Source organism: Nostoc sp. ChiVER01, from assembly GCF_034531155.1.
Taxonomy (GTDB): domain Bacteria; phylum Cyanobacteriota; class Cyanobacteriia; order Cyanobacteriales; family Nostocaceae; genus Nostoc.
Map to the genome: position 1 here is coordinate 1 of NZ_JAVRBS010000016.1, position 46,751 is coordinate 46,751.

The 46,751-nt window shown below is 40.3% G+C and carries 43 protein-coding genes; 19 read left to right on the forward strand and 24 right to left on the reverse strand.

The genetic code is table 11. From position 1 onward, the window contains the following. Positions 1-205 precede the first annotated feature (205 nt). Complete coding sequence (locus tag RMY00_RS20495) at positions 206-2,062, reverse strand: DUF1565 domain-containing protein (RefSeq protein WP_416212085.1); 1,857 nt, start codon at positions 2,060-2,062, stop codon at positions 206-208. A gap of 666 nt (positions 2,063-2,728) precedes the next feature. Between RMY00_RS20495 and RMY00_RS20500 the strand changes: the two genes are divergently transcribed. The 4 genes from RMY00_RS20500 (at position 2,729) to RMY00_RS20515 (ending at position 8,879) form a co-directional block, all read left to right on the forward strand. Continuing rightward, on the forward strand, positions 2,729-3,844 hold the full coding sequence (locus tag RMY00_RS20500; protein ID WP_322649302.1) for a thiamine phosphate synthase: 1,116 nt from the start codon (positions 2,729-2,731) through the stop codon (positions 3,842-3,844). A gap of 71 nt (positions 3,845-3,915) precedes the next feature. Continuing rightward, entirely contained in the window at positions 3,916-4,128 is a 213-nt protein-coding gene (gene thiS, locus RMY00_RS20505; RefSeq protein ID WP_322649303.1) for a sulfur carrier protein ThiS, read from the forward strand. Positions 4,129-4,303: 175 nt separating this feature from the next. Next, positions 4,304-4,642, forward strand: coding sequence for a CU044_2847 family protein (locus RMY00_RS20510; protein ID WP_322649304.1), 339 nt, complete (start codon positions 4,304-4,306; stop codon positions 4,640-4,642). Then, entirely contained in the window at positions 4,626-8,879 is a 4,254-nt protein-coding gene (locus RMY00_RS20515) for a trypsin-like peptidase domain-containing protein (RefSeq protein ID WP_322649305.1), read from the forward strand. The genes RMY00_RS20510 and RMY00_RS20515 overlap by 17 nt, the downstream gene beginning before the upstream one ends. A gap of 5 nt (positions 8,880-8,884) precedes the next feature. Here RMY00_RS20515 and RMY00_RS20520 read toward each other — a convergent pair whose 3' ends face one another. Beyond that, positions 8,885-10,102, reverse strand: a complete 1,218-nt coding sequence (locus tag RMY00_RS20520; RefSeq protein ID WP_322649306.1) for a glycosyltransferase family 4 protein — start codon at positions 10,100-10,102, stop codon at positions 8,885-8,887. A gap of 853 nt (positions 10,103-10,955) precedes the next feature. Here RMY00_RS20520 and RMY00_RS20525 point away from each other — a divergent pair. Both RMY00_RS20525 and RMY00_RS20530 read left to right on the forward strand, forming a co-directional pair. Further along, complete coding sequence (locus RMY00_RS20525; RefSeq protein ID WP_322649307.1) at positions 10,956-11,939, forward strand: DUF1517 domain-containing protein; 984 nt, start codon at positions 10,956-10,958, stop codon at positions 11,937-11,939. Between the two features lie 331 nt (positions 11,940-12,270). Continuing rightward, positions 12,271-12,651, forward strand: a complete 381-nt coding sequence (locus RMY00_RS20530) for a calcium-binding protein (RefSeq protein ID WP_322649308.1) — start codon at positions 12,271-12,273, stop codon at positions 12,649-12,651. Positions 12,652-12,654: 3 nt separating this feature from the next. On the opposite strand, the gene RMY00_RS20535 is transcribed toward RMY00_RS20530, so the two are convergent. The 5 genes from RMY00_RS20535 to RMY00_RS20555 form a co-directional block, all read right to left on the reverse strand. Beyond that, positions 12,655-13,215 carry a sugar O-acetyltransferase gene (locus RMY00_RS20535; RefSeq protein WP_322649309.1) on the reverse strand — a complete coding sequence of 187 codons (561 nt, stop codon included), beginning with the start codon at positions 13,213-13,215 and terminating at the stop codon, positions 12,655-12,657. A gap of 106 nt (positions 13,216-13,321) precedes the next feature. Then, positions 13,322-13,771 (reverse strand): hypothetical protein, encoded by a 450-nt coding sequence (locus RMY00_RS20540; RefSeq protein ID WP_322649310.1) that lies wholly within the window; start codon positions 13,769-13,771, stop codon positions 13,322-13,324. 60 nt (positions 13,772-13,831) lie between these two features. Then, positions 13,832-14,212 carry a hypothetical protein gene (locus tag RMY00_RS20545; protein WP_322649311.1) on the reverse strand — a complete coding sequence of 127 codons (381 nt, stop codon included), beginning with the start codon at positions 14,210-14,212 and terminating at the stop codon, positions 13,832-13,834. 136 nt (positions 14,213-14,348) lie between these two features. After that, positions 14,349-14,729, reverse strand: coding sequence for a hypothetical protein (locus RMY00_RS20550; protein WP_322649312.1), 381 nt, complete (start codon positions 14,727-14,729; stop codon positions 14,349-14,351). A gap of 20 nt (positions 14,730-14,749) precedes the next feature. Then, positions 14,750-15,367, reverse strand: a complete 618-nt coding sequence (locus RMY00_RS20555) for a hypothetical protein (protein ID WP_322649313.1) — start codon at positions 15,365-15,367, stop codon at positions 14,750-14,752. 947 nt (positions 15,368-16,314) lie between these two features. On the opposite strand from RMY00_RS20555, the gene RMY00_RS20560 reads away from it, so the two are divergent. Further along, positions 16,315-16,710: a hypothetical protein gene (locus RMY00_RS20560; protein WP_322649314.1), complete on the forward strand. Its 396-nt coding sequence runs from the start codon at positions 16,315-16,317 to the stop codon at positions 16,708-16,710. Positions 16,711-16,952: 242 nt separating this feature from the next. Here the strand turns inward: RMY00_RS20560 and uvrC are convergent, their stop codons facing one another. Then, positions 16,953-18,830, reverse strand: coding sequence for an excinuclease ABC subunit UvrC (gene uvrC / locus RMY00_RS20565; protein WP_322649315.1), 1,878 nt, complete (start codon positions 18,828-18,830; stop codon positions 16,953-16,955). A gap of 687 nt (positions 18,831-19,517) precedes the next feature. On the opposite strand from uvrC, the gene RMY00_RS20570 reads away from it, so the two are divergent. Continuing rightward, the gene (locus tag RMY00_RS20570; RefSeq protein ID WP_322649316.1) at positions 19,518-19,697 is read left to right on the forward strand and encodes a hypothetical protein; all 180 of its coding nucleotides are present in this window, start codon (positions 19,518-19,520) and stop codon (positions 19,695-19,697) included. 21 nt (positions 19,698-19,718) lie between these two features. On the opposite strand, the gene RMY00_RS20575 is transcribed toward RMY00_RS20570, so the two are convergent. The 7 genes from RMY00_RS20575 to RMY00_RS20605 all read right to left on the reverse strand — a co-directional run bounded on the left by RMY00_RS20575 (position 19,719) and on the right by RMY00_RS20605 (position 27,585). Further along, positions 19,719-20,141 (reverse strand): response regulator, encoded by a 423-nt coding sequence (locus RMY00_RS20575; RefSeq protein WP_322649317.1) that lies wholly within the window; start codon positions 20,139-20,141, stop codon positions 19,719-19,721. A 484-nt stretch (positions 20,142-20,625) separates the two neighbouring features. Further along, positions 20,626-21,510 (reverse strand): NF038130 family PEP-CTERM protein, encoded by an 885-nt coding sequence (locus tag RMY00_RS20580; RefSeq protein ID WP_322649318.1) that lies wholly within the window; start codon positions 21,508-21,510, stop codon positions 20,626-20,628. Between the two features lie 416 nt (positions 21,511-21,926). Continuing rightward, positions 21,927-23,159: an LL-diaminopimelate aminotransferase gene (locus tag RMY00_RS20585; protein ID WP_322649319.1), complete on the reverse strand. Its 1,233-nt coding sequence runs from the start codon at positions 23,157-23,159 to the stop codon at positions 21,927-21,929. A 218-nt stretch (positions 23,160-23,377) separates the two neighbouring features. Further along, a complete protein-coding gene (locus RMY00_RS20590) occupies positions 23,378-23,713 on the reverse strand; it encodes a thioredoxin family protein (protein WP_322649432.1) in 336 nt (111 codons plus the stop codon). Between the two features lie 174 nt (positions 23,714-23,887). Beyond that, positions 23,888-24,664 carry a PspA/IM30 family protein gene (locus RMY00_RS20595; RefSeq protein ID WP_322649320.1) on the reverse strand — a complete coding sequence of 259 codons (777 nt, stop codon included), beginning with the start codon at positions 24,662-24,664 and terminating at the stop codon, positions 23,888-23,890. A 352-nt stretch (positions 24,665-25,016) separates the two neighbouring features. Then, positions 25,017-25,730, reverse strand: coding sequence for a PspA/IM30 family protein (locus RMY00_RS20600; RefSeq protein ID WP_322649321.1), 714 nt, complete (start codon positions 25,728-25,730; stop codon positions 25,017-25,019). A gap of 493 nt (positions 25,731-26,223) precedes the next feature. Further along, a complete protein-coding gene (locus tag RMY00_RS20605; protein WP_322649322.1) occupies positions 26,224-27,585 on the reverse strand; it encodes a hypothetical protein in 1,362 nt (453 codons plus the stop codon). A gap of 219 nt (positions 27,586-27,804) precedes the next feature. On the opposite strand from RMY00_RS20605, the gene RMY00_RS20610 reads away from it, so the two are divergent. Continuing rightward, positions 27,805-28,344 (forward strand): DUF721 domain-containing protein, encoded by a 540-nt coding sequence (locus RMY00_RS20610; RefSeq protein ID WP_322649323.1) that lies wholly within the window; start codon positions 27,805-27,807, stop codon positions 28,342-28,344. A gap of 448 nt (positions 28,345-28,792) precedes the next feature. Beyond that, positions 28,793-29,107 (forward strand): hypothetical protein, encoded by a 315-nt coding sequence (locus RMY00_RS20615; protein WP_322649324.1) that lies wholly within the window; start codon positions 28,793-28,795, stop codon positions 29,105-29,107. A gap of 125 nt (positions 29,108-29,232) precedes the next feature. Here the strand turns inward: RMY00_RS20615 and menB are convergent, their stop codons facing one another. Beyond that, on the reverse strand, positions 29,233-30,066 hold the full coding sequence (menB, locus tag RMY00_RS20620; protein WP_109011247.1) for a 1,4-dihydroxy-2-naphthoyl-CoA synthase: 834 nt from the start codon (positions 30,064-30,066) through the stop codon (positions 29,233-29,235). A gap of 140 nt (positions 30,067-30,206) precedes the next feature. On the opposite strand from menB, the gene RMY00_RS20625 reads away from it, so the two are divergent. Together RMY00_RS20625 and RMY00_RS20630 are read left to right on the forward strand one after the other, a co-directional pair. Beyond that, complete coding sequence (locus RMY00_RS20625; protein ID WP_322649325.1) at positions 30,207-31,079, forward strand: Rpn family recombination-promoting nuclease/putative transposase; 873 nt, start codon at positions 30,207-30,209, stop codon at positions 31,077-31,079. A gap of 282 nt (positions 31,080-31,361) precedes the next feature. Continuing rightward, positions 31,362-32,222: a hypothetical protein gene (locus RMY00_RS20630; RefSeq protein WP_322649326.1), complete on the forward strand. Its 861-nt coding sequence runs from the start codon at positions 31,362-31,364 to the stop codon at positions 32,220-32,222. Here the strand turns inward: RMY00_RS20630 and RMY00_RS20635 are convergent. The 3 genes from RMY00_RS20635 to menD all read right to left on the reverse strand — a co-directional run bounded on the left by RMY00_RS20635 (position 32,197) and on the right by menD (position 35,679). Continuing rightward, positions 32,197-33,510 (reverse strand): site-specific DNA-methyltransferase, encoded by a 1,314-nt coding sequence (locus tag RMY00_RS20635; protein WP_322649327.1) that lies wholly within the window; start codon positions 33,508-33,510, stop codon positions 32,197-32,199. The two genes, RMY00_RS20630 and RMY00_RS20635, sit on opposite strands and share 26 nt — an antisense overlap. A 16-nt stretch (positions 33,511-33,526) precedes the next feature. After that, entirely contained in the window at positions 33,527-33,751 is a 225-nt protein-coding gene (locus tag RMY00_RS20640; RefSeq protein WP_322649328.1) for a helix-turn-helix domain-containing protein, read from the reverse strand. Positions 33,752-33,918: 167 nt separating this feature from the next. Then, entirely contained in the window at positions 33,919-35,679 is a 1,761-nt protein-coding gene (gene menD / locus RMY00_RS20645; RefSeq protein ID WP_322649329.1) for a 2-succinyl-5-enolpyruvyl-6-hydroxy-3-cyclohexene-1-carboxylic-acid synthase, read from the reverse strand. A 176-nt stretch (positions 35,680-35,855) separates the two neighbouring features. Between menD and folB the strand changes: the two genes are divergently transcribed. From folB to RMY00_RS20660, 3 genes are all read left to right on the forward strand, one after another. Beyond that, the gene (folB, locus tag RMY00_RS20650) at positions 35,856-36,224 is read left to right on the forward strand and encodes a dihydroneopterin aldolase (protein WP_322649330.1); all 369 of its coding nucleotides are present in this window, start codon (positions 35,856-35,858) and stop codon (positions 36,222-36,224) included. Between the two features lie 836 nt (positions 36,225-37,060). After that, a complete protein-coding gene (locus RMY00_RS20655; RefSeq protein WP_322649331.1) occupies positions 37,061-38,353 on the forward strand; it encodes a diguanylate cyclase domain-containing protein in 1,293 nt (430 codons plus the stop codon). A gap of 706 nt (positions 38,354-39,059) precedes the next feature. After that, positions 39,060-39,239: a replication restart DNA helicase PriA gene (locus RMY00_RS20660; protein WP_229553679.1), complete on the forward strand. Its 180-nt coding sequence runs from the start codon at positions 39,060-39,062 to the stop codon at positions 39,237-39,239. Positions 39,240-39,316: 77 nt separating this feature from the next. Here the strand turns inward: RMY00_RS20660 and RMY00_RS20665 are convergent, their stop codons facing one another. The 5 genes from RMY00_RS20665 to lgt form a co-directional block, all read right to left on the reverse strand. Continuing rightward, positions 39,317-39,787: a hypothetical protein gene (locus RMY00_RS20665; RefSeq protein WP_322649332.1), complete on the reverse strand. Its 471-nt coding sequence runs from the start codon at positions 39,785-39,787 to the stop codon at positions 39,317-39,319. Between the two features lie 407 nt (positions 39,788-40,194). Beyond that, positions 40,195-41,334, reverse strand: a complete 1,140-nt coding sequence (rlmN, locus tag RMY00_RS20670; protein WP_322649333.1) for a 23S rRNA (adenine(2503)-C(2))-methyltransferase RlmN — start codon at positions 41,332-41,334, stop codon at positions 40,195-40,197. Between the two features lie 78 nt (positions 41,335-41,412). After that, entirely contained in the window at positions 41,413-41,766 is a 354-nt protein-coding gene (locus tag RMY00_RS20675) for a phenylpyruvate tautomerase MIF-related protein (protein ID WP_229553676.1), read from the reverse strand. A gap of 102 nt (positions 41,767-41,868) precedes the next feature. Then, positions 41,869-42,684 (reverse strand): precorrin-4 C(11)-methyltransferase, encoded by an 816-nt coding sequence (gene cobM / locus RMY00_RS20680; RefSeq protein WP_322649334.1) that lies wholly within the window; start codon positions 42,682-42,684, stop codon positions 41,869-41,871. Positions 42,685-42,892: 208 nt separating this feature from the next. After that, positions 42,893-43,768: a prolipoprotein diacylglyceryl transferase gene (lgt, locus tag RMY00_RS20685; RefSeq protein ID WP_322649335.1), complete on the reverse strand. Its 876-nt coding sequence runs from the start codon at positions 43,766-43,768 to the stop codon at positions 42,893-42,895. Positions 43,769-44,172: 404 nt separating this feature from the next. Between lgt and coaD the strand changes: the two genes are divergently transcribed. The 4 genes from coaD to RMY00_RS20705 all read left to right on the forward strand — a co-directional run. After that, entirely contained in the window at positions 44,173-44,724 is a 552-nt protein-coding gene (gene coaD / locus RMY00_RS20690; RefSeq protein ID WP_322649336.1) for a pantetheine-phosphate adenylyltransferase, read from the forward strand. Beyond that, entirely contained in the window at positions 44,634-45,302 is a 669-nt protein-coding gene (locus tag RMY00_RS20695; RefSeq protein ID WP_322649337.1) for a DivIVA domain-containing protein, read from the forward strand. The genes coaD and RMY00_RS20695 overlap by 91 nt, the downstream gene beginning before the upstream one ends. A 162-nt stretch (positions 45,303-45,464) precedes the next feature. Beyond that, the gene (locus RMY00_RS20700; RefSeq protein WP_322649338.1) at positions 45,465-45,791 is read left to right on the forward strand and encodes a Ycf66 family protein; all 327 of its coding nucleotides are present in this window, start codon (positions 45,465-45,467) and stop codon (positions 45,789-45,791) included. A 272-nt stretch (positions 45,792-46,063) separates the two neighbouring features. Beyond that, the coding region (locus RMY00_RS20705) for a VCBS repeat-containing protein (RefSeq protein WP_322649339.1) at positions 46,064-46,751 on the forward strand (688 nt) is incomplete at its 3' end.

The following is a 46,751-nucleotide window of genomic DNA, read 5'->3' on the forward strand; positions in this document are numbered from 1 at the left end:
GGGTAAAAATGTGATTAAAAGCACAAGATACCACTTTTCAAACATCCTCTTAAGGACTTCCAAATAAAAAAATATACCATCGCTATGAGGCAGGGGGCAGGGAGCAGGGGAAGAAGCAAGGGAGCAGGGAGTAGGGAGCAGGGGAGAAGAATTGTCCCCTCTGCACCCTGCCCTCTTCCTCTTTCCCATGCCCACAATTCCCTACTCAATTCAACGGCTCCATAATGGCTCTTAAACCTTTACTAGAGAGTGTTTTAAGCATTTCTTTAGCGTTATATTCACTACTAAATACTCCTGCTTGCATAACTCTTTGACCTTGCCAAACTGTGGGAAACGCACCAGGAGCAAGGAATCGCACTAAATCTTGATCTTTATTAGTTGCCAATGGCACTACTACGCGATAACGTACACCAAATTGTCTTGCAGAGTTACCACTATATGGAATACTTGCAGAACTTGTTTGGATATTGCGACTATTAGCAATAGGTATATTGCGATCAGGAAGTGGTAAAAGTGCAGAAGCAGATGAGGCAGAAGTTTCTTGTATTGGTAATGGCTGCTGTGCAACTGAATTGGATGGGTACTCAGGAGCAGTAAATTCAATCGTCTTAGGCTCAATCCGCACATAATTCAACTGTGGTGTATCAGATGGCTGTGCTGGATTGGGAGTTGCAACTCTTAAAGTGTCAGCTGGTATTTGTCTAACCGACAAGCTGCTAGGAGTAGGAAATCCGGCAACTTTAGAGGTCGGTTGCTGTTGATTGGATATAGGCGCAGAAAGCCGCACATTGGCTGGCAACGATGGCAGCTTTTGACTGTTTAATTTTGTCGGAACACGATTATTTGCTGAAATGTTGTTGCTAGTTTGCCTATTAGTAGTTTCAGGGATTTCGGGAGCCGAGAAGGTAATTTCCCCGCTTGCTGGTATTTCTCGTAACACATTGTTAGAGACAGAGGCAGGTTGAGAATTTTGGGTTGCAAGTGCTGTTGTACCGTTGATATCTACCTTACCAGTGATGCGATCGCTTACAAGATTGTTACCAGGAGCAGAAATCTCCTGTTTAGCAGCACTGGCGTTAATATCGTAGCGAGCATTATTTTGAAATTGATTACCCCCAGGTTCGGATGCACTACCCAAATTGGGCATTGCTTGAGCGATCGCAACTAAACCATCTTCTTTATTATTTTGAATAATATTATTTCGTAAAATCGGGCGGGCATTTGCTTGTACCACAATTCCGGATCTATTATTTTGAATTTGATTCCCTATGACTATAGGAGCCGCATTTTGGGCAATATTAATGCCAAAACCCGTTTCGTGAAAGATATTTTCCTTCACTTGGGGACTGGAGTTACCAGCAATTGTGATGCCATTGGCTCCATTGCGATCAAAATAATTCTTACTAATAGTAGGTGTAGCATCACCACAAATAGAAATCCCATCTTGAGTACTGCCAGTAAATGTATTTTCTGCGATTACCGGATTACTTGATTCAACCCATAAACCGTAACCACGGCGGTTTGGGTTCGTCACTGTCACCCCAGTAATTAAGGTTTGGTTTGCTCCGACAATTGCGACATTTTGACCGGCAAAGCTCCGGCTCAGGTAATCACCACCTCCCTGAATTACAATATCCTTACCTTGATTGCTAGGGTTGCCTTGAATTGAGATACCTGGTTTTAATATTAAGGGAAATTCTTCTCCTGTTTCGGCGCTATAAGTGCCTGTGGAGAGCATAATTACAGTATTGGCGTTAGCTAATCGTAAAGCTTGGGTAATCGTTTTCACAGGAGCGGATTCGCTGCCATTGCCTGTGTCATCTCCACCATTTGGGTTGACAAACAGCACCTTCTGAGAATTTGTTTTCTCAACCAGAGGTGCTGAATTTGGTGTTGATGGCATCTGAGCAATCGCGCTACCCAGGAACGCCGTTCCCATGCCTACGGTAAAAGATAATACTGATAAAATAAAAAATAAAAGCCTTGCTGATTTCAGAAACTTAAGCTTCGCAAGCATAATATCTACCCTATGGTACTTAGGAAACATCCGATGGTGAATCATATTTAACACAACTCCTTGGAAGTAACCATAAATTCTTATACTCTCTAAGAGTATTATCTAGATAATATTACTCAGATATTGAACGAGTGGGAATTTTTAAGACAGCGTAATAAATGATATTCTGTCTGTTCAACAATACCTTGTCCTAAAGGACACGCTATGCGATCGCCAAAATACCCCCACTCTCAAATTTGTTGAGCATCAGTGAAGCAATATATACAGTCAGCTTTAATAATCGGCTCAGATAATATTTTGGACGAGAAAGCGTCCTATTTAAAAGTTAAAATTTACTTTATAAATACTCTCTAAATAGTATCCATGCAGTCTCAAATTTAATTTACCCACTGTGGATTTTCCAGTGTATACGCTCTGGCTAGTAGCCCACGGCGTAAATAGAGCAACCATTTTAAATCCCTAAAAAGCCGATTCCATAATACTTTTAAATGCGTGAATACGTGAGTTTTGACTTCCGCCTTGCGGCGTTAGTCCTTTGCGAGCTTGTCGTTTACCCTAAAATACTTGACTAACCTTAGTGCAAAACTGTAGCCTCAAACTACCCTTATCACTGCCTATAGGAACATGGGATAATTTCCTGTAACCCTCACTACTACGTTATTTTGCGTATAGTCTGCAAAAATTGAGTAAAAAAAAGCAAATTAATTAACTATGGTTACTAGGATATATGATAATTCACACTTCGATGAAAGCACTAACGGGATTGTTGTAATGGTCGAGCCATACAGCCAAAAAGAGCAGATACAACTTGTTGTCTACCGCATTTTAGATGCCAATTTAGACCGCGCTCGTGAGGGCTTGCGGATTATCGAAGAATGGTGTCGCTTTGGCTTGAACAATGCCCAGTTGGCTCTTGAATGCAAGCGGCTACGACAAGAGGTAGGCAAATGGCATACCCCGGAATTGCGGGCGGCGCGAGATACACCAGGCGATCCTGGGACTGAGTTAACCCATTCTCAGGAAGAACAAAGAGCTAGTATCAAATCGGTGTTGCAAGCTAATTTTTGCCGTATAGAAGAAGCATTGCGGGTGTTGGAAGAATACAGCAAGCTTTATCAGCCAAATATGGCTAAAGCTTGTAAGCAGATGCGCTATCAGGTTTATACCCTAGAAAGTAGTTTAATGGGTCATCAGCGCCATCAATTGTTATGGCGATCGCGTTTGTATCTTGTTACTTCCCCACATGAAAATTTGTTGAACAACGTCGAAGCTGCACTCAAAGGTGGATTAACGCTTTTACAATACCGCGACAAAACCGCCGATGATTCTTTGCGTCTGGAACAAGCCAAAAAACTTCGGCAGTTATGCCATCTCTACGGTGCTTTGTTCATTGTTAACGATCGCGTGGATGTAGCTTTAGCTGTTGATGCAGATGGAGTACATCTCGGACAACAAGATATGCCTATTGCTGTTGCTCGGCAATTACTCGGTTCCCAGCGTTTGATAGGTCTTTCTACCACAAATAAAGAAGAAATGCAAGCAGCAATTGCTGAAGGTGTAGATTATATTGGCGTGGGGCCAGTTTATGAAACTCCCACGAAACTAGGTAAGGTTGCAACAGGTTTAGAATATGTCAGTTATGCTGCCAAAAATTGCTCAATTCCCTGGTTTGCCATTGGAGGAATAGATGCCAATAATATCAATGATGTGATCGATGCCGGAGCCGAACGTGTAGCAGTGGTGCGATCGCTCATGCAAGCCGAACAACCTACCCTGGTGACTCAATATTTACTTTCCCAACTCAATCGCATCAAACCAGAACTTTAAAATAGTCATTAGTCATTAGTCCAAAGTAAGTAACCAATACCTAATACCCCACTCCCTATTCCCCACATATTATGTCTAATGAGATTACCATTCAGGTAAATGGGGAAACCCATAGCTGTTCGTTTCAAACTTCTTTACCCGACTTGATCCAACAGTTGGGCTTTAATCCCCGCTTGGTAGCTGTAGAGTATAACGGCGAAATTTTACACCGCCAGTTTTGGCCGGAAACAAAAGTACAACCAGGCGATCGCTTAGAAGTGGTAACTATTGTTGGTGGTGGTTAAGTCTGCTTCAACCTCAAAGGTTTTCGGGATATCTCGGAATCAACCTATTTGGGCTTGCAAAATGAGTGTGAGGTTCTAAAAGTCGCATTATCTAGGAACTTAAAGTGGTAGAAAACTCTCTATAATTTGTATATATGTAATTTCACGTATTTATACTCAATTTTGTAAGTTTATTGTGAAGCAGATAATAAAATTTCCTCTGGAAAGTGGCGAATCGATTTTTGTTGAAGTAGACGAAGCCGCACAGATAGACGATCGTATCGGTTTGCGAGATCAAGTGGTTGATAAAGCTACACAAACTTTCGAGTCAGCCCTAGAAACCGTTAAGCCCATAGCTAATGCAATTATTACCAAAATTGGCAGTCTCAAACAGCCAGCAGATGAAGTAGAAGTCAAGTTTGGCATCAAAATTAGCGCTCAACTTGGGGCAGTTGTAGCTTCTGGCAATAGCGAAGTCAACTATGAAATCACCTTGAAGTGGAAAAAAGATTCACAAAATGGTAGCACCCCTTGAGTCATCTATTGTCAGAATTTACTCTAACAGTAACAAGGGCAAAGTAATTGGTGCTGGCTTCTTAGTTTCTCAAAAGTACATCATCACCTGCGCTCATGTGGTAGCTGATGCTTTGGGACTTACCAGAACAACTGCTCAAATGCCAGATGCAGAAATCACTTTGGATTTTCCGTTAGTTGCACCCAAACAACTGCTCAAAGCTAAGGTTGTTTTCTGGCTACCTGTAAATCCGAGTGTGGAATTAGAAGATATTGCCGGATTAGAGTTAGCACTTTCTCCCCCAAATCAGGCTCTAATAGCACCATTAATTACATCTGATGAATGGGCGGGACATCCTTTCCGAGTATTTGGTTTTCCCGCAGGACAACCCGATGGTGTCTGGGCTACTGGAGTTTTACGCGGACATACGGGTAAAAGTTGGGTACAACTAGAGGATGAGAAACAAACAGGTTATGGATTAAAGCCGGGTTTCAGTGGTGCGCCTATCTGGGATGGTGAGCTTCAGGGTGTAGTAGGAATAGCAGTAGCGGCAGACATCAATCAACCAGATGCTAAAGTTGGGTTTATGATTCCCGCACGGGTGCTGGTGATAGCATGGTCTGTATTGAGTCAAGCTATTGTTTCGTGTCCCTATCGTGGTTTATTTGCTTTTCGGGAAGAAGACGCACAATTTTTCTTTGGGCGGGATATTTTCACCCAGAAACTTGTAGATACAGTCCAAAAACAATCATTAGTAGCGGTAATTGGGGCTTCTGGTAGTGGTAAATCTAGCGTAGTGTTTGCGGGTTTGATTCCTAATTTACGCCAACAAAGCAATTGGCTAATTGAGTCCTTTCGCCCAAAAACTCATCCTGTAGATGAACTTGCAGCAGTAATTGTACGCCTACGCGAACCAGAAAAGGGAAAGACACAACAAGATATTGAGGCGGGAAAGTTAGCTTATGGGTTGCGATCGCAACAAGTAGCAACACATACTGTTTTATCCCGAATTGTGTCAGAGAACGATAATAAGCGGCTGTTACTAGTAATCGATCAATTTGAGGAACTTTACGCTTCTTGCTCAGATATTCAAGAGCGCCAATTATTTTTAAATCAATTATTAGAAGCGGCTACACTGGTAGAGAATTTTACCCTTTTGCTGACCTTGCGGGCTGATTTTCTGAGCTATGCGCTTTTAGATTATCGCTTTGCCAATGCTTTGCAGAATGCTGATTTAAAACTTGCGCCGATGAACCGAGAAGAATTGCAGCAGGCGATCGCTCTACCTGCAAACAAACAAGGGGTAAGGTTAGAGGAGGGTCTTGTGAAGCGGATTCTCCAAGCGGTGGTAAATTCACCAGGGAATTTACCATTACTAGAATTTACTTTGACGCAACTATGGGCAGAACAGCAAAATCGCCAAATGACTCATGCTACTTATGAAGCAATTGGCGGTGTAGAAAAATCTTTGGCGAACCATGCAGAAGCCGAGTTTGCCAAGCTGAAGCCAAAGGAACAAGAACAAGCCCAGCAAATATTTATCCAGCTAGTGCGTCCTGGCGAAGGGACAGAAGACACACGCCGACTAGCTACTAGAAATGAGGTAGGAGATAATTGGGATTTGGTTAAGCGTCTAGCTGATGCGCGGCTAGTGGTAACTGGACTTAATGAGACTGCTGGTAAAGAAAAAGAAACAGTAGAAATTGTCCATGAAACCTTGATTCGGGAATGGGGACAACTGCATAGATGGATGGAGAGCGATCGCTCTTTCCGCACTTGGCAAGAATTATTGCGATCAAGAATGCGTCAGTGGGAAAATGCCGGGCGAGATGAGGGGCCATTGCTGCGAGGTGTCCCCCTAGCAGAGGCAGAAAATTGGCTCAAGCAGCGCCAAAATGAGTTGAGCCAAGCAGAGCAAGTTTTCATCCAACAAAGTTTGGCATTGCGCGATCGCGATCAACAGCAAAAAGAACGCGATCGTCAGCAAAAAGAACGCCGCCGCAAGCTTACTCTATTTGGGCTGACAGGTGGTTTAGTAGTAGTCTCAATGCTGGCTGCGATCGCTTTTTGGCTCCGATGGACAGCCCAAGTTGAAGCCTCTGGAGTCACTGCGTTAAGAAATTTTGAGTCTGGTGCTGAAGAAATTGAGGCTTTAGTATCAGCAATGGAAGCCGCACAAGAAGTTAAAAAAATGGCTTTTTGGAATAGTAATTGTTTGTATGACTGTCCAGCCACAAGTCCACTGCTAGCTTTGCAGAAGATTCTGGATAATATTCATCAAACAAATCAAATCAATACTTACCAAAGAGGTGTAAACAGTATCCGTTTTATTCAAAAGGATAACCAACAGGAATTAATTGTTGCCGGTGGAGAAGATGGCACCGTTACATGGCGGGATTTCCACGGAAAGCCATTGATAACATTGAAAAATTCTAAACTGCCCAATAACAGTATTAAAAGTATCGACTTTAACGAAAATCAAACAATATTGGCGACAGGTGCAAATAATGGTTGGGTAAAACTGTGGGATGTTTCACAGATGTGGAATTTCTTATCAGCACAGGATTGGTCTCCACCTGCCATAACATCTATACATCATCAATGTGACATAAAAGAATACGACTTAGCAAAAGAGAGTGATAAATGTAGTGTTAACAATGTTCGTTTTCTTCCCAAGATAAATTTGTTGGCAACAACTGGAGATGATGGCTACGTTAGACTGTGGACTCTCCAAGGAAAAATTTTTAAAACAATACCTGCTCACAGAGGTGGTATCAAAAGTCTTAATCCCAACCCTTATAATAACCAACAATTTGCCACGGGTGGAGAGGATGGACTAGCAAAACTTTGGGATATCAATCAGACAGAACCGATAGCAATATTTAAAGGTCATCAATGCAATGTCAAAGGCACCAATAAATGTAGTGTTAATAGTGTCTGGTTTCATCCCAATAAAAAGCAACTTGCTACTGCTGGAGATGATGGTACTGTCAGGCTGTGGGATTTTTCAGGAAAAGAACTGACAGAAAAAAAATTTGAAGCTCACCATGAAGGTGTGGAGACAGTTCGTATTAGCAAAGATGGGCTGATTGCTACATCAGCTAGCAATGGCAAAGTCTGGCTGTGGAAGGATTTCACTAGAACACTGGAAGCAGAATTTAAAGGTCATCAGGGCAGTGTTGTCAGCACTCGCTTTAATACCAAGGGCGATATTCTTGCCACTGCTGGAAAAGATGATGGTACAGTGAGATTTTGGGCAGTTCCAGGAAAATCATTAATCAAACCCAAAAATCCCTTAATCAAACTAGAGGGGCATAAAGAAGCTGTTAGTAGTGTTCGTTTTAGTCCAGATGGCAAGTTACTAATTACAGCTTCAGATGATGACTATATTAGGCTTTGGAACCTCGAAGGTACGCTGATAAAACAATTCAAAGCCTATCAAGGTGGTATCAATACTGTACGTTTTAGCCCAGACAAAGCAAAAAACCTAATTGTTACAGGTGGAAAAGATGGCACAATAAAGTTCTGGACGCGCACCGGAGAATCGTTAAAACCTTTGAAACCTTTCGAGGGGCATTCTCAAGCAATACGGAGTATTAGTTTTAATAATAAAGGAGATAGGCTTGTTAGTGCTGGAAACGATGGCAAAGCAATACTGTGGGATCTTGAAGGAAACAAAGTGCGAGAATTTCCCCACGGAGGTAAAGTCGAGACTACCAGATTTAGTCCAGATGACAAGCTGCTAGCTACAGTTGGAGAAAATGGAACAGCATTGCTGTGGGATATTAGTAGCGAGCAGCCAGCTAAAAAATTGATCGGTCATAAGGGCTATGTTACCACTGTTGGTTTTAGCCCCAAGGAGAATAAATTGGCTACATCTGGAGATGATAGTATCGTCAAGCTGTGGGATTATTCAGGAAAGCAGTTAAAAGAATTTAAGACTTATGAAGGCAGAGTCACACAAATAACTTTCAGCCGGGATGGTAAACTGCTGGCTACATCTTCAGCAAACTACACAACGAGATTGTGGAATTTATCAGGACAAGAAGTAGCAGAATTTAAAGGTCATCAAGGCTTTGTCAGAAGTGCAGATTTTAGCCTGGATGGTAAACTTCTAGCTATAGCCAGTGAAGACAAGACGGCAATTGTGTGGCGTATACGGGGATTAGATGAACTGCTACATGAAGGATGCGATCGCCTTAAAGATTACCTTGTAACTAACCCTGATGAAAAGAAAAAACTGAGTGTATGCTTATAAAAGTCTTACAAATCAGACTTGTAAAGCGATCTATGAAGGGTTCGACCCTTGGCTAATTCTTTACCTTTGCGGCCAAGTTGCTCACGTAGCTGCTGATCTTTGCACAACCGATTGAAAGCTTGAAACACTTCACAACCAGAATTGGGATTAACCAGTATTCCATTGTATTCATGCTGAACTGTATCTAGAACACCGCCTAAGCGAGGGGCAATTACAGGCTTACCGAAGTAACTTGCTTCTAAATAAACCATACCAAAACCTTCCATGCTATTAGCTTTAGTATCCAATAAAGTCAGCATGGCAAATATATCGCAAGCAGCATAATAACCTGCTAATTCTCGCTCAGGTACATATCCAGCAAAGTGGACGCGCTTATCTACCCGCAAACGATGCGCCAAAGATTTTAGTTCCGATTCACTTGACCCTTGACCGCAGATTATATAATGGACATCGACCCCAAAAGTTAGCAATATTGGGATGTTATCAATTACTCGGTCGAAACCTTTATCTTTTACGAGCCTGCCGATGGAGAGAATAACTATTGCTGATTCGGGAATGTTGTACGCCTGACGCACACGAACCCTTAAATCATCAAGGCTACTAGGACTCGCTACATTATTACCAAATTTTTCTGGTCTGATGACTGGGTTAATAACGTGGGTAGGAGTATCTAATCGGAAAGCAGTTCTGAGGTAGTCTCTTGTATAAGAACTGTTACAAACAATGCCTTCGGCGCGTTTGAGCGTTAATTTAAATAGCGATCGCAGCACGGGATTGTGTAAAGTACAATGAAAATCATCGCCGTGCAGATAGATAAAATAGCGAATAGGTAAGAAATAGCTCAATAGCAACAGCGAAGGGAAATCATAGCCGTGGCCCCACTCTATATAACGGTAGTGATAGCGAAAATAAAGTCTGATTGCTAGGACAAATGAGCAGACTATATTCACCAAAGGCTTCAGGATACTTCCCACAAAGCCACTACGCCAGTATCTAGGATAAAACCAGCGATATACGGGAAACTGTTGACCTTGATCAAATACTTTGTCTCCTGAGCAACTAGCCGCCAGCACAATCACTCGTTCTGGATCTTGAAGACAGCGATTATAGATATATTCCCCAATTACAGCTTCTTTCGGCAGGAAAATCCGGGATATGACTAAGATATCTGGGTATGCAGCTTTGTCTCTGATTTCGGCTGTTAGTTGAGAAATATGTTCCATAATAAAGCTGATAACTTTACTTCAAATAATTTTTAATTTATTTACAATTAGGATTATTTTCAAAGCCTTAATTCTTATTTTATTTCTTTTAAAACGAATGTGGTAGACCAATTTGCAGCCGATTTTACAAGATTAGCCAGAAAGATTGTTTTTTTTAATTGTGTTAATTTTATTTTTGCTCCAAATTTCTCACTACTTGAGAATTTCTGTGCATGATGAACAATAAATCAAAGTTAAGACTTGTATGTAGCCAAATTTATCAGTAAATAAATGTTGCGAAAATTATGAAATCTAGCTACGTTCAATAGAATATGCTGAATCCTCTAGGCTGTTGTACCAAAATACCAAAAAAATTGATCAGTACTTGAGAGTGATCTAGCGTCTGGCTGCGTTTAATGATGAGTATTATGGACACTTTTTTGCCTACTGTATAAAAGTAAGTTTAAGGTTATCGAATGTAATAAATACTACTTTTGTTTAAAAATGTCTTCCCACCTTTGATCAAATAAGTAGGGTGAAGTATTAAAAAATTAGTCAAAATAATCATTAAAAATTAAAAGCATCTGTATAATTCCAGACTGTAGGCTGAAAGTGCTATTCCAAAATCTAGCAGCAATAATTTCTGTGATTGTAAACATATCTTAAGGTACGGTTCCCCAGTCGAGAAATCCCCCCTGCGATCGCTGCCTACCCAACAGAAGACGCGGTAGATTAAATATGTAGCCAATACTTGTGAATGCTACGTGAATGCTACAAAGCAAGCTTTTACGGGCTGGCGTTAGCGAAAGATTGAAAGACTCCTACCAGCATGAGGAGAAATCATAAATAATTCAGTTTTCCAAGCGATTGTATTATGCGTAAAAAACTACAACAAACCATCAAACCACTGTTAAAAAGCTTGTTAGCGCTAGGACTGGTGTTAACTTTGGCTCTTAGCCACGCCGATGGAGCATTAGCGGCCCGCAGTGGGGGTCGAATCGGTGGTGGCTCCTTTAGAGTACCTTCCAGCCGCACCTATACACCGCGCACTTATGCACCTCCTGGCGGAGGCGGATACTATCCTGGTGGGGGTTTTGGTGGTGGTTTTGGCTTTCCCTTCCTACTTCCTTTCTGGGGTATTGGGGGAGGATTTGGTGGTCTATTTAGCATCTTAATTTTCTTTGCGATCGCTAATTTTATATTGCAAACTTTCCGCCGCGTCTCTAGCGGTGAAACTGGCGAAGCAGATTACACCAGTAACTCTCCGGTTTCTGTGACTCGTTTGCAAGTAGGTTTGTTAGCTCAAGCCCGTGAATTGCAAAATGAACTCAACCACATTGCTGAAACTGCTGATACCAACACCCCAGAGGGGAGAGCAGAAGTTCTCCAAGAAGCCAGCCTAGCTTTACTCCGCCATCCCGAATACTTCGTATATGCAGGTGGTGGCACTCAACAAGCCAGCTTAAATTCAGCTGAAAGTCAGTTTAATCGGCTGTCACTGGCAGAACGCAGCAAGTTTAGCGAAGAAACTATTTCTAACGTCAACAATCAGCTAAGAGGGGCCCTTGCCAAAGATGCTTTACCTCCGGCTGGTGAACTCGACAACCCCACCCGCCTATTTACTGAAGGCCCTGGTGAATATATTATCGTCACCTTGCTGGCGGCGACACTAGGCAAATTTGAAATCCCTACAGCGATTAGCAGTGCTGATGATTTGCGTCAAGCGTTGCGGCAAATTGGCAGTATCCCCAGTGAGAAACTTCTAGCAATTGAAGTTCTTTGGACTCCGCAAGCTGAAAATGATACCCTGACATCTGACGATGTACTGGCAAATTATCCTGATTTAAGACTTGTTTAATTTCTAAAAAATTTCGCACTTTAGTGCGAAGAAAGAACCTGCCATGTTGGCGCAACAAATAAGTTACCCTTTGAGGGCAATAATTAGAAAACCGTTTGTCATTGACAAGCGGTTTTTTGTATAACTTAGATATAGCAAGAATTACGCACTGAAAACTGAAACCTAGATTTACTAATCCCCTTTAGAAAAGGGAAAACCCTAAAAGCCGCCTTCTTAAGGGTGTTGAGGTATCTCTGATACCTAAATTTTATATTCTTTATTTTAGAAAAATTATTCTTAGCTAAGATTTTGGTAGTATTATCAAAATGCATTATACGTAAAGTGTTATCTTATGCCTAGTGTTGAAGCCGACGAAAACCGAGAGCATCGCATTAAAACAGAGATCATTGTAGATGCTGAAGATAAAGAAGACCGGGCCATGGGTTGGTACTATTACCTCGAAGAGACTCTGAATTTTCCCTTTATGGCTAAATGGACTAAGAAGGCACGCAAATCAGGTTCTACCGAGGAGAAACCAGTGGAAGTGCTGGGAATGGCCCCAGATGATGAGTGCTTGAAAGATATGCTTGTAGAAGTGGCTTACATTAATGGTAAGGATGATGATGTATATTCTGCAAAGTTATCTGAAATAACAGCCATTGATGCTGACAGCGAAACTGAAGAAGCGATCGCAGACTGGCTCTATTGGATTGCCAGAGGATATAAATTTTAAACTTTAGGATAAATATCGAATGACGCGGCAAGGATTGCCAGCAGCGACAACATTCTCAGGTATATCTTTGACAACTACACTGCCAGCACCAATGGTTGTGTTATCACCAATAGTTACACCTGGACAAATAATTGCATTGCCACCAATCCAGACATTATTACCAATGTTAATTGGGGCAGCTAATTCTTTTCCAGAAAGACGAATTTCTGGCTCTGTTGGATGATAAGCAGTATAAATTTGCACATAAGGAGCGCATAAGACATTTTCACCAATATGAACTGTATTGCAGTCTAAAATTACACAACCATAGTTCATATAAAATCTGTCGCCAGCAAAAATATTACTGCCATAATCACAGTGAAAGGGTGGCACAATTGATACCTTGCCACCAAGCTTTCCAAATAATTCTTGCAAAATTTGCTGCCGTTGCTCTTGCTGTTCTTCGGTTGTAGAATTGTAACTTCGCAACAGACGACTAGCTCGCTTACTTTCGGCAGCCAATTCTGGATCATCCGCCAGATATAATTCGCCTGCGAGCATTTTCTGTTTTTCGGTTTTTTCCATTACACCAATTTATAACTATCAAGTTGGGTTACAATCAAACAGCGATCGCTAAGTGTTTGTACAGCTGAAATTTGCGTAAGCGTAGCCCGTCGTAGACATCGCCCCTCTAATTTTGTAGGTTAAAGGATGCTTTATTGATAAGGATATCATTTTGAAATCTAAGTGTGACACTCCAGTATGGATTGATATCTGCTCTTTGAGATTCGTAATCAGTCAAGTAAACATCTTGATTGTTCCACTGATAAATCTTTTCATGTATTTGCCCATCAGGGGAGTCAATATTGTTTTCATAAATCAAGATACCATCCCAACCTAAAATGGAACGAACTTCATCATAAGACATGCCTGTAGATATAGAGTTATATAAATTTCCCCTGATTTCAGATGACAAATTTATCTGTTTAAGCTGTATAGTCTCATTAGTATTTTGATTAAATACTTTGAACATATAATTTATAAATAAGGTAGGCATCGGAGCCATAGAAACAAATCTATGGAAATAGATAAATGCAATCCATGTCAATAAAGCAACAGCTAAGAATATTGAATATTTCATAAAAAAAGGGTGGAATAACCACCCTACAACTTTCTGCAATAATATCAAGTAGGGTAATAACTAACGAATCCCTGCACTACTTTCGTGGGTAGTGCTATATGAATTCATAATAGTATTGATCGTACCCCATACTCTAGCTGTTCTCTCTTCATAAAAACTACCATTTAGTTCACCACCAGTATTTTGAACAGTAAAATTTTTAAAAAATTCTCCGATTTTACCATTGTTATACTCAGTTTCAACCTTACGATCAATGTAAATATTATTAGAAGAAGAGTTGTAATCTTGGGTACGATTTGAATTGGTTACATTATCGATGTTGAAATTAGTCTCTGTTCTGCTTTGCTGAATTGTCCATTGGTTCAACACAAAAGTCTCACCTGCTAAAGCAGGACTAGTCAACAAAGTAGCAAGAATAGATAAACCGAGAACTTTCTTCATTACTTTGTCCTCATAATAAATTAGTTGCCTTTGTCAGAAAAACTAATCTTGGCAAAGTAACTCAAATAATTACCAGGGTGGATTAACCACCCTAGAATTTAAAATCTTTTCAAATTACATCAAGCACTATTAAGAACTAACGAACACCTGCACTGGTTTCGTGACTATTAGTATATGAGTTAGTTGTAGTATTAATAGTACCATTAAGGTTAGTCCAATTAGTTTCACTATATTTACCATATAGCTCACTACCTGCTGTATTATTGATAAATTCATCAAAGGAAATATCTGTACCACCAGCAGGTGTGCTGATATTAATATCACCATCAACGTAATCCTTTTGAGCCCAAGAATCGTATTTTTCGTTACGTTGAGAAACAGTCTTAGAATCAAGCATTAAATTGGTCTTTGTTACGCTGTTACTCCATGAATTTTCGTCACGCACAAATGTTTCACCAGCAAAAGCAGGAGTAGCTAAGAAAGTAGCAAGAATAGCAAAACCAAGAACTTTTTTCATGAGTTTCTCCTCGTTATAAATTAGTTGTCTTTTTCAGCCTCATTTTTAGGTAATTCTTGAGACTGAAACTTAGGAACCTTGTTAGATTCATTTGTATTAGTTCTGTTTATAGCAACCCCTTTACAGACAGCAGAAATAGTAGGAAAGCTGTCGGCGGTTAGTTGGATGCCAGCACTGATTAATTCAGCACAGGCACGGGCATTGATAATCTCTACATCATATTGAGTCTTACGAGAAATAGTTTCAGCCATTTGCTTGCAAGTACTCTCTAGACTTCCACCTAAAGGAAAAACTATAGCAGCATTCATAGCATAAGAGGCGTTATTAGATAAACTAATCCCGTCATAGGAACTTAAAGAAGTCCCTAATATTAAAGATGGTCGTGGACACACAACATTTATTCCAGCTACTCCTTGAATTTTATAAGTAGCCGATTCACCAAGGTTGTAAACTCCTGTTTGATTAATTGCAGCAGAGTTCCGTTGTTGATTATCAAGAGTCTGTTCTTGATTAGGCTGAGATTGAGAATTAACAGAGTTGGTAACAGATTGTGCTTGGGCTTCGAGGTTTATGCTAACTACTCCGAGTAGACATAATAAGGAATGGTTAGTAAATATTCGTAGAGTTTTTTTAAACATTTGAAGTTTTTTAGATATTGCAAAGCAAGGGCATTAAAAGTCATAGATTAAGTAACTTGGCAGAATCAAACCAAATGTTAAGAAAGATAAATTCAATAAAAATTGTCTTTCTTCTTACCTCCTACCTCCTACCTCTTGCTTCCTGCTTTATCCCAACGACAAATTTTTACGTTGGTCTACTCGGTTTACGAATTGGGTGCTTTACCTCATTAAAACAATAACGAGTATCATGGCTATAGCACTTGATTTACTCTTTAAAGTGTTGAGGTTTCTGAACTTTTTCTGTTCGTTATTCATCACAAACTAATATTCTCAGCGATCAAAAAAAAACGCGAGGGGGGTTTTGTGGGATTAAGTGGGAAATGGGCAAATATTAATATTCGTAAAGCGCCTATTGAATTAGCTCTAAAAAAGAAGAAAAAATCAATTTTTTTTAAAGCAATGATAATAAAAAATTAAAGTTCAAATGAAGCTTAAATAAAATTTTTGAAAAGTAAGTCAATAGAAGTGCATTTCTTAAAGATCAAATAAACTCCATCATAAATTAGTTAATACCTTGTATCATTACAAATACTTAGATAAAAAATATTTCAATCATTTCAAGTTCATAAATTTTATATGGCTCCTATTTGGCTTTTGAAAAAACTTCCTACTCCTTTACCTCTCTTCTCTCGTGTTCCCTGTCTTCACGAGTAAGTTGATAGATCATCAAATCAGATTGTTATACAAACTATTAACAATTCAAAATTACTGTGCTACTTGCTTGTGGTAGCCTCTCACCCAACTTGTACCCCTCCGGGGAAGCAAGCTACGCACAGTGTCTCCGACAGGATAAGGAACTGCCGTGAGTACCCTAGCAACATAGTAGCTTCCTTTGGGAGGGTTTTAAACCCTTTACTTGACGATAATTAAGCATCTACATTAAATTCATCAGATTAGTTTGACCTATGAACATCCAAGAGTTATTAATTATTGCGGATAAAGTGGTATCGAAATCATCTGGCAGACACTTGACTGATTTACAAAGCGATTTATTAAAAGCATCTTCTGAAAATCAGACATACGAACAGTTTGCCAACGATCGCGGCTACTGCCTCGATTATATAAAGAAGGATGTCGGGTCTACGTTATGGCAATTGCTATCTCAAGCATTAGGAGAGAAAGTTACCAAAAAGAACTTCCGACAAGCGTTAGAGCGATATCAACAGGCTGAAAAATTTGTGAGTTATGACGAAAAAGAAAAACAGCAATATTTTGGCATCTATCTGATGTTTTGGCTTTTTAAAGAAGCACAGAAAAATTCGACTTTTGAGAATCGATACTACAGCATAGATGCTGAGTAATACTGCTGTTTTGGAATTCAAAACTTCACTAATTGAAAATTTCAAATACTTATTAGGACTTACGCAAGAGTTACGGAATAACGAACCACAGAGGCGCAGAGAAGCCAGTGCGTTGGGCGGGTTCCCCGACTTGTACCGCTAAAGCGGAACCCGCAGGGTAGCAACTGGCGCGACACGGAGAAATCAGCGTTTTAGAGATATTTTGCGTATGTCCTACTTATGTCAGATGCTTTTGGGCCATATCAAGAAGGATGAAAATAATCATAAATTTCTTGAGCCAAACGCGGGCCGATTCCTGGAACCTCAGCAAGTTGTGTGGGTGCAGCTTGCCGAATATAATCAACTGAGCGAAAATGCCCTAGTAGCTGCTTTTGTCGATGATGTCCTAAACCGGGAATTTCATCTAAACGCGATCGCTTCAATTTATCACTGCGTTGCTGACGATGGAAAGTCACTGCAAATCGGTGCGCTTCATCCCGCAACCGCCGCAACAACTGCACCCCTGATTGTTCTGAATCAGTTGTTAAGGGTTTAGACTCTCCCGGTAAAAAAATCTCTTCTCGCTGCTTCGCCAAACTAACAACTCGCAAGTCTTCTAATAAATTCATCTCTTGCAAAACGGCGACAACTGATGATAACTGACCTTTACCACCATCGATCATGATTAAATCAGGCCAATCTGGATTACCCAAACGTGCCAACTGGGGATCTTCGCCATACTTACGGAACCGTCGCCCAATAACTTCAGCAAGACTAGCAAAATCATCCGAATGTCCCGCCGTCACTGTGGGATTTTTGATTTTGTAGTGGCGATAATGCTGTTTAGCAGGTAATCCGTCGATAAATACGACTTGCGAAGCTACTGCATTTGACCCTTGAATATGGGAAATGTCATAACCTTCGATGCGGTGGGGTACATCTGGTAAATCAAGAATGGCTGCTAAATCTTGCATTGCTTGGTCATTGCGATCGCCTAGTTTTTGCATTCTTTGCAATTCATACTGGGCATTTCGCTCTACCATCTCAATTAATTCTGCCTTAGTTTGCCGCAAAGGAGTTAAGATTGTGACTTTTTTCCCTTTGCGTTGAGTTAAGACATCCGCCAATATCTCGCTATCTGGTAAATCATGCTGTACCAAAATCTCTAAAGGTATTTCCACTGAGTCAGCAGTTTGATAATGTTCTTCTAAAGCTCGTTGTAAAATGGCTCCTGGTTCTGCATGAGCATCCGCCACAAAGGCCAAGCGTCCCACCAATTGTCCAGCGCGAATCTGGAATAGTTGAATGCAGGCGTATTCTTCATTGGCTGCTAGTGCGATCGCATCCCGCGAAACTGTATCATCTGGTAAGGAGACTTTTTGATTGGCTGTTAGCGACTTTAACCCAGAAATTTGGTCACGAATTCGCGCTGCTGACTCAAAGTTCAAGTTTTCAGCTGCTGCGTTCATCTGTTGAGTCAAAATATCAATTAGTTCCTGAGTTCGCCCTTGGAAGACCATCGCTATTTTTTGTACAATTTTGCGATATTCTTCTGGTGAAATCATCTGTTGACACACGCCCGGACACCGCCCTAAATCATAATTTAAGCAAGGGCGGTCTTTAAAAAGTGGTTGAGGCCGTTGTCGCTGCGGGAAGATCCGCTTACACAGGCGGACAATTTCTCGTAAAAGACCAGCATCAGTATAAGGCCCGTAAAATTTATCCTTTTCTTTGCCGAATTGACGTTTACGGGTAATAAAAATTCGCGGATAATCTTCTGACCAAGTGATGCAAAGATAGGGATATTTTTTATCATCTTTGAGCAGCACGTTAAAGTATGGCTGGTGCTGCTTGATCAAATTTGCTTCTAGGGCTAACGCTTCGGCTTCGGTATCAGTGACGATGAATTCAATTTCTGCCACCAACTTCACCATCGTGGCGATACGTTCACTCTTGTTGTAGCCATCCCGGAAATAGGAACGGACACGCGATCGCAGCTTACGTGATTTACCTATATATATAATGCGATCGCTACTGTCCCGCATGAAATAAACCCCCGGTTCCGGTGGAATTTCAGCTAGACGATTTTCCAGTCGTTCTGGCTCTTTAAGCAGTGGTAATATTTGAGTAGATATTGTCACAACCAAAATTAGCTAATCTTTCTTTATTTTAAGAAAAATTATTTTTTCGTGCCGATTTAAAAAAGTATTTATCAAGTAAATGTAAAGTAGTTAGGCTTTTAGTCTGTACATAGAGAAGTATGTAGCCACTTTTGAAGCTTCTTGCAGAGTGGCTTAGTTTCCGACGATAGCAGGCGCACCATCTCAATTAACAAGACTTGGGGCAAAATGCCCTTGTTAAAGGTAGACAACAATACTGATAGTGGTTCATGCCGTTAAACTTGATTAGTTAGTTTGTCATCAAAACCCTGTAGGCACGCATTAGCGCAGTGGTACCTTAGCATAGCGGGGCACCCAGTCCAATTTCGTGTTTTTTTAAAGTTATCACAATAAAAGCTTGGCTTTTTGAATTTATATTTAGCATTTTAAAATCAACAGTTAATTTATTATTCCAAAATTATGTTTTATCAAAACTATTTAATTTTCTTCATCTAGCTAAATTTATATTTTTATTATTAAAAGTAATTAAACTTTTTAGAATTGCTTATATAAATATTTAGATAAAATGAGATAAAATTTATTCTTAAGTAAGATTTTTGAATTTTATTTAAACTGATAATATTAAGCGATTTAACGGATTTAGGAAGTTAAATTTACGAATATCATAGAAATATAGCCATTAAAATAATTTCAGGAAAAAATTGAAGTATGAATCTGCAAGAGTTTGAAGGCCAATACCGGGAAGCTATGGCTGAAACCCTCAATGATCTGCAAACAGCAGTTTTGTTGTTAGCGCAATTACAAGATAGAATTTCAAAAGTTGGCAGTTCTGTGCAACATATTAGTGAGCGAGTTGAAGAGTTCATTGCAGACCAAAAAGCGGAATAAAGGCACGCCCAGCAAAAAAGTTTATTTGTGAAAGCAAGTCAACTCTTCTTCAATCGTAAGTATAAGATCCTTGAGTTTTATAGGTTTGACAAAATAGCGACGTGCGCCTAAACTCATGGCTAGGTCTTGATCGGCTTTAAACGCAAAAGCTGAAACCACAATAATAGGTATTTTTGACAAATCAGGTTTTTGCTGGACTTGTTTTAAGAGCGAATAACCGTCAACATCCGGCAATTTCAAGTCTAATAACATTAAATCTGGCTGAAATTTTTCTATAGTCGAGAAAAAAGTAGAGCCTTCTGATAAGCTTTCGACATCGTACCCAGAGTAAATTAGATAGTCACTCAGTAACAATCTATTGAGATAATGGTCTTCAACTAGCAAAATTCGTCTAACTTGGTGTGACTGCAATGGCTGATCTATATTGAATAACTGTGATGTCATTGCTACCTATTATCTAATTATGTTAACTAAAAGCCAACTATTATTACCGTAAACGAGAACGCTAGTACATTTAAACTGAAAAACCCAATAAAAATTTGATTTATGTAATCTAGTTAAAGATATGAATAAATTAAATTTAGCTACACTCTAATACTTCAAAAGCTTTTATTACAAGTTCTTTTAATCATAATTTAAATAAACAGCTACTTTTAAAAATAGAATTGCCCAGGTATTATGGTAAAACTACTTAAGTAATACTATAACTAACGCTATGTTAAGCCATACCCATTCCACGAAATATTTATTAAAAATCCATTGGTAGAGGGATATAGATTTAAATCCTTATCACCGACTAATTTGTTGCCAATATTTTTATAAACAGTATAACCTAGAAGCTTAAATAATCTTATAGCTGCAAAAAAGTATTCATAAAAAAAGGGAGGTGTTAGCTCCCTTACTTATTTGTAGTTTTGAACCCACAATCTTAAATAGATGCTTTTTTAAACTTGCGTTGGGTAGCAAACACACCAGCAACACCCAACAGACCAAGCATTACGGATGGTTCTGGGACTGCTGCGGGAGGTACACCTTTGATAGTGACTTCATAATTACCCGAGTGGGATATTTTATCACTTATTTCAACTAAACCAGACTTGGTAGCTTTAAAGCCATACAAGTAATCAGTTTTGCCGTCATAAGTGTATTTGACAATTTCACTTGCTTGTAATGGAAAGAATGGGTTAGACGGCAGCCCTAAAAGGGGTGCGGCATCAAAGTGACCTGCTAAACCAATACTAATTAAACCACTAGTGTCATCTTGATTGACATAGGAAATATTTGGGTCACTGAAGCGTTGAAATCCCCCCTTTGTAAGAAAACTGTTAAACAAAGTCTGTTGAGTATAGCCGAACGTAGTGAGTAAAGGACTAGTGATACCGTTAGAACTTAGAGCCTGGTTAAACCAGGTGTTAGCTAAGTTATTTAACCCATACGTCGTAGTTGTTTGGCCGGCTCCAAACCAGTCATCAGAAGTGAGGCTGCTTAGAGTCAGGGTTTTCCCACCGATTGTACCTGTCAAGGTGGTATTTTTGGTAAAATCAAAACCAGCTTGTTCACTACTAGCAGCTAGCTCCACATTTCCAGTGGGACTCGCAGCGTCACCATTTAGAACTTTTTGTACATTTTCACTAGTATTTGCTACTGTGAAGGTATTTGTAGCATTGGAATCATAGACTAAATAATCAGTGGCTGCTGTTCCACCAATAGTAGCATCGGTGAGGGTTCCAGCCTGTGCTGGTACAGTGGCAAGAGTGCTTACACCAATAGCCATTGAGGCACCAATTAAAAGTTTCTGAAAAGTCCTTTTCATTTTTTCAAGTCTCTGTGAGTTTGGAAGTTAAGTTTTAAACTACTGCCGTTTCTAAGCTTGGCCTGTCTTGACTACAGGCTTTTTGGCAATACAACTCCTTAAAAGCGCGACCTGCATTGTTAGAAATTTTTGGTATCTGAGCGTACAAACCAAGTTTAAGAAACGGGGAGACCTGATTGGGTAAAGTTCCTTTTGTTATCAATAAAAAGATGACGAATATTTTGATGTTATTTTACGTTTAATTACGTAATATGCTGGCTTTTAATAGTTTAAAAAACAACAATACAATAATTTTAAATTTAGTATAGTACGGTTATTCGTAGGGACGCAAAAACGTGCGCCACTACCTCTAGGGCGCGTGTTCTATCCATAGACTTTGTTACAAAAAATCTTTGGTGTTTAGCTTGAGAAAAAATTTAATAAAGGAACTGAGCAATTCTTTCCACAGCAGTTTCTAACAAAAGTGGCTCATGCACCAAGGCAAAGCGGACATATCCTTCTCCAGATTTGCCAAAGCCAGCACCTGGAGAAGCTGCTACACCAGTTTGTTTGACTAGCTGGGTACAAAATTCGATGGAATTTTGACTCCAATGTGAGGGCAGTTTTGCCCAGATGTACATTGTGGCCTGGGGAGTAGGAACATTCCACCCAATGCGGTGTAAAGCATTGATGAAAGCATCACGGCGCTGCTGGAAGGTAGCAACAGCAGATTTTACCCCAAGTTGAGGGCCAGTTAGGGCTGCGATCGCACCATTCAAAATCCCCCGATACTGATTAAAATCAACGGCGGCTTTTACCTGGCGTAAAGCGTTAATTAACTCGGCATTACCGATGGCGTAGCCAATGCGAAAGCCGCCCATATTGTAGGACTTGGAAAGGGTGAAAAATTCAATAGAGACGCTTTTATCTGGATCAGCTTGCAGAATTGAAGGGGCTAGGGCTTTTGGATTTTGAATTTTGGATTTTGGATTGGGAGAATTATCTACCGACTCCCTAGTTTCCTGAAATACCAAATCTACATAGGGGAAATCGTGAACCAGCACAAGATTATATTGCTGACAAAAGGCGACAGCTTCTTGGAAGAAAGATAAAGGAGCGATCGCAGCAGTGGGATTGTGAGGATAACTTAATACCATCATCCGCGACTGAGCCAAGACTGGGGCAGGAATATCAGCAAACACTGGTAAAAAGTCGTTTTCTGCCCGTAGTGGCATCGGGTAGATTTGACCACTGGCTAGGTAGACACCCCCGGCATGGGAGGGATAACCTGGATCGAGCAATAGAGCAAAATCTCCTGGATTGAGTATTGCTAGGGGTAAATGGGCAGTACCTTCTTGAGAACCAATTAGAGGTAGTACCTCAGTTTGAGGATCGACTTTTATACCAAATTTTTGTTCGTACCAGTTGGCTGCGGCTTCACGAAACCCAAGAGTTCCGTTAAACAACAGATAGCCGTGGGTACTGCGATCGTGAAGAGATTGGGCGATCGCCTCAATGACATGTGCCTGGGCAGGTAAATCAGAAGACCCCAACGACAAATCAATTACTTGTTGTCCAGCAGCCAAAGCGATCGCTTTGGCTTTGTCCATATCAGCAAATACATTAGATTGCAGGGGTTGTAAACGTTTTGCAAATTCCATGTTAGTCATTTGTCCTACCCTGCGGGAAGCCGCAGGAGCGTCTATGTCATTTGTCCTACCCTGCGGGTACTCCGTTGGAGAACTCGAAGAGTAGCCGCAGAAGCGTCTATGTCATTTGTCCTTTGTCATTTGTCCTTTGTCAAATGACCAATACTTCTCTACTAGAGGCTGCGCCAAGGGCAACGCTCAGTACAAGTGACCCATGACCAATGACCAATGACCAATGACTAATTATTATTTAAGTGGGTATCTAAAAGTTCGAGTAATTTATCTTTACCGATGACTCCCTCAGTGGATATCAAAACTTCTTGGTCTTGAAATAGTCTAAGGGCAGGTACACCTTCCACTTGGTACTGCTTAACAGTAAGTGGGTTGGGGTCAATTTCCATTTTAACGACTTTGAGGCGATCGCTATATTTGTTAGCAGCTGAGTTAATCAGGGGGGACATCAATTGACAAGGCCCACACCAGGAAGCCCAAAAGTAAACTAATACAGGCTGTTGGGCTTTTAATACTTCTGTTTCAAACTCAGCATCAGTTATGGTGATTACAGCCTTACTCATTGCAGTCTCCATCAGGTGGCGATCAAAGTTGGCACACACAATACTTTATCCCAAAGTCGTCAATAGTTTATAGTCAATAATTCATAGTTATTTTGACTGTTAACTATTGACTAATGATGTAAAATCCCACAACCAACAGGCGTGGGACTAGCTCAAATAAGTTTTCTGCCAATTTTACAATTGATCCAATTGCTTGCGTAGAGAATCTAACTCGGCATCAACCACTTCATTAGATTTAGGAGCAGTGGTTTCTTGTTGCGGTGGCAGTTGCGCTTGATTTTGTGGAGTAGCGGATGGTAACATTTGCGCTTTTAAAGCTGCCAATTCATCATCAACATCGCTACCACCTTCCAATTGGGCAAATTGGGTTTCTAAATCTGCACCTGCTAACTCTCCTAGTGCCTGTGCCCGGGATTCTTGCATCAAGACTTTTTCTTCCATCCGCTCGAAGGCAGCCATTGCACTGCTGGTATTCATCCCACGCACCATGCCTTGAAGTTGCTCTTGGGCTTTGGCAGTGGTGATCCGAGCTTTAAGCATTTCTTTCTTGGTTTTAGCTTCAGAAATCTTGCTTTCTAGCTGGATTAAGTTGCGTTTGAGGGTTTCAACTTGAGTGCTTTGAGTGTCCAAACTAGCTTTGAGGGCGGCGCTGGTGTCCGTATAAGTCTTTTTGCGCTCTAGAGCTTGTCGTGCTAGATTCTCGTCACCTTTTTGCAGCGCCAGTTGAGCATTGCGTTGCCACTTATTGATTTCATTTTGGGCATCATTATACTGTTTTTCGCTGCGTTTTTGGGAGGCGATCGCCTGAGCTACTCCCTGACGCAGCTGCACCAAGTCTTCCTGCATTTCCAGGATGGCTTGTTCTAGCATTTTTTCGGGGTCTTCGGCTTTGTTAACCAGGTCGTTGAGGTTAGAACTAACTACTCGCTTAATGCGATCGAATAATCCCATAACTTTGTTTTTCCTTGTTTGGTTTACGCTTTTTGTTCGACAGTGAGCTTTTTTATTTTTTAATAGCTACCTATTTCAATGTAATCTTTCCGGTTTGAATCAGTATCTTCTAACAACTCTTAATTGTTAAGATATCTCCAAAGAGGGGTAATTAGCTGAATTTCGACCAAGAGGCAGGGGGCAGGGGGCAAGGGAGATAGAAAAAAATTGGGATTCCCCCACCTGTTACGTTAGCTTCCCGCTCTTTACGATAACCACACTTGTTTGAGTGGGAAATTCTGACCCATGTTCTCACCCTCATTTCACGACAGTTGTTGATGGGGTTATTTCCCCCTGCTCCCTTGCCTGTTCTTCAAGAGTCCTGAGTTTTGGGTAACTGCTGTTGGGGAGGCTGTGTGTTATCTGCCCCGTTTAAGACTTGCACCTTCATTGCTGCTAATTCGGCATCTACATTATTAGTAGATTCCAAGGAAGTAAATTGTGTTTCCAAGTCGTCGCTACTGAGTTGAGCTATTGCTTCTGATTGAGCTTCTATTTGCAAAACTTTTTCTTCCATGCGCTCAAAGGCATTCAGACTGCTGGTGGCAGAAACTCCGCCGAGCATTTCTTGGAGGCGATAAGACGCTTCGGCAGAACGAGCGCGAGCAATATACATATCTTTTTTTGTTTTCGCCTCGGAAATTTTTAACTCTAGCGATCGCATATCCTTTTTTAACCTAGCGACTATCTCGTTTTGCTGCTCTATCTGGGAAAACAGAGCTGTAGCGGTTTCTTTATAGGCTTGGCGCTTAGTCAAAGCTTCCCGTGCTAGAGGTTCGCTGCCTTGTTGCAGGGCCAATTGGGCGCGGCGATACCATTCTTCTGTTTGAGACTGGGCAGCGGCGGCCTGCCGTTCGGTGCGTTTTTGGGTAGCGATCGCTTGTGCTACACCCTGCCGCAACTGCACCAGATTTTCCTGCATCTCTAGAACAGTTTGCTCCAGAATCTTTTCTGGATCTTCTGCATCACCGATCAAACTATTAAGATTAGCTCGAATCACCCGCAGAATACGCTTGATTAATGCCATGTCGGCTCTCCATTCACGAAACCCAGTAATGATAAGTGCTGTTAGCGTTAGCAGGGCGTTTACCCCTTGCTGAGTACTGAATTAGTTATAGAGTGCTGAGTGCTTAGTTAAAATCCTAAGTATAATATTTTTTGTCATAGGATAGTTATAGAGTGCTAAGTGACTAGTTAAAGTCAGGACTTACGCAAAAATTGCCGAAAAGCTTAATTTATCGAACCGCCTTCTCTACCAGAGGCTTCCGCCAACGCGTAGCGTCTCGTAGAGAAGACGCCATCGCGCAGCGTCTCGTAGAAAAGAATTCGTAGAGTGTACGTAATTTCTAAAATTTTTGAGTATAATATTTTTCGTTGTCTGGTCGTAAACAAACAATATTTTGTCTCTACCACTCAGCACTCAGCACTCAGCACTCATTGATTCAGCACGGGCTAAACGCCCCGCTACCGCTAACAGGACTTAGGACTGTTATCTCAATGGTATCGTAAATTTTTGCAACTTATGGTTGCTGAACCCGTGCCGTAATTCCCTTTGCCTGTAACAATTTCAGATGCTGTTGTACTTGCTCTTTAGTCTTAAAAGCACCTAAATAAACTAATTCTTTGTTGCGTGATAAATAAGCATCGGGAATTACTTGCCGTGCTGATGCTAAAGCCCCATCTTTATTATCTATTACTACATGATAGAACCCATCTGTTGCTGGTTTGATTTCAGCATCTAGCTTTGGTAAGGTTGCGATTGGCTTAGGTGAGGTTTTTGCCGTTGAAGTGGGAGGCAAATTCAGGGGAGGCAACGGCTGTACTGTCGGTACTGGTGCTAAAGCGATCGGATTTGTCGTTTTTAGGGCTGTGTTAGGGTCAGGCAATGCCGCTTGAGGATTTGCGCGGTTTTGGGGAACGACTGGATTAGGTACTACTGGGACGGTTGGTTGGACTTTGGGTTTTAAGCCAACTACATCATTGGGGTCTCTCACTTCTGGAAATTCTTGGGCAGCTAGATTGGGATACTTAGGTATAGATGTGCTTGGTGGTTGGATCTGAGGTTGGACATTACTCCCAACTTCCTGAGTATTTTCTGGTGCAGAAGATGAGTTCCCGTTAAACAACTTGCTTAAATTCCATTCTGGCAAGCTTTTAGGATTGAACACTACATAACCCAAGGTAAGACTCGCTAACAATAGCAGCAACATCGAGCCGATACCCATAGGTGATAGTAGACTATCGCTAGAATTGTTTGGTTTTTTGGTTTCTAGTTGTTCTTCTGTCAGACTTCGCAGCAGTGCTTCACTAGATTCTAAATAGTCATCTGGGTGCTTAGGAGTGTCATCTGGCTGCAAGAGATTTTGGCTTTTAGTATCTTTAATTATTGCTGGCACGATGCTGCTACTAAAGTTGGGCGGTGGCGGGGGAAGTGGAGTCTGTGTTTTAACATAATCAGAGATGGAGGGCACATTAAAATTATTTAGTTCCTCAGTTTTTGCCATAGTTGACGCTGGGTTCTTTTGAGGATTCACAGCTAGAGAAGATGTTGTCGGTACGTCAATTGCTGTAGCTGGCGCTGAAGTTCCCTGAAGATTGACGGGTACAGATGTAGGTGACACGTTAGGTTTAATTACCGTGACTGATGACTGAGTTGTACCCGATGTTGTAGAGATGCTAGTTAACGGCTGAGATTGACTGTTCATGTAAGTTGCAACACGAGGCTGCTTTGATGCCATCAAACCAGTTCGCGTGCGTCGGTATCGAGCTAACTCTTGATCTAGCGGTACCTCTAAACTCGCTAGCGCTGCTGCTAATGCTGGTTTCAAGCCAGGTGTTTTAGACGATTGAGTACCGGAATCATTCAGGGAGTTTTGAGTCATGGCCTCTGTACCTCAAACGTAGATTGCTGGAATTAACTTTAGATATATTTGTGACAATAGTAGCGAAAATTATTTAAATAGATTGAGCATGGGGCATGGGGCATGGTGAAGAGGACTTGGGGACAAGGGGAAAGACTTGTTGCAAGTTATCTAAGTCACCTTGTCCCCTTGTCTCCCCTGCTCCCTCATCTCCCCACTCCTCACTCCCCACTTTTAACGATGTCGTTGAAATCAATTAATGATATTTTGGATGTTCTAGAAAAGCAGGCTAAATGGCAAGAACAACCATTTCAACGCCTGCTCAAGTTTTGGCCAGAAGTTGTTGGCCCAGTGGTTGCAGCAAATACGCGACCATTGTCGATTCAGCGTGATGTTTTGTCGGTAGCAACTTCTAGTGCTGCTTGGGCGCAAAATCTGACTTTTGGCCGTTCGTCTTTGCTTTTAAAGTTGAATAAAAACTTGCCAACACCTTTGATTGATATTCGCTTCTCTACTGCTAACTGGCAAAATCCATCGGTAGAGAGAAAGCAGCAACAAACGGTTTCGCCCCATGAGCATCCCAGTTATCTTGGTGATGAGATTAGCCGCGCTGATGTTACACCTACCAAGGATGTAAATGCTGCTTTTGGGCGTTGGACGAAGATCATGCGATCGCGATCGCATGGCTTACCTCTTTGTCCCCAGTGTCAATCTCCCACGCCACCGGGCGAACTCCAGCGCTGGGAAGTCTGTTCTGTCTGTGCTGCTAAACAGTTTTAAATTGAAAGCAAAATACTTTAGCGATTATTCTCTGAACATAATTTATCCTCAAGTAACTTGCTGCTTCACATAAATATGATTTTAATTCTTTAGAAAAAATATTTTTTTACTGCTAAAATATGCCTAATGTGGTATGTAAAGCAGACTATTTATCTGAAAATATATGCCTTTAGCTATCCTTAAGGATGAACTTAAAAGGCTAGATAAATCAAAAGCTTTAGTTTTAGTCTTGATCCCTAATAAGTTTTAGCCAAAACCCATAGGCAACCACTCTAGGCATTATTGAAAAATATAACAAGAATATAAAAATATCCTAAAGTTTATTTTTTCGTGGGGATCGCTGAAACCTATAGAAAATAATGGTTTTTTGGCTTTTATCTGTCTTTATATATAGAAGCAAAATATAAAGATGAAATATAGCCGGAAACGGCACTAAAGATGAATCCAAATGAAACCCATTAAACTTTTAGCATCTGCCTGTAAATATTGCCGTCATTATCAGCCAGAGGGTCGCCGTGGCGGAACTTGTCAGCAATTGGGAGCACCAGTTCAAGCAACTTGGAAGGCTTGCTCCTTAGCGCTTCCACCTTTTGCACCTTCTTGGGAAACCTTGGAAGATGCTTGGAGTTTGCCAGATGTAGCCCCAGTTTTAACATCTTCTCATTCCTTAACCTCAGATTTAGACAATGCTGTTCTTGCTCCTGTAGAGGAAATAGCTGCTTCTATATCTGAACAGGTAAAGACTAAAGCAGTTGTTATTTAGTTATCCATTATTACTGAACTGATTTTGTAGTTTCCTTAAGATAAGATTTTTTTAAAATTTTTAGTGCTGTAAACGTTGATATCTATAAAAATCGCACCTTGGTAAAGGGTGCGATTTTTGCAGTTTTAAGGTAACCAAGGAAAAGATCGAAAGTCTGGCGGACGCTTTTCAAGAAAGGCTTGTTTGCCCTCAGACCCTTCTTCTGTCATGTAGTAAAGTAGGGTGGCATTACCAGCAAGTTCTTGTAAACCAGCTTGTCCATCACAATCAGCATTGAACGCAGCCTTGAGACACCGAATTGCGATCGGACTTTTTTCTAAAATCTCTTGCGCCCATTGAATACCTTCTGCTTCTAGTTGTTCGACTGGGACGACACAATTAATTAAGCCCATTTCTAGCGCCTGTTGTGCATCATATTGACGGCAGAGAAACCAAATTTCTCTAGCTTTTTTTTGTCCCACAACGCGGGCGAGATAGCTGGCTCCAAAACCACCGTCGAAACTGCCTACTTTCGGGCCAGTCTGTCCAAAAATAGCGTTATCGGCGGCGATAGTAAGGTCGCAAATCAAGTGTAGGACATGTCCGCCACCGATCGCATATCCAGCTACTAAAGCAATCACCACTTTCGGCATGGAACGAATCAGGCGTTGTAAGTCCAGCACATTCAAGCGGGGGATGCCAGTATCGTCTACATAACCCGCATGTCCCCTTACACTTTGATCGCCACCAGAACAGAAGGCATATTTCCCATCAGTGTGTGGGCCATAGCCAGTAAATAGGACGACACCAATAGTAGTATCTTCACGAGCATTACAGAAAGCATCGTAAAGTTCAAAGACTGTTTCGGGACGAAAAGCATTGCGTTTATGGGGACGGTTGATGGTGATTTTCGCAATACCATCAGTTTTTTGATACAGAATGTCTTCGTAGGTTTTGGCTGTTTGCCAGTTAATTTGCATTGGTATGGAGTGCGCTGTTGCTTCAAGAATTTTATCGCGGACGTAGGGACATACGATACCTGCGGTGGGCTACGCCTACGCTAAAATTGGTGTCTCAAGCCTTTACAATCTGGTAATTGTCTGGGTGTGGAGGAATCAAAATGCGACGTCACACCATTTTCTACAAATTATTTAAGCAATTTCCCAGTTTGCTGTTTGAATTAGTAGATGAACCACCCCCAGAAGCGGAAAACTACCAGTTTGAATCGGTTGAAGTGAAAGAAACCGCGTTTCGGATTGACGGAGTATTTTTACCTCCCGATAATGCAGTTTCCAAAACCGTCTTTTTTGCTGAAGTGCAGTTTCAGAAGGACGAAGACTTATATCACCGGTTTTTCAGCGAATTGTTTTTGTTTCTCTACCGCAACTCTATTCGTTACGATGATTGGTTTGGGGTAATAATTTTTGCTTCTCGCAGTCTGGAACCTTCTAACTCAACGATTCACCGCGCTTTGCTGGAAAGTGGGCAAGTTAGACGGGTTTATCTAGATGAGTTGGGTGATTTGCGAGAACAACCTTTGGGATTAGGTTTGATGTTGCTGACAAATGTTACTTCTGAAACAGAAGCAGTGGAAGGGGCGCGGTTTTTGTTGGAGCAAGCACGGCAACAATCGGAGCAAGCGATAATTGATTTAATTACAACGATTATTGTTTATAAGTTTTCTACATTAAGTCGAGAGGAGATTGCAGAAATGTTGGGACTAAATTTGGAAGAACCACTGGCTCTTCGGGAAGCGAAGGAGGAAGGAAAGGTTGAAGGGCGAGAAGAAGGAAAAGTTGAAGGAAAGGTTGAAGGAGAAAGAACAATCGTTTTACGACTATTAAATCGGCGCGTGGGTAATATTCCTGGTGCGCTTCTGTCCCAGATTCAAGGGTTATCGGTGGAACAGTTGGAAGCTTTAAGTGATGCTTTGTTGGATTTCTCTACTCTTGCTGATTTGGAAAGGTGGTTAGAAGGTCAACCAACAGGGTAAATTTCATGTAGAGAAGCAGAGGAGAAGGCGATACCTGCGGTGGGCTACGCCTACACACCCGGTAAAATTCTCATAGCTACAAATCTGAGGCTGGAAGACACGCGGGTATATCAGAAAGCGGTGGAGGAGTGCGATCGCTTGTCCTCCGACTGTTAAAACGTCTATTTGGTGAAATTACTGAAGGAACTTTGAGCCAAAATTTAGATATTATCACTCAAACAGATAGAGTTATGTGTTTTATACTTAAAAAATTGTATCGATTATAGCAATGGAGATTATCATTTGATTTTATTCAGTAGCTACAAAGGAACTGCATCTAAGTGGATTACTATATTTGACTCACCATTCTACCCTGATTCTTTAGATGAAGCTAAAATGCTCTACGAGAAAGTTTTGGAGCGTTTCATAGAATTGGTATACGAAGCAACAAGCTCTGCAAATTTACTCGAAATTGTTACAAAAGAGCCTGATCCTTTACGTATTCAACTTCTTAGAGTATTTCGGAGGTATGTATCACCAGATACGACAGTAGAAATGACCAAGAAAAAACGTGATATTCCCAATATAATTAATGATTTTGGTGATAGATTTCGTAGCTTAGAAGAGGTTAGAAGAAATTTGCAAAGTCGTCCTGTACCTGATGAAACTCTGATGGCTCTTCTTTTAGAACAGAGTAAACGGGGGCAAAAAGGCTATGACTTGACAGAAGCGTTTTTCTTATGGTTTGACAGAGTATTTGGTAAAAACTATATAATTCAGGGGCCAGTTCGTGCTGGAAAAGATGTAATGCTTGATAAGGTTTTGGATAATTGGGAAGCTCAAACTCCAGCAGATATTTTTATATCTCGATTAGATGGAACTCCATTGGTAGTTGGATTTGCTCGTTATGATTCTGATAGAGGTGGTTCTCAAGAAGATGATCGAACTGGTGGAAATCGAGATAAAGCAACTGATATTCTTAGATATGCTGATACCTATAAAGTTGATTTAAAAGTATTTTTTTTGAATGATGGCCCAGGATTACTACTAGGATCTATGTGGAATGATTACGCTCGTTTAGAAAGCTATGGTAGTGGCAAAATAATGGTATGCACTCTGAAAATGCTTGATGATAGATTTACACTAGATTGGCTTGAAAGTTGAGTTTGCTATCCCAATCATGTATTACACTTTCAGAGATAAACTCTAATTCTGGTGTTTCTTCAATATACAAATCTAGACCGCTTCGTAAAACTCTATTTGTACCTATTAAGCATTTTTGTTCATATTTAGCAGAACTATTTCCGTTAATGAAGTCACCCATTACTTCTGTTCCTTTAACTAAACGCTGAACTATTGTAGCTATAGCAAGTTGAGAATTATCAATAGCTATCCATTTTCTACCTAACTCTTCAGCTACAGCAGCAGTAGTACCACTTCCAGCAAATGCATCTAACACAATATCTCCTTCATTAGATGAGGCTAGAATTATTCGTTTGATCATATCTGGATTTTTTTCTGTTGGATAGCCAGTAATTTTAATATTTTGATTGTGAGCATCCTTGAAGTCAAGCCAAATATCTTGGACTGAAATACCCTGGCTATTATCTAAATAAACTTTTCTTCTTGGGTTTCCTGTTGGTGACCAGTAAATCTCTCCGCGTGCATCCATTTCGTCTAAAGTTTCTGGAGTATATTGCCAGTGTTTACCTGAAGGAGGTAATATTCCTCTCCAGGGTTGACCTGTTGCACCTTTTCTTACACCTGGTGCATGAACAGGAACTTTCTTATAAACTCTTCCAGTCTCCTTTTCAACATATTGATACTCTTTCTTTGCAGTAGTTTCAGTCCAAGGGTTAAAAGGCTGATTCCATATATAATTATCTGTTTTTGTGTAAAATAGAATGTAGTCTGCGGTATTACCGTACTGTTTACGTGTATAGTTTTTTGGGTTACATTTTTTTCTTGTAATCAAATTGCGAAAGTTTTTAGAACCAAAAATTTCATCCATTATAATTTTGACAGCACAAGCCATCTTGTCATCTAAATGTATATAAATAGAACCTTCATCTGATAAAAGTTCTTTTAGTAAAACCAGTCGTTGACGTAAAAACTCTAAATATTCTGCACCTTCCATTAAGTCGTGGTAAGCATGGTCTCTTTGACGAGACTCAAAACTACTCCCTGTTGCATAGGGGGGGTCAATATAAATTAGACTAACTTTACCCGCGATAGTATCATCGTTCAAGAATGAACTAAGCACTCTTAAATTCTCTCCATATATGAGTCTGTTTCTTGGATGTTGATCTATACTGATTATGCGATGTAACTTAGCTACAGGAATTTTTAATATATCTTCTATAGGAATTTTCCCTTCATATTCCAGACGAAAAGGAATTACATTTTGTTTTTGACTTTTACGACTATTTCGACTAGGTATTCCTGTTGCCATTTGAGTTAATATTTTATTATGCTTGTTTTTTACTATTATTTATTTGTAAAAACTTATCTAAGTCTTTTTGTCTGATCCGCCAAATTCTTGGCCCCACTTTTGTAGCTTTAAGATTGTTTGATAATATCCATCTTTGTACAGTTCTTTGGTGAACACGAAGAAGTTGAGCTACTTCAATAGTTGTTAAAAACGAAATATCTTCTTCACTCTTATTATTGTTATGTTCCGCATTTTGTCGCATTTGTCGCTAAATTCGCTAGAGGCGTTATTATACTACTAACTCTAATATTTTGCAAGGTTCACCAACACTTGAAACGCTTATATAAATCACTTTATAATTTTGACACCAAAACATTCGGCAAAATTAATACCTTGCATCTCACTATTTAGTAATATCTAACGGCAGAGTTAAATCACAATATCTGCGGCAAAGTTCCGTAAATTTTCCTGTCGCCACTGAGCATCATTTTTGCGATTTGTCTGCAACTCTAAAACCCGAATCCCCTTAGTTGGAAGGGAGTTTAATCTTTGTTGCAACTTCTGCCAAGAAATAATCAATTCATGCTGAACATTATAAGTAGCGCACAACTGAGCAAAATCAATATCCTGGGGAGTACCGAAAAACTCTTCAAATGGCGGTTCAAACTTGGCAATGGGTAACATTTCAAAAATACCACCGCCATTATTGTTGATTAACAGAATCGTTAAATGTCCGACAAATTTATTGCGGATTAAAAAACCGTTTGTGTCATGCAACAAAGCTAAATCTCCGGTTAACATTACACTACTTTGCTGGCGATGGGCAATTCCTAAAGCTGTGGATAATGTGCCATCGATGCCATTTGCACCCCGGTTAAAGTGCGATCGCACTCCTAAATTATTCGGCTTCCAGAAATATTCCACATCCCGCACAGGCATACTATTGGCAATAAATAGAGGCGTTTCTGGCGGTAAAATCTGAGAAATTAACCAAGCTGCTTTACTCTCAATAATTTCATCTATTTTCCCCATCGTCTGGTCAACAATTAACCTAACCTTAGTTTCCGCATCACACCATTGCTTTCCATAGTCTGAGGATAAAGATAAATTTATCTCCTCTATCTTTATCTTTTCTACAGATATCCGTAAATGCGTCGTTCTCCCGTGCAAAGGGTCGAGGTTTTGGTCACTAGGATCAATTACCCAGCGTCGCGGTTGGGTTGTATCTATCCAGCTACGCAATTCTTTACTTGTAGGCATTTCACCTACCTGAATCACCATTTCGGGTGCTAGCTGCTTTGCTAGTTGCTGATTTCGCAAAATCAAATCATAAGTGGAAATTAAATAAGGGTTAAGTTCGGCATAATTTCTCACTGGAGAGAGTCCCTCAGCTAGTACAGGCCATTTGAGAGTTTGGGAAAGGTGCGCGATCGCTCTACAATACTCTTCTGGTTGCGACGGTTGGGCAACACCTGCGATAATAATCCCGCGATCGCATTTTTTCCATTCTTGGGGGATGGGGAATAGGGAGTGGGGAATGGGGAGTGGGGTATTGCTTGCTATTCCTGCGAAAAAGTCTTCTAGATGAAACTGTGATTGCAAATAACTTAAGTCGGTTCCATCAGGAACAGGTGCTAAGGGATCGCGAAAGGGAATATTCAAATGTACTGGCCCCTTTGTAGGAGTTTGCGCCCTTTCCCAGCTATGAATTATCGTTTGTCGCAGATAAGCTAGCATTCCCAGATCAGCAGAGGGTAAGGCTAACTCTGTTTGCCAATTTGGGTAGTTTCCATATAATCTCAATTGATCTACAGTTTGCCCAGAGTGACAATCTCGCAATTCTGGAGGTCTATCGGTAGTCAATATCAGCAGTGGGACGCGACTATATGAGGCTTCAATTACTGCGGGATAAAAATTTGCTCCTGCTGTACCAGAGGTACAAACTAGTACCACAGGTAGTCCGGTTGCTTTAGCTTGTCCCAAAGCAAAAAAGGCGGCGGAACGTTCATCGAGAATGGAAATCGCTTCAATCTCAGGTGCTTGTTGAGCAAAGGCGATCGCTAAGGGTGTAGAGCGCGATCCAGGACAAATGATAGCACAAGTCAATCCCAACCGTTTTAGCGTCTCTGTTAAAATATAAGCCCAAAGTTGATTAACATTTTTATAAGCGATCGGCATCAAATCAAACATAGCTATAAAACAATCTTAAATTTTAGATTTTTTCTAGGGATCAATTTAAAATCCATCTGGGATTTGACAAATGCAAAGATGAAACCCAATACAGCCACGCGAGTTTGCGGGAAGGAAAATCTCCAAGCAAACTTGCCCCAGTTTTTATAAAATGCACAATTTGCTCTCAAACATTTATGGACTGCATTCATTTAACGGGAATTCGCTGCTATGGCTACACTGGATATCTGCCAGAAGAACAGGTGCTAGGACAATGGTTTGAGGTGGATGTGAGATTGTGGTTGGATATTTCCACAGCGGCCAAGACTGACGCGATCGAAGACACTTTAGATTATCGCAGCGTCATTAGCTTGATACAACATCTGGTCAAAACGTCTAAGTTTGCTTTGGTGGAGAAATTGGTAACAACGATCGCAGATTCTATTCTCCGAAAATGCGATCGTGTAACACAAGTTCAAGTCATTTTGAGCAAACCTTCTGCACCTATTCCAGACTTTGGTGGCAAAATTAGCATTGAAGTAACTAAAAGTAAGTCCAATTTCTAAAGCACAAAAGGTGTTCTTTTCTCAATATCTATTGTTGATGACTAAATAACACCCAAAAATCTTTAGTCTACTTCAGTAGACTTTAGCTATTAGCCTGGAACTAAAGTTCCAGGCGGGTGAGTCAGCCAACAGTTAACCTATGTTTAAATTTACACCAATGTAAAGATGTGCATCCGTGCATCCCTACGAGTATATACGTTCATCTATGGTTAATTATTTTTTTCTGTACCCTATCTGTACAAAAAGTGCTATCAATGGTTTTAAATAATACTACTTCACTTGCCATTTAAAATTTAAGACAGTTTCAGACGGTAATTTAGACACCGACTGAGAGAAAAACTATTTGCAGACAAAGCGGAATTAAAGTTTTTAATTCCAGACGATGATTAATTTTTAGCAATATTATAGTGAGTATTTACTATTATATTAATAATAACATACTATATTATTTTCATTTACATAAAAGTACTATGTTGTTATTTGATGTTTTTTTGTCTTGATTAATTTATACATAAATACTATACGCGGTATTTATTTTGTTCGTAAAAATTATTACATAATTTATGAAAATTGCTTTTTGATTGCTATTAATTACATAAGAATTTATGCTTGATGTTAATAGCTTGATATTAGCCGTATTAAATAATCAAAATTAGCTTTGATAAATACATAAATTATTGGAGCTTTATAAAATGATGTCATTTGATCGTGACTAAGTATTTATATCAAACAAGAAGGCAAAATAGCTAGAAATTGTTTATGATAAGATAATGAAATTTTATATGAGTTGATACTCACAGCAAAAATCTTAACCTTAGCAAACAGGTTGTTATAACATGTTCGCCCGCAAAATCCTAGTTGTTGAGGATGAGAAAATCCTAGCCTCAAATATTAGAAATAGTTTACAAAAATTAGGTTATTCAGTTTCAGAAATAAATAAATCTGGTGAAGAGGCAATAAAAAAGGTAGCAGAAACTCATCCACATTTAGTGTTAATTGATATTTGCCTATCTGGAGAAATTGATGGTATAAACGTAGCAGATATTATCCAGAATAATTTCCATGTACCTGTAGTATATCTAACAGAAAGTTCGGAATATAAAAAGTTACAAAAAAATCAGCTAAATGAAGCTTTTAGTTACATAGTCAAACCATTCCTTGAAAGTGATTTACATTTAACAATTGAAATGGCTCTGTACAAACATCAGAGCAAAAAGATATTATACGAAGAAAAACAGAGGCTGGCGGCAATTATCAATAGTATGGGCTGTGCAGTGATTGTGACTTATGCTAATGGTTGTATTCAAATGATGAATACTAAGGCAGAACAAATCACTGGTTGGAAGCAAAGTGAAGCATTTGGAAAAGATTTAACAGAAGTAGTTAGTTTAGTTGACAAAGATGTAGGAGAAAGAATTGAAAATTTAGCTAGATACGTAATAAAATCAGGTGAAATTTTCAATTTACCAGAAAACTGTGCATTGATTACCAAAGATAGCAAAGAAATAGCGATTGGGGATAATGTTGCACCCATCCGCGATCAAAATGGCAATGTTACTGGCGCAGTTTTAGTTTTTCAAGACATTACCAAACGCAAGCAGACAGAGGCGCAACTGATCCGCAATGCCTTTTATGATGGGCTTACAGAATTACCGAATCGGGTTTTATTTTTAGATCGACTCAGACAAACAATTGAACGTAGCAAACGCAGAAATGATTATTATTTTGCAGTTTTATTTTTAGATTTAGATGGCTTTAAGGAGATTAACGATCGCTTTGGGCATGGAATAGGCGACGATTTTTTAGTAGCGATCGCTAGACGTTTAGAGTCGTGCTTACGGGGTGGCGATACTGTAGCACGATTTGGTGGTGATGAGTTTACAGTTCTTTTAGAGGATATTAAAGATATTACCGACGCTACCAATGTTGCTAAACGGATTCAAGACGCCTTACGATTGCCAATTAACCTGAATGGATATCAATTATCTGCTACAGCTAGCATTGGTATTACTTGGAATTTTAGTAATTATGAGGAGCCGGCAACTCTGCTGCGAGATGCTGATATTGCTATGTACCGAGCTAAAAGGCAGGGAAAAGCTACTTATGCCATATTTAACCCAAGTGACTAGTTATCTCTTAAAGGTTAATAACCCGTAACTTGTGTTAGTACTTCGTAACACTTCACCATATAAACACTACATTGCTAACCCGTTGCTAAAAATCTTCTTGCACAGTCAAAACCTGATCGACACTTTCATGCTTAGTAATCTTGGAAGAAGCTCTTCCTCAACTCTTGTAGGTTTGGGGGATTAACTTTTGATTACTGAATTGATAGCGTAAAAATCACACGCTAAAAGAATCTTGAGCGGATTTTGAAGTTTTGCTGCGAACAAAAAAAGCCGTTGCTTTAGAAGTTCACTAGTTTTAATCTTAATTAATCTTGTAGTAAATATTAACTAAATCTTAAGATAGACATTTTGTGACTAAATATACAGTATTTTTCGGTGTTTAATTTTTGAATACAAGAACGGCTTTTTTTGTGTTTCTCTGAAATGCCTGCAAATAAGTCTCTCTCAAGGCATTTGCCATAGGGATCAGTAAATCTCTAAGCAGTATTGAATTCAAAAACAATTTATGTATCTAAAGTGGGAGGGTAAAATCACCTAAATGTGAGGATAATATATAAAGATAAAGTAAATCTTTCAAATCTGAAATTTTGTTTAAAATAATCAGCCAATATTAAGACAATTTGTTAAGTTGGGTCAAATCAAAATTTTTGCTAGTTTCACTGGCAGTTATCTCAAATAAAAAATAGTTACAACCAGGGGTTTTAAAATGCAGATAGTACAAAAAATTTACTGCCCGAATTGCGGCTGCCAAGCTGAACGCTATTACATTTCTGATAGTCAATTAACTCGAACCCAATGCTCTAGTTGTGACTATTTGATGATTAGTTGCACTCGCACCGGCAAAGTAATTGAGGCTTACGCTCCAGGTATTTATGCACAGCGCTAGTCATTAAGAATTAAAAATTAGAGAATATATTCTCTAATTTTTAATAATAAAGTTACTCGTCAACAATTTTGAGCATTTCACAGGTTTTTATTCTGTTGTCGGAATTGTTGCTGTCGTATCTGTTCTTGTAATCTCAATTGTTGCTGTTGTCTAATTTGTTGATCTTGTCTGAATTGTTGCTGTTGTATTCTTAGTTGTTGCTGTTGTGTAAAGTTTTGCCATTGTTGTCTAAGTTGTTCTTGTTGTAGTCTTTGTTGTTGCTGGCGTAGCAGTTCTTGCTGTTGTTGTGTAAATTGTTGCTGTTGTAGTCTTAGTTGTTGTTGCAGCTGTGGTTGCTGAAACTGTTGCCTAAGCAATGTTTCATTAAATTGCTGTTGTGTTCGCTGATTTTGCTGCTCTTGTTGTTGTCTGATTCTTTCTTGAAAAGACTCAGGTTGCTGAGGATTCGTCTGAATTATTTGGGCATAGGCAGGAGAATTAATTGATAAAGCTTTTCCAAGTACAATCAATAGCAGCCATGATTTAACCCTTAATAAGCGATTTAACATATAGTTATTTCCTCAATTGCTATGCGTTGGGTTTAGCGATCGCTAAACCCTTAAAATGTCAACATTATTTATAATTGCCCTATAGGTATAGAACCCCACCCCAACCGCCTCCCCCAAGACAGGAAGAGACTATGGTATAACTCATCTAATTAGAAAAAGCTATAAATGCAAGGGCTTGAAATACCTAACTAAAGCATTAGCTTTAGTCACCGTCACCGTTTAATTAAATTATACATTTACATTTTTTAGATGAGTTACCGGATTTCCGTAATCCATGTATCTCCGGCGAGTAGGTTTCAAAAGGATTTCCGGCGGTTTTCCACCATAGATAAACAGAGATAATTCTCAGGATATATCTGGGTTTATCTGCGGTTCTATATTGATTTATAAAATTGAATAGAAAAGGTTTAATTCTTACTTGCTCTGAGTTGTCCACAAGCAGCATCAGCTTCTAAACCACGGGAATAACGCACACTAACGGCAGTATTTTGTTGCTTAAGGACGTTGACAAATGCTTGAATGCGATCGCGGTTGGGGCGTTTGTAGTCTGCTTCTTGGATGGGATTATAAGGAATCAAATTCACATGACTTTGGAATCCTCGCAGGCGCTTTGACAGTTCCAATGCATGTTCTGGTAAATCATTTACACCAGCGAGAAGTATGTATTCAAAGGTAACGCGGCGTCCAGTAATTTCCACATATTCTCGACATTCAGCTAGCAAATCTTCGAGAGGATAGGCGCGGGCGCTAGGGATGAGTTTTTCCCGCAGTGCTTGGTTGGGTGCGTGGAGACTCACAGCAAGCGTGATTTGCAAATTGTTTTGCGCGAACTGACGAATGCGATCGCGAATACCAACTGTAGAAACTGTAAGCGATCGCTGCCCAATACCGACATCTTGATTCAGGGATTTCAGCGCCGCTAGGACATTCTCAGTATTCAACAACGGTTCACCTAATCCCATAAACACCACATTGCTAACCCGAGGCAGCGCGTTGCGGGGGTTCCCCCCGTTGTAGCGACTGCCGTGTTGCTGAAAATCTTCTTGCACAGTTAACACCTGATCGATAATTTCATGCCGTGCTAGGTTGCGCTTGTAGCCACCTTTACCAGTAGCGCAGAAATCACACGCCATTGGGCAACCTACCTGAGTAGAAACGCAAACTGTCAAACGGGCTTTTGGCCCATCTCCCGCTTCTGCAAAGGTGGGGATGCCAACAGTTTCAATAATTTGATCGTCTGCTAATCGTAAAAGATATTTGACTGTGCCATCGGCAGCCTCAGAGCGATAATGTAAAGTTGAGCGTCCAATGGGCATTTCTGCTACTTCCTTCCGCCATTGCTTGGAGAAAACTGAAATATCAGCTAGCGATCGCACTCCCTTGTCATAGATCCATTCATGCAGCTGCTTTCCTCTATAAGCAGGTTGTCCCTGCTGCTGTACCCAAGTGGTTAACTCTGCAAGAGAAGCGCCGAGAAGGGGAGGAATTAATTCTGATTTTACTTGGTTGTGTAACTCAACTTGAAAGACAAGAGGCGTAGCAGACATAAAAAATCAAGAGTTGATGTAGGATCTCTATCCTACACCTGCCAGATTAACTTAGGCTTGACCAAAGAAGGAGGGAAATTACCCAAAGGTTGTACCGTTCCAGCCCCACATCGCACCCTTAGCATCTGCAAATTCTATATAAATTCGATTTTTCGGCACACCTAGAGTTTGGTTAATCTGCTGGCAAAATTCCTGACTCATTGCTGCGGTTTGGTCTGGTTTCATTGTGCCAACGCTCTTAATTTCAATATAGCAAACCGGGTCTGTATTCCCTGCAAAGGTCATGGGGATTTCTGGCTCAAAAGCAGTCATTACATAAGATTCTGGTTTTCCCAAATGTTTTGCTAACTTAGCTGATAAATTTAAAAGCATTGATTCAATTTCAGCTTTTTGAGGAGCAGATGCAGAAGTTTGCACTTTAATTAATGGCATAATACCGAATTGGGATTTGGAATTTTATTCACACTGTTAAGTTTATCGAACCGCACAGAACATGAGGGAAAAGAAAGAAGAATTAATCACCATGCCCAATATTTAGTTATGAGATGAGCGAAATAGATGACTATGTTCGGGATGATATAAACGCGATCGTCCTTTATTTGCCGAGAGGGCTGGACTGATTATATAAAGTGTAGTGCGAATTAGTTTTTCTTTATGAGTGCAGTCTGCCATTTCATTCAGGGGGACAACCTTGATTTTTTCATCAGGCCATCCGATGCGAAAGCAAATTGCAATGGGGGTTTCGGCTGGGTAATGTTCGAGTAGTTTAGCTTGGGCATTCTCGACATGACGCGCACTTAAATACAGGCAGAGGCTAGCCTGATGTGCCGCTAGAGAGGTTAATTCTTCAGTGGCGGGGACTTCTGTACGTCCACTGATCCGCGTCAAAATGATGGTTTGGACTAAACCAGGGACAGTCAACTCTACTTTGAGTTTAGCGGCTGCGGCTTGAAAGGCACTGATACCAGGGATGACTTCAAAAGGGATATTTGCCTCAGCGAGGAGGTGCATTTGCTCGTGAATGGCGCTGTAGAGACTAGGATCGCCAGAATGGAGACGGACTAGAGATTTGTGTTGCGATCGCACCCGATCTATCATAATCAGCAAAATCTCTTCTAAAGTCTGATTCGCAGTTCTAATTATCTCCGCATCTTTTCGGCAAAGTTCTAAAATCTGTTCGGGTACTAAAGAATCAGCAAATAAAATCACATCAGCAACAGCCAGTAATTTCTGCGCCTTTACCGTCAATAAATCAGGATCTCCAGGGCCTGCTCCCACAATGTACACAGATGGTTCTATGGCATATAGTGTTTTTTCATAACTCAAATTTTCACTTTTAGAAGAACACACAGCAATCCCTCAAAAAATTTTTTTGATATTTTCTCAGTATCTTTCCGGATTCACCCTCTTTCTCTAGTAGAGAGTAATGGTAGATGCACCCTGGTTAAGCCCTAGAGAATACTCTGGGGCATTTTTTATTTTTGGGCATTGGGCATGGGGCATTGGGCATTGGTTATCCTCCTGATCTTCCCCTGCCTCCTCTGCCTCCCTTGCTTCTTCATCCCCTCATCTCCCCATCTCCCTTCGGAGTAGGAACTACATCAGGTAAAGGGCGTTTGAGTAAGTAAAGCCAAGCTAATCCAAGTAATCCAAATAAAATTCCTAGACTACTGACTACTTGTGCCATTCGTAACGGCCCTAGCATCAGGCTATCAGTGCGAAAACCTTCAATCCACAAGCGCCCTAAGCTGTAGGCTGGCCAGTAAACTAGAAACAGCGTGCCTACCCTCAAACGTGGCTTACCGGACAAAGATCGGAAAAACAACGTTATTAGCAATGCAAACACCGCTAAATCCCACAGAGATTCATAGAGGAAGGTGGGATGGAAGTAATCGAAACTCGCATACTCTAAAGGACGATGATCTGGGGGAATATACAACTTCCAGGGTAAATTTGTCGGATCGCCAAAAGCTTCAGAATTAAAGAAATTACCCCAACGTCCGATCGCTTGCCCTAAAATCAGCGAAGGCGCTACTAAATCTGCCAATTGCCAAAAAGAAACCTGCTTGATTTTGGCAAAGATTAACGCAGCCAAAACGCCACCAAGAATTGCTCCATGAATGGCAATACCTCCTTCCCAGATAGCAAAGATTTTTCCTGGAGTTGGGGCATATTTTGACCACTCAAAAAAAACGTAATATAGCCGTGCGCCAGGAATCGCCCCAATCAATAACCAAAAGAATAAATCGCCTAACAACTCAGGATTAACATTACGACGCTTTGCCAATTCCTGAGAAAGGATAACGCCAATTAACACTGCTGTGGCAATCAATAAGCCATACCAACGGATACTGAGTGGCCCTAATTTCACCAGAATCGGTCCTGGAGAAGTAAATTGAAACGCTAAGGGCAAGGTGGAAAAATCCAGTACCATGAAAAATTACCTAGAATAGTTCGTTAACTACCCACGCACTTTGCTAAGTACGGAGTTTTTTGGGTGTCGAATGCTGGAAGTGTACTTAAGTACTTTACAATTTCGTGGGAACACAAATAGAAATCCAGCATCCATATTTAGGAGTTTATAGCGGTTTTGTTCAACCTCATCCCCAACGCTTCTCCTTGCTAAGAAGAGGGGAGTATTTGCTTGACTCAAATGCGGGGTGAGTTTCAGGCTATATTGCACCGCTATAGTTCCTAACGCCTAATTGAGCATAACTTGTATCAGCAAAACAATTGAATTTAGCATCTTTAACTCAGAGCGCAAGATGGTAAATTTGAGTAAGTTACACAAAAGAGCTTCGATATAATCACCTAAACAACTTTGATATATCTAAAATTGTGATTGCTATTTATCCTGGTAGCTTCGACCCCATCACTTTGGGACACCTTGACCTCATCGGGCGCGGAAGTCGGCTGTTTGAGCGGGTAATTGTCGCTGTACTGCGGAACCCCAACAAAATGCCACTTTTTAGTGTGCAGCAACGGCTAGATCAAATCAGCCTTTCTACACAACATCTACCTAATGTAGATGTGGACAGCTTTGATGGTCTTACCGTCAACTATGCCCAAATGCGGCAAGCACAAGTTTTGCTGCGGGGTTTACGGGCTGTGTCAGATTTTGAAGTGGAACTGCAAATGGCTCACACCAATAAAACTCTTTCTACTCAAATAGAAACAGTTTTTCTTGCAACCTCAAATGAATATAGTTTTTTAAGTAGTAGTGTGGTAAAAGAGATTGCAAGGTTTGGTGGCTCTATCGATCATCTCGTTCCCCCACACATTGCCCTAGATATATACCAATGCTACAATCAGAACTCTCCAATGTTGAACCCAATCTCAACGGAAGCAATCCCCCCCCTCAAGAGCATCTCGGTGGAGAGGGAAGCATAGATATTCAGGAGGAACTCAATCGCCTAGAGGAAATGGTTCTCTCTAGTCTCAGGATTCCTCTGACAGGACGGACTCTCATAGATGAAGAAAAGCTGCTAGATCAGCTTGATTACATCCGGCTTGCTTTACCATCGCTTTTTCAAGAAGCAGCAGCTATCCTCAACCAAAAGGACGAAATTCTGCTGGAAGCGGAAGAGTATGGACAGCAGGTTGTTGAGGCCGCACAAGCAAAAAGAGCGCAAATTTTAGCTGAAAGCGATATTATTCACCAGGCAAAACAAGAAGCTGAACAACTGCGGCGACAAGTACAACAAGAGTGTGACGCAATAATGCAAGAAACTCTCTCCGAAATTGAGCGTAAACGGTATGCTTGTCAACAAGAGTTAGAGCAAATGAGGCAAAGTGCGATCGCTCAGGCTCAAGAAATTGAAGATGGTGCTGATGCTTATGCTGATGGCATCTTGGAAAACATTGAGCAGGATCTCAAGCAGATGTTGCGAATTATCACCAACGGACGGCAACAATTGCAAATTGATAACCTTACTCAGCGCAATTCACCTCCAGGTAATAAAAAATAGAGGTTCTAACGAGAGATGAGAAAAAATTATCGGTTGGGTTTGGCTATTGCTTAACCCAACAATTTTCATTCGGTAAGACTTTTAAGCTTCCATCCTCTAAGCTTAATCTACCTAATAATAATTTTAAAATTTTAGTTGTTAATTAAGCAGGATTTTTGATTAATGCTTAGTTTTGCTCAAGTTAATTTTGGATTAAATCTAGCTGGTTTAATTGGAATTATTTATGTACTTTTGGCAATTGTTTACTTTATTTTAACAATAGCTTGGCTAGCCAGACGTGGAAATAGGCTTACAGGTTGGGCTTTAGCCCTTTACATTATTCAAGTAGTATTTACACCAATAATAATGTTATTGTGTGGAATAATTTTATTTTTTCAAGGTTGGCGTTTAGATCCAATCCTTCAAATTGAGCAATTTTTATTGCTGTTATTAATTCTTTATTTAAGTATCAAAGATATTGTAATTAATGCAGTTTACAGAGATAGATAATTTTAGCATTGAGATAATTTAATTAATAGTATTTGTGTTTAAAACTCAGAAAAATGGGTAATGGGAAAAATACCTAATCCTTAATGCTCACTATCCTTGAATGCGATCGGTATTGATTAATTAGCTTTTGCATCGCTTGGTAGTTAGAATCTGTCATGGTGTTACCGTGTAAAAGTTTGTAAATAATTTGCGTAGTTCCCAAACCGAAAACTGAATAGTGATATGTACGTGGTTTTACTACGTACAAGATTATTCATTAAAGGAGCGTTATCATGAGTACTTTCGGTCAGTATTTTGTAGCTTTGGACAATGGTTTTACTGTCAATGATGGCGGATGGAGTAGCTTTGACAAATATCCACGTCAACTTGGTGATGTCAACGGCGATGGTCGCGATGATATTATCGGTTTTGGATTAGATAATGTCTACGTTTCTCTCGGTCAAAGCGATGGCACTTTCGGTCAGTATTCTGTAGCTTTGGACAATGGTTTTACTGTCAATGATGGCGGATGGAGTAGCTTTGACAAATATCCACGTCAACTTGGTGATGTCAACGGCGATGGTCGCGATGATATTATCGGTTTTGGATTAGATAATGTCTACGTTTCTCTCGGTCAAAGCGATGGCACTTTCGGTCAGTATTCTGTAGCTTTGGACAATGGTTTTACTGTCAATGATGGCGGATGGAGTAGCTTTGACAAATATCCACGTCAACTTGGTGATGTCAACGGCGATGGTCGCGATGATATTATCGGTTTTGGATTAGATAATGTCTACGTTTCTCTCGGTCAAAGCGATGGCACTTTCGGTCAGTATTCTGTAGCTCTGAACAATGCTTTTACTGTTAATGATGGCGGATGGAGTAGCTTTGACAAATATCCACGTCAGCTTGGTGATGTCAACGGTGATGGTCGCGATGATATTATCGGTTTTGGATTAGATAATGTCTACGTTTCTCTCG

Coding starts and splice junctions, on each gene's coding strand:
- RMY00_RS20635 (WP_322649327.1), bottom strand. CDS start 33,510: ATGGCAACAGGAATACCTAGTCGAAATAGTCGTAAAAGTCAAAAACAA.
- RMY00_RS20585 (WP_322649319.1), bottom strand. CDS start 23,159: ATGACTAACATGGAATTTGCAAAACGTTTACAACCCCTGCAATCTAAT.
- RMY00_RS20625 (WP_322649325.1), top strand. CDS start 30,207: ATGCGACGTCACACCATTTTCTACAAATTATTTAAGCAATTTCCCAGT.
- RMY00_RS20540 (WP_322649310.1), bottom strand. CDS start 13,771: ATGAAATATTCAATATTCTTAGCTGTTGCTTTATTGACATGGATTGCA.
- rlmN (WP_322649333.1), bottom strand. CDS start 41,334: ATGTCTGCTACGCCTCTTGTCTTTCAAGTTGAGTTACACAACCAAGTA.
- RMY00_RS20615 (WP_322649324.1), top strand. CDS start 28,793: ATGAAACCCATTAAACTTTTAGCATCTGCCTGTAAATATTGCCGTCAT.
- RMY00_RS20555 (WP_322649313.1), bottom strand. CDS start 15,367: ATGTTTAAAAAAACTCTACGAATATTTACTAACCATTCCTTATTATGT.
- lgt (WP_322649335.1), bottom strand. CDS start 43,768: ATGGTACTGGATTTTTCCACCTTGCCCTTAGCGTTTCAATTTACTTCT.
- RMY00_RS20610 (WP_322649323.1), top strand. CDS start 27,805: ATGTCGTTGAAATCAATTAATGATATTTTGGATGTTCTAGAAAAGCAG.
- menD (WP_322649329.1), bottom strand. CDS start 35,679: ATGTTTGATTTGATGCCGATCGCTTATAAAAATGTTAATCAACTTTGG.
- RMY00_RS20560 (WP_322649314.1), top strand. CDS start 16,315: ATGAACATCCAAGAGTTATTAATTATTGCGGATAAAGTGGTATCGAAA.
- RMY00_RS20595 (WP_322649320.1), bottom strand. CDS start 24,664: ATGGGATTATTCGATCGCATTAAGCGAGTAGTTAGTTCTAACCTCAAC.
- RMY00_RS20590 (WP_322649432.1), bottom strand. CDS start 23,713: ATGAGTAAGGCTGTAATCACCATAACTGATGCTGAGTTTGAAACAGAA.
- RMY00_RS20600 (WP_322649321.1), bottom strand. CDS start 25,730: ATGGCATTAATCAAGCGTATTCTGCGGGTGATTCGAGCTAATCTTAAT.
- RMY00_RS20695 (WP_322649337.1), top strand. CDS start 44,634: ATGCTACAATCAGAACTCTCCAATGTTGAACCCAATCTCAACGGAAGC.
- RMY00_RS20570 (WP_322649316.1), top strand. CDS start 19,518: ATGAATCTGCAAGAGTTTGAAGGCCAATACCGGGAAGCTATGGCTGAA.
- RMY00_RS20640 (WP_322649328.1), bottom strand. CDS start 33,751: ATGCGACAAAATGCGGAACATAACAATAATAAGAGTGAAGAAGATATT.
- RMY00_RS20520 (WP_322649306.1), bottom strand. CDS start 10,102: ATGGAACATATTTCTCAACTAACAGCCGAAATCAGAGACAAAGCTGCA.
- RMY00_RS20660 (WP_229553679.1), top strand. CDS start 39,060: ATGCAGATAGTACAAAAAATTTACTGCCCGAATTGCGGCTGCCAAGCT.
- RMY00_RS20665 (WP_322649332.1), bottom strand. CDS start 39,787: ATGTTAAATCGCTTATTAAGGGTTAAATCATGGCTGCTATTGATTGTA.
- RMY00_RS20530 (WP_322649308.1), top strand. CDS start 12,271: ATGCCTAGTGTTGAAGCCGACGAAAACCGAGAGCATCGCATTAAAACA.
- RMY00_RS20550 (WP_322649312.1), bottom strand. CDS start 14,729: ATGAAAAAAGTTCTTGGTTTTGCTATTCTTGCTACTTTCTTAGCTACT.
- RMY00_RS20675 (WP_229553676.1), bottom strand. CDS start 41,766: ATGCCATTAATTAAAGTGCAAACTTCTGCATCTGCTCCTCAAAAAGCT.
- RMY00_RS20535 (WP_322649309.1), bottom strand. CDS start 13,215: ATGGAAAAAACCGAAAAACAGAAAATGCTCGCAGGCGAATTATATCTG.
- RMY00_RS20515 (WP_322649305.1), top strand. CDS start 4,626: ATGGTAGCACCCCTTGAGTCATCTATTGTCAGAATTTACTCTAACAGT.
- RMY00_RS20580 (WP_322649318.1), bottom strand. CDS start 21,510: ATGAAAAGGACTTTTCAGAAACTTTTAATTGGTGCCTCAATGGCTATT.
- folB (WP_322649330.1), top strand. CDS start 35,856: ATGGACTGCATTCATTTAACGGGAATTCGCTGCTATGGCTACACTGGA.
- RMY00_RS20700 (WP_322649338.1), top strand. CDS start 45,465: ATGCTTAGTTTTGCTCAAGTTAATTTTGGATTAAATCTAGCTGGTTTA.
- RMY00_RS20545 (WP_322649311.1), bottom strand. CDS start 14,212: ATGAAGAAAGTTCTCGGTTTATCTATTCTTGCTACTTTGTTGACTAGT.
- menB (WP_109011247.1), bottom strand. CDS start 30,066: ATGCAAATTAACTGGCAAACAGCCAAAACCTACGAAGACATTCTGTAT.
- RMY00_RS20495 (WP_416212085.1), bottom strand. CDS start 2,062: ATGATTCACCATCGGATGTTTCCTAAGTACCATAGGGTAGATATTATG.
- RMY00_RS20575 (WP_322649317.1), bottom strand. CDS start 20,141: ATGACATCACAGTTATTCAATATAGATCAGCCATTGCAGTCACACCAA.
- RMY00_RS20655 (WP_322649331.1), top strand. CDS start 37,061: ATGTTCGCCCGCAAAATCCTAGTTGTTGAGGATGAGAAAATCCTAGCC.
- thiS (WP_322649303.1), top strand. CDS start 3,916: ATGTCTAATGAGATTACCATTCAGGTAAATGGGGAAACCCATAGCTGT.
- RMY00_RS20525 (WP_322649307.1), top strand. CDS start 10,956: ATGCGTAAAAAACTACAACAAACCATCAAACCACTGTTAAAAAGCTTG.
- RMY00_RS20605 (WP_322649322.1), bottom strand. CDS start 27,585: ATGACTCAAAACTCCCTGAATGATTCCGGTACTCAATCGTCTAAAACA.
- RMY00_RS20500 (WP_322649302.1), top strand. CDS start 2,729: ATGGTTACTAGGATATATGATAATTCACACTTCGATGAAAGCACTAAC.